The organism is Pilosibacter sp. NGB245 (assembly GCF_057397225.1).
The window spans coordinates 2845913-2892500 of sequence record NZ_CM171584.1; the positions used below are offsets into that span (position 1 = coordinate 2845913).

The 46588-nt window shown below is 48.6% G+C and carries 57 protein-coding genes, 10 tRNA genes and 1 rRNA gene (2 of these 68 cut by a window edge); 3 read left to right on the top strand and 65 right to left on the bottom strand.

Going from position 1 to position 46588, the window contains the following annotated elements; translation table 11 throughout:
- From ACXMYH_RS12655 to ACXMYH_RS12815, 33 genes are all read right to left on the bottom strand, one after another.
- Positions 1-603: the 5' portion of a DNA-directed RNA polymerase subunit alpha gene (locus ACXMYH_RS12655; protein WP_118298697.1), read on the bottom strand. 360 nt of this gene lie to the left of the window's left edge; only the first 603 of its 963 coding nucleotides appear in the window; it begins with the start codon at positions 601-603; its stop codon lies off the left edge, out of view.
- A gap of 110 nt (positions 604-713) precedes the next feature.
- Entirely contained in the window at positions 714-1307 is a 594-nt protein-coding gene (gene rpsD / locus ACXMYH_RS12660) for a 30S ribosomal protein S4 (protein ID WP_015553822.1), read from the bottom strand.
- A gap of 15 nt (positions 1308-1322) precedes the next feature.
- Positions 1323-1724 carry a 30S ribosomal protein S11 gene (gene rpsK / locus ACXMYH_RS12665; protein ID WP_015553823.1) on the bottom strand — a complete coding sequence of 134 codons (402 nt, stop codon included), beginning with the start codon at positions 1722-1724 and terminating at the stop codon, positions 1323-1325.
- 87 nt (positions 1725-1811) lie between these two features.
- A complete protein-coding gene (gene rpsM, locus ACXMYH_RS12670; RefSeq protein WP_015553824.1) occupies positions 1812-2180 on the bottom strand; it encodes a 30S ribosomal protein S13 in 369 nt (122 codons plus the stop codon).
- Between the two features lie 109 nt (positions 2181-2289).
- On the bottom strand, positions 2290-2403 hold the full coding sequence (gene rpmJ, locus ACXMYH_RS12675; protein WP_003022746.1) for a 50S ribosomal protein L36: 114 nt from the start codon (positions 2401-2403) through the stop codon (positions 2290-2292).
- 232 nt (positions 2404-2635) lie between these two features.
- On the bottom strand, positions 2636-2854 hold the full coding sequence (gene infA, locus ACXMYH_RS12680) for a translation initiation factor IF-1 (RefSeq protein ID WP_015553825.1): 219 nt from the start codon (positions 2852-2854) through the stop codon (positions 2636-2638).
- Between the two features lie 5 nt (positions 2855-2859).
- Positions 2860-3033 carry a KOW domain-containing RNA-binding protein gene (locus ACXMYH_RS12685; RefSeq protein ID WP_182426560.1) on the bottom strand — a complete coding sequence of 58 codons (174 nt, stop codon included), beginning with the start codon at positions 3031-3033 and terminating at the stop codon, positions 2860-2862.
- 10 nt (positions 3034-3043) lie between these two features.
- Entirely contained in the window at positions 3044-3808 is a 765-nt protein-coding gene (gene map / locus ACXMYH_RS12690; RefSeq protein WP_118532557.1) for a type I methionyl aminopeptidase, read from the bottom strand.
- Between the two features lie 4 nt (positions 3809-3812).
- Positions 3813-4457, bottom strand: coding sequence for an adenylate kinase (locus tag ACXMYH_RS12695; protein ID WP_118532555.1), 645 nt, complete (start codon positions 4455-4457; stop codon positions 3813-3815).
- A 107-nt stretch (positions 4458-4564) separates the two neighbouring features.
- Positions 4565-5887, bottom strand: coding sequence for a preprotein translocase subunit SecY (secY, locus tag ACXMYH_RS12700; RefSeq protein WP_485663095.1), 1323 nt, complete (start codon positions 5885-5887; stop codon positions 4565-4567).
- Position 5888: 1 nt separating this feature from the next.
- Positions 5889-6329, bottom strand: coding sequence for a 50S ribosomal protein L15 (gene rplO, locus ACXMYH_RS12705; RefSeq protein WP_118298693.1), 441 nt, complete (start codon positions 6327-6329; stop codon positions 5889-5891).
- Between the two features lie 25 nt (positions 6330-6354).
- Positions 6355-6537, bottom strand: a complete 183-nt coding sequence (rpmD, locus tag ACXMYH_RS12710) for a 50S ribosomal protein L30 (protein ID WP_015553830.1) — start codon at positions 6535-6537, stop codon at positions 6355-6357.
- A gap of 15 nt (positions 6538-6552) precedes the next feature.
- On the bottom strand, positions 6553-7062 hold the full coding sequence (gene rpsE, locus ACXMYH_RS12715) for a 30S ribosomal protein S5 (RefSeq protein ID WP_118321375.1): 510 nt from the start codon (positions 7060-7062) through the stop codon (positions 6553-6555).
- Positions 7063-7080: 18 nt separating this feature from the next.
- Positions 7081-7449: a 50S ribosomal protein L18 gene (gene rplR, locus ACXMYH_RS12720; RefSeq protein WP_015553832.1), complete on the bottom strand. Its 369-nt coding sequence runs from the start codon at positions 7447-7449 to the stop codon at positions 7081-7083.
- Positions 7450-7467: 18 nt separating this feature from the next.
- Positions 7468-8010, bottom strand: a complete 543-nt coding sequence (gene rplF, locus ACXMYH_RS12725; protein ID WP_015553833.1) for a 50S ribosomal protein L6 — start codon at positions 8008-8010, stop codon at positions 7468-7470.
- 159 nt (positions 8011-8169) lie between these two features.
- Complete coding sequence (gene rpsH, locus ACXMYH_RS12730; RefSeq protein ID WP_015553834.1) at positions 8170-8571, bottom strand: 30S ribosomal protein S8; 402 nt, start codon at positions 8569-8571, stop codon at positions 8170-8172.
- Between the two features lie 251 nt (positions 8572-8822).
- On the bottom strand, positions 8823-9008 hold the full coding sequence (locus tag ACXMYH_RS12735) for a type Z 30S ribosomal protein S14 (RefSeq protein WP_008396318.1): 186 nt from the start codon (positions 9006-9008) through the stop codon (positions 8823-8825).
- Between the two features lie 15 nt (positions 9009-9023).
- Positions 9024-9563 carry a 50S ribosomal protein L5 gene (gene rplE, locus ACXMYH_RS12740; RefSeq protein WP_118532551.1) on the bottom strand — a complete coding sequence of 180 codons (540 nt, stop codon included), beginning with the start codon at positions 9561-9563 and terminating at the stop codon, positions 9024-9026.
- A 23-nt stretch (positions 9564-9586) separates the two neighbouring features.
- Entirely contained in the window at positions 9587-9892 is a 306-nt protein-coding gene (rplX, locus tag ACXMYH_RS12745; RefSeq protein ID WP_118532549.1) for a 50S ribosomal protein L24, read from the bottom strand.
- Between the two features lie 14 nt (positions 9893-9906).
- Positions 9907-10275: a 50S ribosomal protein L14 gene (gene rplN / locus ACXMYH_RS12750; protein WP_118532547.1), complete on the bottom strand. Its 369-nt coding sequence runs from the start codon at positions 10273-10275 to the stop codon at positions 9907-9909.
- 25 nt (positions 10276-10300) lie between these two features.
- On the bottom strand, positions 10301-10504 hold the full coding sequence (gene rpsQ / locus ACXMYH_RS12755; RefSeq protein WP_242990582.1) for a 30S ribosomal protein S17: 204 nt from the start codon (positions 10502-10504) through the stop codon (positions 10301-10303).
- A 159-nt stretch (positions 10505-10663) separates the two neighbouring features.
- On the bottom strand, positions 10664-10873 hold the full coding sequence (gene rpmC / locus ACXMYH_RS12760; RefSeq protein WP_021905521.1) for a 50S ribosomal protein L29: 210 nt from the start codon (positions 10871-10873) through the stop codon (positions 10664-10666).
- Positions 10863-11300, bottom strand: a complete 438-nt coding sequence (gene rplP / locus ACXMYH_RS12765) for a 50S ribosomal protein L16 (protein ID WP_015553837.1) — start codon at positions 11298-11300, stop codon at positions 10863-10865. The genes rpmC and rplP overlap by 11 nt, the downstream gene beginning before the upstream one ends.
- Complete coding sequence (rpsC, locus tag ACXMYH_RS12770; protein ID WP_486555020.1) at positions 11300-11956, bottom strand: 30S ribosomal protein S3; 657 nt, start codon at positions 11954-11956, stop codon at positions 11300-11302. Before rpsC ends, rplP begins: the two co-directional genes overlap by 1 nt.
- Before the next feature lie 12 nt (positions 11957-11968).
- Positions 11969-12355, bottom strand: a complete 387-nt coding sequence (gene rplV / locus ACXMYH_RS12775; RefSeq protein ID WP_015553839.1) for a 50S ribosomal protein L22 — start codon at positions 12353-12355, stop codon at positions 11969-11971.
- Between the two features lie 29 nt (positions 12356-12384).
- Complete coding sequence (rpsS, locus tag ACXMYH_RS12780; protein ID WP_015553840.1) at positions 12385-12666, bottom strand: 30S ribosomal protein S19; 282 nt, start codon at positions 12664-12666, stop codon at positions 12385-12387.
- A gap of 18 nt (positions 12667-12684) precedes the next feature.
- On the bottom strand, positions 12685-13530 hold the full coding sequence (gene rplB, locus ACXMYH_RS12785) for a 50S ribosomal protein L2 (RefSeq protein WP_117470154.1): 846 nt from the start codon (positions 13528-13530) through the stop codon (positions 12685-12687).
- A gap of 75 nt (positions 13531-13605) precedes the next feature.
- The gene (gene rplW / locus ACXMYH_RS12790) at positions 13606-13905 is read right to left on the bottom strand and encodes a 50S ribosomal protein L23 (protein ID WP_117470153.1); all 300 of its coding nucleotides are present in this window, start codon (positions 13903-13905) and stop codon (positions 13606-13608) included.
- On the bottom strand, positions 13905-14525 hold the full coding sequence (gene rplD / locus ACXMYH_RS12795; protein WP_117470152.1) for a 50S ribosomal protein L4: 621 nt from the start codon (positions 14523-14525) through the stop codon (positions 13905-13907). The genes rplW and rplD overlap by 1 nt, the downstream gene beginning before the upstream one ends.
- A 27-nt stretch (positions 14526-14552) precedes the next feature.
- Positions 14553-15188: a 50S ribosomal protein L3 gene (gene rplC, locus ACXMYH_RS12800; protein WP_117503172.1), complete on the bottom strand. Its 636-nt coding sequence runs from the start codon at positions 15186-15188 to the stop codon at positions 14553-14555.
- A 222-nt stretch (positions 15189-15410) separates the two neighbouring features.
- Complete coding sequence (gene rpsJ, locus ACXMYH_RS12805; protein WP_015553845.1) at positions 15411-15728, bottom strand: 30S ribosomal protein S10; 318 nt, start codon at positions 15726-15728, stop codon at positions 15411-15413.
- Between the two features lie 501 nt (positions 15729-16229).
- The gene (locus tag ACXMYH_RS12810; RefSeq protein WP_118727787.1) at positions 16230-17420 is read right to left on the bottom strand and encodes a CaiB/BaiF CoA transferase family protein; all 1191 of its coding nucleotides are present in this window, start codon (positions 17418-17420) and stop codon (positions 16230-16232) included.
- A gap of 24 nt (positions 17421-17444) precedes the next feature.
- Complete coding sequence (locus tag ACXMYH_RS12815) at positions 17445-18752, bottom strand: CitMHS family transporter (protein WP_486555021.1); 1308 nt, start codon at positions 18750-18752, stop codon at positions 17445-17447.
- A gap of 291 nt (positions 18753-19043) precedes the next feature.
- Here ACXMYH_RS12815 and ACXMYH_RS12820 point away from each other — a divergent pair, with 291 nt between their 5' ends.
- On the top strand, positions 19044-19784 hold the full coding sequence (locus ACXMYH_RS12820) for an IclR family transcriptional regulator (RefSeq protein ID WP_486555022.1): 741 nt from the start codon (positions 19044-19046) through the stop codon (positions 19782-19784).
- A 162-nt stretch (positions 19785-19946) separates the two neighbouring features.
- Here the strand turns inward: ACXMYH_RS12820 and ACXMYH_RS12825 are convergent, their stop codons facing one another.
- The 24 genes from ACXMYH_RS12825 to ACXMYH_RS12940 form a co-directional block, all read right to left on the bottom strand.
- Positions 19947-20897, bottom strand: a complete 951-nt coding sequence (locus ACXMYH_RS12825; RefSeq protein WP_486555023.1) for a hydroxymethylglutaryl-CoA lyase — start codon at positions 20895-20897, stop codon at positions 19947-19949.
- Between the two features lie 305 nt (positions 20898-21202).
- Positions 21203-22600, bottom strand: a complete 1398-nt coding sequence (locus tag ACXMYH_RS12830) for a S41 family peptidase (RefSeq protein WP_486555024.1) — start codon at positions 22598-22600, stop codon at positions 21203-21205.
- Between the two features lie 141 nt (positions 22601-22741).
- Complete coding sequence (locus ACXMYH_RS12835) at positions 22742-23974, bottom strand: peptidoglycan DD-metalloendopeptidase family protein (RefSeq protein ID WP_329752662.1); 1233 nt, start codon at positions 23972-23974, stop codon at positions 22742-22744.
- 13 nt (positions 23975-23987) lie between these two features.
- The gene (locus ACXMYH_RS12840; protein WP_118321379.1) at positions 23988-24902 is read right to left on the bottom strand and encodes a cell division protein FtsX; all 915 of its coding nucleotides are present in this window, start codon (positions 24900-24902) and stop codon (positions 23988-23990) included.
- Complete coding sequence (gene ftsE, locus ACXMYH_RS12845; protein ID WP_215701824.1) at positions 24892-25578, bottom strand: cell division ATP-binding protein FtsE; 687 nt, start codon at positions 25576-25578, stop codon at positions 24892-24894. The genes ACXMYH_RS12840 and ftsE overlap by 11 nt, the downstream gene beginning before the upstream one ends.
- Positions 25579-25581: 3 nt before the next feature.
- Positions 25582-26670, bottom strand: coding sequence for a PucR family transcriptional regulator (locus ACXMYH_RS12850; RefSeq protein ID WP_118321381.1), 1089 nt, complete (start codon positions 26668-26670; stop codon positions 25582-25584).
- Between the two features lie 221 nt (positions 26671-26891).
- Positions 26892-27989: an ABC transporter ATP-binding protein gene (locus tag ACXMYH_RS12855; protein WP_215701822.1), complete on the bottom strand. Its 1098-nt coding sequence runs from the start codon at positions 27987-27989 to the stop codon at positions 26892-26894.
- Between the two features lie 342 nt (positions 27990-28331).
- The gene (locus ACXMYH_RS12860; RefSeq protein ID WP_215701821.1) at positions 28332-28706 is read right to left on the bottom strand and encodes a RidA family protein; all 375 of its coding nucleotides are present in this window, start codon (positions 28704-28706) and stop codon (positions 28332-28334) included.
- A 21-nt stretch (positions 28707-28727) separates the two neighbouring features.
- Positions 28728-29570, bottom strand: coding sequence for a CvfB family protein (locus ACXMYH_RS12865; protein WP_118298678.1), 843 nt, complete (start codon positions 29568-29570; stop codon positions 28728-28730).
- Positions 29571-29702: 132 nt separating this feature from the next.
- Entirely contained in the window at positions 29703-30413 is a 711-nt protein-coding gene (locus ACXMYH_RS12870; RefSeq protein ID WP_215701820.1) for an acyl-[acyl-carrier-protein] thioesterase, read from the bottom strand.
- A gap of 327 nt (positions 30414-30740) precedes the next feature.
- Positions 30741-30813: transfer RNA gene (locus tag ACXMYH_RS12875), tRNA-Gln, on the bottom strand.
- A 45-nt stretch (positions 30814-30858) separates the two neighbouring features.
- Positions 30859-30931 (bottom strand) — tRNA-Gln (locus ACXMYH_RS12880).
- A 148-nt stretch (positions 30932-31079) separates the two neighbouring features.
- The gene (locus ACXMYH_RS12885; protein WP_486555025.1) at positions 31080-32384 is read right to left on the bottom strand and encodes an anti-sigma-I factor RsgI family protein; all 1305 of its coding nucleotides are present in this window, start codon (positions 32382-32384) and stop codon (positions 31080-31082) included.
- Positions 32381-33148, bottom strand: a complete 768-nt coding sequence (truA, locus tag ACXMYH_RS12890) for a tRNA pseudouridine(38-40) synthase TruA (RefSeq protein WP_215701818.1) — start codon at positions 33146-33148, stop codon at positions 32381-32383. Before truA ends, ACXMYH_RS12885 begins: the two co-directional genes overlap by 4 nt.
- 130 nt (positions 33149-33278) lie before the next feature.
- Positions 33279-33737: a large conductance mechanosensitive channel protein MscL gene (gene mscL / locus ACXMYH_RS12895; RefSeq protein ID WP_118532453.1), complete on the bottom strand. Its 459-nt coding sequence runs from the start codon at positions 33735-33737 to the stop codon at positions 33279-33281.
- 200 nt (positions 33738-33937) lie between these two features.
- Positions 33938-36643, bottom strand: a complete 2706-nt coding sequence (locus ACXMYH_RS12900; protein ID WP_486555026.1) for a cation-translocating P-type ATPase — start codon at positions 36641-36643, stop codon at positions 33938-33940.
- Between the two features lie 73 nt (positions 36644-36716).
- Positions 36717-38495: a single-stranded-DNA-specific exonuclease RecJ gene (recJ, locus tag ACXMYH_RS12905; RefSeq protein ID WP_486555027.1), complete on the bottom strand. Its 1779-nt coding sequence runs from the start codon at positions 38493-38495 to the stop codon at positions 36717-36719.
- A gap of 50 nt (positions 38496-38545) precedes the next feature.
- Positions 38546-39094 (bottom strand): M48 family metallopeptidase, encoded by a 549-nt coding sequence (locus ACXMYH_RS12910; protein ID WP_486555028.1) that lies wholly within the window; start codon positions 39092-39094, stop codon positions 38546-38548.
- Positions 39095-39150: 56 nt separating this feature from the next.
- A tRNA-Arg gene (locus ACXMYH_RS12915) sits at positions 39151-39224 on the bottom strand.
- 203 nt (positions 39225-39427) lie between these two features.
- The gene (locus ACXMYH_RS12920; RefSeq protein WP_486555029.1) at positions 39428-40864 is read right to left on the bottom strand and encodes a M20 family metallopeptidase; all 1437 of its coding nucleotides are present in this window, start codon (positions 40862-40864) and stop codon (positions 39428-39430) included.
- A 181-nt stretch (positions 40865-41045) separates the two neighbouring features.
- Positions 41046-41528 carry a pyridoxamine 5'-phosphate oxidase family protein gene (locus ACXMYH_RS12925; RefSeq protein ID WP_486555030.1) on the bottom strand — a complete coding sequence of 161 codons (483 nt, stop codon included), beginning with the start codon at positions 41526-41528 and terminating at the stop codon, positions 41046-41048.
- Positions 41529-41688: 160 nt separating this feature from the next.
- On the bottom strand, positions 41689-42015 hold the full coding sequence (locus ACXMYH_RS12930; RefSeq protein ID WP_486555031.1) for a branched-chain amino acid transporter permease: 327 nt from the start codon (positions 42013-42015) through the stop codon (positions 41689-41691).
- Between the two features lie 117 nt (positions 42016-42132).
- On the bottom strand, positions 42133-42825 hold the full coding sequence (locus ACXMYH_RS12935) for an AzlC family ABC transporter permease (RefSeq protein WP_215701812.1): 693 nt from the start codon (positions 42823-42825) through the stop codon (positions 42133-42135).
- A gap of 129 nt (positions 42826-42954) precedes the next feature.
- A complete protein-coding gene (locus ACXMYH_RS12940) occupies positions 42955-43554 on the bottom strand; it encodes a LysR family transcriptional regulator substrate-binding protein (RefSeq protein WP_118532439.1) in 600 nt (199 codons plus the stop codon).
- Between ACXMYH_RS12940 and ACXMYH_RS12945 the strand changes: the two genes are divergently transcribed.
- Positions 43533-43769, top strand: coding sequence for a hypothetical protein (locus ACXMYH_RS12945; RefSeq protein ID WP_486555032.1), 237 nt, complete (start codon positions 43533-43535; stop codon positions 43767-43769). The two genes, ACXMYH_RS12940 and ACXMYH_RS12945, sit on opposite strands and share 22 nt — an antisense overlap.
- 148 nt (positions 43770-43917) lie before the next feature.
- Here ACXMYH_RS12945 and ACXMYH_RS12950 read toward each other — a convergent pair.
- The 7 genes from ACXMYH_RS12950 to ACXMYH_RS12980 all read right to left on the bottom strand — a co-directional run bounded on the left by ACXMYH_RS12950 (position 43918) and on the right by ACXMYH_RS12980 (position 44631).
- Positions 43918-44001, bottom strand: a tRNA-Leu gene (locus ACXMYH_RS12950).
- Positions 44002-44038: 37 nt separating this feature from the next.
- Positions 44039-44111: transfer RNA gene (locus ACXMYH_RS12955), tRNA-Val, on the bottom strand.
- A gap of 35 nt (positions 44112-44146) precedes the next feature.
- Positions 44147-44220: transfer RNA gene (locus ACXMYH_RS12960), tRNA-Asp, on the bottom strand.
- Positions 44221-44262: 42 nt separating this feature from the next.
- Positions 44263-44336: transfer RNA gene (locus ACXMYH_RS12965), tRNA-Ile, on the bottom strand.
- Positions 44337-44353: 17 nt separating this feature from the next.
- Positions 44354-44426 (bottom strand) — tRNA-Thr (locus tag ACXMYH_RS12970).
- Positions 44427-44433: 7 nt separating this feature from the next.
- A tRNA-Glu gene (locus ACXMYH_RS12975) sits at positions 44434-44505 on the bottom strand.
- Positions 44506-44558: 53 nt separating this feature from the next.
- Positions 44559-44631: transfer RNA gene (locus tag ACXMYH_RS12980), tRNA-Asn, on the bottom strand.
- Between the two features lie 403 nt (positions 44632-45034).
- Between ACXMYH_RS12980 and ACXMYH_RS12985 the strand changes: the two genes are divergently transcribed.
- Positions 45035-45622 (top strand): HD domain-containing protein, encoded by a 588-nt coding sequence (locus tag ACXMYH_RS12985; protein ID WP_118532433.1) that lies wholly within the window; start codon positions 45035-45037, stop codon positions 45620-45622.
- 420 nt (positions 45623-46042) lie between these two features.
- On the opposite strand, the gene ACXMYH_RS12990 is transcribed toward ACXMYH_RS12985, so the two are convergent.
- Positions 46043-46588: ribosomal RNA gene (locus ACXMYH_RS12990) — 23S ribosomal RNA — on the bottom strand (it continues 2341 nt past the right edge of the window).

The following is a 46588-nucleotide window of genomic DNA, read 5'->3' on the forward strand; positions in this document are numbered from 1 at the left end:
CTCAAGTGTGAGCTTATCGTAGTCTGTCTGCTGACCAACACGGGTGTTCTCAACGGACATGTTGACACGCTCAACCGGTGTGTAAATGGAATCTACAGCGAGAACTCCGATCGGAAGATCGTCGCTCTTGTTCTTATCAGCGCTCACGTAGCCACGGCCGTTGGTGATCGTAAGTTCCATGTAGAACTTGCTGTCTGCACCGCCGCTTAATGTTGCGATCACCTGATCCGGGTTGAGGATCTCGATGTCAGCATCTGTCTGAATGTCAGATGCGTGGATCACGCCCTCGCCCTCGAACTCGATGTACGCAGTCTTCGGCTCGTTTGTATCGCTGTTGTTCTTAATTGCTAAGCTCTTGATGTTCATGATGATCTCAGTTACATCTTCCTTAACGCCGGAGATGGAGCTGAATTCATGAAGTACACCATCAATTTTCACCTGGCTGACAGCAGAACCCGGTAAAGAAGAAAGCATGATTCTTCTCAGGGAATTTCCCAGAGTTGTGCCGTAACCCCTCTCAAGCGGTTCTACGACAAACTTTCCGTATCTTTTATCTTCGGAAATCTCAGCAATCTCAATGTTTGGTTTCTCAAAATCGAACACAAAAAGCCCCTCCTTTTGGGTATGCTTTGACAAATGCCACGGAGCATTTTAGAACACAAAGCATCCGGCCGAAAAAAGGCCAGATACTTTGTAAAAACCGCTCCGGTGAATTATTTGGAGTATAACTCGACGATGAGCATCTCGTTTACAGGAACGTCGATTTCTTCTCTTGTCGGAAGAGTTTTGATCTCGCCCTTTAAGTTCTCATGGTCAGACTCTAACCATGCCGGAACAAGACGACCAGCTGTGGTCTCGAGAACCAGCTTGTAGTGGTTGTCGCCTTTGTTCTTTTCTCTGATCTCAACAACATCGCCAGCCTTTACAAGGTAGGACGGGATGTTTACGCACTTGCCGTTTACAAGAACGTGCTTGTGGTCAACGATCTGTCTAGCTTCCTTTCTTGTTCTTGCGAAACCAAGACGGAAGATAACGTTGTCAAGTCTGCGCTCAAGAAGGATCATAAGGTTTTCACCTGTCTGTCCGTTTAAACGCTCAGCCTTATCGTAGTAGTTACGGAACGGCTTCTCCAGAACGCCATAGATGAACTTAGCTTTCTGTTTTTCTCTTAACTGAAGACCATACTCACTGATCTTCTTGTTTGCTCTCTTAGATTCTCTGTTGGATTTTTTATCTATTCCTAAATAAATGGGATCAAGGTCAAGGGATCTGCATCTTTTAAGAACAGGAACTCTATCAACTGCCATTTTATTTCCTCCTAATTAGACTCTTCTACGCTTTGGCGGACGGCATCCGTTGTGCGGAACCGGTGTTACGTCCTTAATGCTTGTTACTTCAAGACCACATGCCTGAAGGGCACGGATAGCAGCCTCACGGCCTGATCCCGGTCCTTTAACCATAACGTCTACGGATTTTAAACCATGTACAAGAGCTGCCTTAGTTGCAGTTTCTGCAGCCATCTGTGCTGCATATGGAGTAGATTTCCTTGAACCTCTAAATCCCAGACCGCCTGCACTTGCCCAAGATAAGGCATTACCCTGTGCATCTGTTAATGTCACGATTGTGTTGTTAAAAGATGACTGGATGTGCGCCTGTCCGCGTTCAACGTTTTTCTTTACACGCTTTTTTGTCACTTTTTTAGCAGTGGACACTTTTTTAGCCATTTTAAACTAACCTACTTTCTCATTTACTGAACCCTGTTTCCTGTCTTTAAAACATGCAACGTGATTCATAACATTTGTTACTGATTATTATTTCTTCTTGTTTGCAACAGTCTTTCTCGGACCCTTGCATGTTCTTGCGTTTGTCTTGGTCTTCTGACCACGGCAAGGAAGACTCTTTCTGTGACGAATACCTCTGTAGCATCCGATCTCCTGAAGTCTCTTGATGTTTAAAGCGATCTCACGACGTAAGTCACCTTCAACAGTCTGAGTCTCAGCGATTACTGCTGCAATGTTCTTTACTTCGTCATCGGTTAAATCCTTTACACGAGTGTCAGGATTTACACCAGCCGCAGCAAGAATACGGTCTGCACTTGCTCTACCGATACCGTAGATATAAGTTAAGCCGATTTCGACACGTTTTTCCCTTGGTAAATCAACACCTGAAATACGAGCCATGAGTGGTACCTCCATTTAAATATTGTAGAAATAGTTATTGCCGACACGACAACGCACTCTCGCGTTTCATGTCAAAGCCGCGCGAAAAAATACAGGCAAATATGCGGCATCAGCCCTGTCTCTGTTTGTGCTTAGGATTTTCACAGATAATTCTGATACTGCCTTTTCTCTTAATAACCTTGCACTTCTCGCAAATCGGTTTTACTGATGATCTTACTTTCACAGTAATTCTCCTTTCCTTCGTAGTCCGCTTCCCTTACTGCCGGAAACACACCGATTCCGTGCCATCTGGAAACGGCATTACGGGTTGCTATACCTGTATAAAAAGCACCTGAAAATGGGCATAATACAAGCGTTCCAACAAAGTTCGCTTGAGCATTATAACACTTCCTTACAGGAAAATCAAGCATTTTTGCTGGTTTTCTTCAACTTTTTTCTGCCCGTCCTCAAAGATACTATTTATCTCTCCAAATGATACGTCCCTTGGATAAATCGTATGGGGACATCTCTAATGTTACCTTGTCTCCCGGAAGAATACGGATGTAGTTCATACGCAGTTTTCCGCTGATGGTTGCTAAAACCTTGTGGCCATTTTCAAGTTCAACCTGGAACATGGCATTCGGCAGTTTCTCTACAACAACGCCTTCGATCTCGATTACGTCAGCCTTAGACATAAAATTTACCTCCTGTTTGCTTTCTTAATGATCTGGACATGTTTTTTATTTTTCCGGAGGACCCGGCCGTTCTCTGCAAGCAGAGAAACGTATGTTCCAAGGTCCTCCGTTATGACATAGATTTTATCCTTGTCATTTCCGGCAAGTGATCTCGCCAGGAATCCCGGGGTCATCTCCATGCGGGGCCTCCTATTCAAGGCCCGGACGCAGGGAGAGAATCTCCGGCTCGCCCTCGGTGATGAGGATCGTATTCTCATAGTGAGCGGACAGGGCATGATCTGCTGTAACAACGGTCCAGTCATCGTCCATCCAGATTACATCCGGTGTACCTGCATTGATCATCGGCTCGATCGCCAGTGTCATGCCCGGCTGCAGAAGGATCCCCTTTCTCTTCGTTGCGAAGTTCGGGACCTCCGGATCTTCATGAAGGTGGGTACCAATTCCATGTCCAACCAGCTCGCGGACAACGCCATAGCCGAATTTCTCGGCATATGCCTGGATTGCCGTGGAGATGTCATTCAGATGATTGCCTGCTTTTGCAAATTTAATACCTTCGTAAAAGCACTGTTTTGTCACATCCATCAGTTTCTGTGCTTCCGGGGAGACGTTTCCTACTGCCCAGGTGCGGGCTGCGTCGGAATGGTATCCTTTATAAATCGTTCCCGCGTCAAGGCTGACGATATCGCCTTCCTTTAAAATGCGGTGCTTATTCGGGATACCATGTACGATCTCATCGTTTACGGACACGCAGATGGATGCCGGATATCCATTATAATTCTTAAAGGACGGAATGCATCCATGGCTGCGGATCAGGCGCTCTCCCAGCTTGTCGATGTCCATCGTGGACATTCCCGGATGAACGGCTGCATGCAGCTCCTCGTGTACCTGCGCCAGAATTTCTCCGGCTTTTCGCATCAGTTCGATCTCTCTCGGCGATTTAATTGTTACTGCCATTCTTTTAAGCTCCTAAAATCTTTGTGATAGCCTCAAATACCTGTTCCATATTCTGCGTTCCGTCTACGGTGTAGAGGACGTGCTTATCCGCATAGAAGCTGATGAGCGGGCGCGTCTGCTCATGATAAACAGAAAGACGTTTTGTAACAGTCTCCGGCTTATCATCATCTCTTAAAATGAGTTCAGCGCCGCACTTGTCGCAGATGCCTTCCTTCTTCGGAGCAGCATATACGATGTGATAGGTCATTCCGCACTTTACGCATGCACGGCGGCCTGCCATACGGGTAACGATCTTCTCATCCGGTACGTCGACATCGATCGCGAAATCGATCGCCTCTCCCTTTTTCGCAAGAGCCTCTGTGAGAGCCTCTGCCTGCGGGATCGTACGTGGGAATCCATCGAGGATGTATCCCTCTTTGCAGTCCGGCTGGCTGATCCTGTCCATAACAAGGTCAACAGTCAGTTCATCCGGAACAAGAAGTCCCTGGTCCATGAATGCTTTCGCTTTCTTTCCAAGTTCTGTTCCGTTCTTGATATTAGCCCGGAAGATATCTCCGGTAGAAATGTGCGGGATTCCGTACTTTTCCGCGATTCTCTGTGCCTGGGTTCCTTTTCCGGCACCCGGCGCGCCCAACATAATGATCTTCATAATTGTTATTTCCTCCACTCGTCCTAAAAAACCGAAAAAGCGGGCGAAAAGCATCTTTCCGCCCGCTCCGATTTTCAGCACGCAGCTGCTGCTATTTCTCTGTCAAATCAGTCATTTAAGAATCCCTTGTAATTTCTTACAAGCATTAAAGACTCCACAGCCTTGATCGTCTCGAGGATAACACCTGCAATAATGATCAGGGATGTGCCGCCGAAGGAAAGATTACCAACGGAGAAGAGACCGGATGCGATGATCGGGATAATGCACACGATCACCAGACCGCAGGCTCCAATAAATACAATATAGTTTAAGATATTGTTAAGGTAGTCCGAAGTTGGCTTACCTGGGCGGATGCCCGGGATAAAGCCGCCGGATTTCTTCATATTATTAGCAACTTCCAGCGGGTTAAACGTAATGGACGTATAGAAATACGCGAACAGTACGACTAATACGATATATACGAGCAAACCAATGGAGTAAGCCGGAGCTTCCGGTTTAAACCAGTTGGATGAGCTCAGCGCTAACAGGATCTTTCCACCGATTGTTGAATAATCTACGTGGAAGAACTGAGCGATCATGACCGGCATGGACATGATGGAAGAAGCAAAGATGACCGGAATAACGTTTGCGGTGTTTACCTTCAACGGAATGTAGGTAGACTGTCCGCCGATCATTCTGCGGCCCTGCATCTTCTTGCTGTACTGTACCGGAATTCTGCGCTCCGCATCATTTAAGATGATAACGAAGACAAAGATCGCAATGATGATCGCCAGTACAATAATGCATGCTACTGTTGCAACTGCAACTGATTTGCCTGCCATAAATCGCTCATATAATGTCATCATATCCTGTGGAGTACCAGATACGATATTGATCAGAAGTACGATGGAAATACCGTTTCCGACTCCATTGTCTGTAATCCTCTCGCCAATCCACATCAGAAGAGCGGAACCTGCGGTCATAGCTGCTACAACCGTGAGGTATCCCCAGACATTGCGGTGATCTTCGAGAAGAAGTCCTTTACCGCCAAGGCCGACTGCCATTGCACAGGACTCGAAAAGAGCCAGGCCAACGGTAAGATATCTGGTGTACTCTGCGATCTTCTTTCTTCCGTCCTCACCATCCTTCTGCATTTCCTCAAGTTTCGGAATTGCAATGGTAAGCAACTGCATGATGATGGACGATGTGATATACGGGGTGATGCTCAGCGCAAAGATCGACATGGAGGAGAAAGATCCTCCTGTGATCGCATTGAAAAATCCCATTCCAGATGACTGAAGATTGGAAAAGAAATCATGCAGATAGCTGGGATCAACGCCCGGAATCGGAAGACAACAGCCGATTCGGATGACTACAAGCATCATGAAGGTGTAAAGAAGTCTGTCGCGGACTTCTTTCACCTTAAATGCCTTCTGTAAGGATTTTAGCATATTAGATCACCTCGCAGGTTCCACCTACTGCCTCAATTTTAGCTTTTGCGCCTTCACTGAAAGCATTGGCTTTAACGACAAGTTTCTTTGTTAACTCTCCGTTACCAAGAATCTTAACGCCGTCCTGCGGGTTTTTGATCACACCTGTCTCCAGTAATGTCTCAACGGATACTACGGAGTCATTCTCAAATCTCTCTAATGCGCTTACATTAATTCCAACGATCTCCTTGGAGTTGATGTTTGTAAATCCTCTCTTCGGAAGACGTCTGTATAACGGCATCTGGCCGCCCTCGAAACCAGGTCTCGGTGCGCCGGAACGTGCCTTCTGGCCCTTATGTCCCTTACCAGCTGTCTTACCATTTCCAGAAGCGTGTCCACGACCTCTTCTGAAACTATCACTGTGTTTAGATCCTTCAGCAGGATGTAAATTAGATAAGTTCATCACTGCACCTCCTTACTTATATCTATTAGATCTCTTCAACTTTTACCAGATGTCTGACATTCTGGATCATGCCTCTAACTGCACCATTATCCGGCATCTCAACAGTCTTGTGCATCTTCTTTAAACCAAGTGCCTCGATTGTTGCTCTCTGCTTCGGAACAGCGCCGATAGGGGATTTTACTAATGTGATTTTTAACTTCTCTGCCATTTTATTATCCTCCTATTAGCAAACAACGTCTTCAACAGATTTGCCGCGGTTCTTAGCAACCTCTTCCGGAGTCTTTAATTTTGTAAGACCCTCGATTGTTGCGAGAACTACGTTTGTCTTGTTGTTGGAACCTAAAGACTTTGTACGGATGTTCTTGATGCCTGCAAGCTCTACTACGGAACGAACCGGACCACCAGCGATGATACCAGTACCTTCCGGAGCTCTCTTAAGAAGTACGGAAGCACTTCCGAACTCTCCAAGGAAGTCATGCGGGATACTATTGTTCTCATCCATCGGGATCTCTACAAGGTTCTTCATAGCAGCCTCTTTACCCTTACGGATAGCTTCCGGAACCTCACCTGCTTTACCAAGGCCTGCGCCTACGTGACCATTGCCGTCTCCTACTACTACCAGAGCGGAAAATCTCATGGTACGTCCACCTTTAACAGTCTTGGATACGCGCTTAATGGCAACAACTTTGTCATTTAACTCTAACTGACTTGCGTCAATGATTGTACGCTTCATGCTGTTTTCTCCTCTCTATTAGAATACGAGACCAGCCTCGCGGGCTGCATCTGCTAATGCCTGAATCTTACCCTGATAAATGAAACCGCCTCTATCGAAAACGACCTCTTTGATGCCTTTCTCGATTGCTCTCTTAGCTACTACGGTTCCGATATATGCAGCTGCATCAACGGTATCTGTGTTCTCTAACTCTGCTTTGATCTCTTTCTCAAGAGTAGAAGCAGATACTAAAGTATGTCCAACGGAATCGTCGATGATCTGAGCATACATATGATTATTGCTTCTGAACACTGCTAAACGCGGTCTCTCTGCTGTACCAGCAAAGCGATTGCGTAATCTATAGTGTTTTTTTCTGCGGATTTCGCTTCTTGACTGCTTGCTAACCATTTTTACACTCTCCTTAAATTATTTCTTACCAGTCTTACCAACTTTGCGTCTGATAACCTCATCAGCGTACTTGATACCTTTGCCCTTATACGGCTCCGGTCTTCTCTTCTCTCTGATTTCAGCTGCATACTGGCCGACTTTCTCTTTGCTGATGCCCTTAACGATGATGATGTTCTGTCCATCAAGAACAGTCTCGATACCTTCCGGATCTTCCATCTCTACCGGATGGGAGTAACCAAGGGAAAGTGTGAGCTTCTTGCCCTGCTTCTGAGCTCTGTAACCAACACCGTTTACCTCAAGCTTCTTCTCGTAGCCTTCAGTAACACCCTGGATCATGTTATGGATTAGCGTTCTTGTAAGACCGTGTAAAGATTTCATCTTCTTTAAATCGTTCGGTCTTGTTACGACGATGTGTCCATCTTCTTCTTTGATTTCCATCTCTACCGGTAAATCTCTTACCAGTGTTCCCTTCGGACCTTTAACGGTCACATTGTTGTTCTCTGCGATTGTTACAGTTACGCCTGCTGGAATCGCTACCGGCATTCTACCAATACGTGACATGCCTTTTACCTCCTACTTAGATTCTCGGAAAGTGCTTTAACACTCTCTGTTTTCAGTTTCTATGTTATATATGGTCCGGAAAAGTTCCGGACGCACGCAAACTCCGCCCTGCTGGATCTTACATCCGGCTTTGCAGGCGGGGTGCGATAACATCAATAATTACCAAACAAATGCAAGAACTTCTCCGCCGACACCAAGCTGTCTAGCCTGCTTGTCAGTGATGATTCCCTGGTTTGTGGATACGATAGCGATACCAAGTCCGCCAAGTACCTTCGGCATATCTTCCTTGCCAGCGTATACACGTAAGCCCGGCTTGGAGATCTTCTTGATACCGGAGATGATCTTCTCGTTCTTGTCTGCGCCATACTTTAAGGAGATGCGGATTGTCTGGAATGCACCGTCCTCAACGATGTCATATTTCTTGATGTAGCCTTCTCTTACAAGGATATCAGCGATAGCTAATTTCATCTTGGAAGCCGGAACATCTACTGTATCGTGTTTAGCAGTGTTTGCGTTACGAATTCTTGTAAGCATATCTGCAATCGGATCGCTCATAGTCATGATTATATTTCCTCCTAATGGGTTGTTGGTTTATCACTGTGGTTCGCGAATCATTCGCGCTGCACAGGAATGTTGTTCGGCCTGGGGAAAACAAGTTTTCCGTATAGGCGTTGTTACGATGAATAGGGAAGTTCTTTTCCCTGTGGTCGAAGAACGGGACCAGTCAGCTTGCCAGGCGCTTCACTGCACGGTCAGGCGGGGGAACTCGCCGTTTCCCACCTGACTTCTGACGCCTTTTAAGCAGCTAAATCCTACCAGCTTGCCTTCTTTACGCCCGGGATCTCGCCCTTGTAAGCGAGCTCACGGAAGCAGATACGGCAAATGCCATATTTTCTCAGATATGCATGTGGACGACCACAGATTCTGCAGCGGTTGTATTCTCTTGTGGAGAACTTTGCCGGACGCTGCTGTTTAATCTTCATTGAAGTCTTTGCCATGGTTACTCCTCCTAATTACTTTGCAAACGGCATGTTGAATAATGTTAAAAGTTCACGAGCTTCCTCGTCAGTCTTAGCGGTAGTAACGAAGATGATGTCCATACCTCTAACCTTGTCAACTTTATCATATTCAATTTCCGGGAAAATTAACTGTTCCTTGATGCCGAGTGCGTAGTTACCTCTGCCGTCGAACGCGTTAGCGTTTACGCCGCGGAAGTCACGTACACGCGGAAGAGCGAGGTTGATCAGACGATCAGCGAACTCGTACATCTTCTCGCCGCGAAGAGTAACTTTGCATCCAATAGCCATGCCCTCTCTGAGTTTGAAGTTTGCGACAGACTTCTTAGCCTTTGTAAGAACTGCCTTCTGACCGGAGATGATCTCAAGGTCACGAACTGCAGAGTCAAGGACTTTCGCGTTGTCTTTTGCTTCGCCTACGCCCATGTTGATAACGATCTTGTCGAGCTTCGGCACTTCCATGATATTCTTATAACCAAATTTCTTGATCATTGCTTCAACGATCTCGTTCTGGTACATTTCTTTTAATCTAGCCAACTTGTGTTTCCTCCTCTCTGCTATTAGTCAATTACTTTACCGGTTGCCTTAGCAACGCGGACTTTCTTACCGTCTTTAACTTCAAAGCCAACTCTTGTAGCTTTTCCGTCAACGAACAGCATTACGTTGGAGATGTCGATCGGAGCTTCCTGATGAACGATTCCGCCATTCTGGTTTGTCTGGCTCGGTTTGGTATGCTTTGTTACCATGTTGCAGCCTTCAACGACAACTTCGTTCTTCTTGCTGTCTACACTCAGAACCTTACCGGTTTTATCTTTATCTTTACCTGCGATGATCTTTACCATATCATCTTTTTTGATTTTATGCATTATCTGGCACCTCCTTATAATACTTCCGGAGCCAGAGATACGATCTTCATGAACTGTTTCTCACGAAGCTCTCTTGCAACCGGCCCAAAAATACGGGTTCCTTTTGGAGTCTTGTCATCTTTGATGATAACTGCTGCGTTCTCATCAAATTTAATATAAGAACCGTCTTTACGACGTGCGCCTTTTACAGAACGAACTACAACGGCTTTGACTACATCGCCCTTCTTTACAACGCCGCCTGGTGTTGCTTCTTTAACGGAGGCTACGATTACATCACCGATGTTAGCATATCTTCTTGTAGAACCGCCCATAACGCGGATACAAAGCAGTTCTCTTGCACCTGTATTATCGGCAACCTTTAATCTGGATTCCTGCTGAATCATGCCTGTTACTCCTTCCTCGAATCAATTATCTTGCTTTCTCGACGATTTCAACAAGTCTCCATCTCTTATCCTTGGATAACGGTCTTGTCTCCATCACTTTAACTGTATCGCCGATATTGCACTCATTTTTCTCATCATGAGCTTTTAATTTATATGTCTTTTTAACGATCTTTCCGATTAACGGATGTTTTACGTGGTTCTCGATAGCAACGACGATTGTCTTGTCCATCTTGTTGCTAACTACCTTACCAGTACGTGTTTTTCTAAGATTTCTTTCCACGACGGATAATCTCCTTTCAAAATCGATTTGTTACACGCATCGGCGTGTGTCATAACGACAGCTGTTCAACCCGCAAGTATGCCTTGGGGGTTCTTCACCGATACGGGATTAGTTAGCAACTCTTGCCTTCTCTGTGATAACAGTCTGAATTCTTGCGATGTTCTTGCGAACCTCTTTGATTCTGCTTGTGTTATCTAACTGGTTGGTTGCGTTCTGGAATCTCAGGTTGAAGAGCTCCTTCTTTGCTGCAACTAATTCTTCATTTAACTCTGCAGCGGTTTTCGCTTTTAATTCTTCTACATACTTATTAGTTTTCACTGTTATCACCGCCTTCTAAATCTGCCTTGGAAGCAATTTTACACTTACACGGGAGTTTGTGCATAGCAAGACGAAGAGCTTCCTTTGCTGTTTCCTCCGGAACGCCAGCGATTTCGAACATAACACGGCCCGGTTTAACTACTGCTACCCAGTACTCAAGAGCGCCCTTACCGGAACCCATACGAGTCTCAGCCGGTTTAGCTGTTACCGGTTTGTCCGGGAAGATCTTGATCCAAACTTTACCACCACGTTTGATATAACGAGTCATGGCAACACGGGCTGCCTCGATCTGATTAGATTTGATCCAGCACGGCTCAAGGGCAACAAGGCCATACTCACCGTTGGAGATTGTATTTCCTCTTAAAGCTTTACCGGCCATAGTTCCACGGAACTGTTTGCGGCGCTTTACTCTTTTCGGCATTAACATTATTTATCGCTCCCTTCCTTATTTCCCTTAGTCGGAAGAACCTCGCCTTTGTAGATCCAAACTTTAACGCCAAGTTTGCCGTAAGTTGTATCTGCCTCTGCGAAACCATAGTCAATATCTGCTCTTAATGTCTGAAGCGGGATTGTTCCCTCGCTGTAGAACTCTGTACGTGCGATATCAGCGCCGCCAAGACGTCCTCCAACTGCTGTCTTGATACCAAGAACGCCAGCCTTCATGGATCTGGACATTGTGGACTTCATAGCACGACGGAAGGAAACACGGTTCTCAAGCTGCTGAGCGATGGACTCTGCAACGAGCTGAGCTTCACGGTCCGGTCTCTTAACTTCCTTGATGTCTACAAATACCTTCTTAGCAGTCATCTTCTGAACTTCAGCTTTGACCTTCTCGATCTCAGATCCGCCCTTACCGATAACTACGCCCGGTTTTGCTGTGAAAACGATAATTCTTACTCTATCAGATGCGCGCTCGATTTCGATCTTGGAAACGCCGGCGCTGTATAATCTCTTCTTCAGGTAAGTTCTGATTTTGTGATCCTCGATGAGGTTGTCAGCGAAATCAGCTTCAGCGTACCATCTGGAATCCCAGTCTTTGATAACGCCGACTCTCATGCCGTGTGGATTAACTTTCTGTCCCATAACTGCCTCCTATTATTTCTCGTTCAGCACGATAGTGATGTGGCTCATTCTCTTTTCGATTCTGTAAGCTCTACCCTGTGCTCTCGGTTTTACTCTCTTCATAATCGGTCCCTGAGATGCGTAGCACTCCTCCACATACAGGTTCTCTGCGTTCATTCCGTTGTTGTTCTCAGCGTTTGCGATTGCAGATTTTAATAATTTCTCGATTAAGCTGGAAGCATATCTAGGATTGTAAGTTACAATACCAAGTGCTGTCTGAACATCTTTGCCTCTGATGGCATCTAATACGAAACAAGCCTTCTGAACGGATACTCTTGCGTAAGACAGCTTTGCAGACGGTCTTGTATCCTTCTGGGCATTTCTCTCTCTCTTAATCTGACTTCTATGTCCCTTAGCCATTACTGGAACCTCCTTTCAAAGCGTATCTATTATTTACGTCCGGACTTTTTCTCGTCTTTGCCGTGGCCTCTGTAAGTTCTTGTAGCAACGAACTCACCAAGTTTGTGACCAACCATATCTTCTGTTACGTATACCGGTACATGCTTTCTGCCGTCATGTACAGCGATTGTATGACCAACCATCTGCGGGAAGATTGTAGAACGGCGGGACCAGGTCTTGATAACCTGTTTCTGTCCTGCCTCGTTCATAGCATCTACCTTCTTCAGTAAGCTAGCGTCTGCAAATGGTCCTTTTTTAAGTGAACGAGCCATCGTTTTACCTCCTATCGATTATGAAATCGCCTTACCATTTCTTCTTCTTACGATTAACTTGTTAGACTGTTTGTTTTTCTTTCTAGTCTTAAGACCAAGAGCAGGCTTGCCCCACGGTGTGCACGGACCCGGACGGCCGATACCAGTCTTACCTTCACCACCACCATGCGGATGGTCATTCGGGTTCATAACGGAACCACGGACTGTCGGGCGGATACCCATGTGACGTTTTCTACCTGCTTTACCAATCTTAACAAGGTTATGGTCGCCGTTGCCTACAACACCGATTGTTGCGCGGCACTCGATCGGAACCATTCTCATCTCGCCGGACGGTAAACGAAGTGTAGCGTATTTTCCTTCTTTAGCCATTAACTGTGCAGCGTTTCCTGCAGAACGAACCATCTGTCCGCCCTTGCCCGGGAAAAGCTCGATATTGTGAACCTGTGCACCAACCGGGATTAAGGATAACGGTAAGCAGTTGCCGACCTTAGCCTCTGCGTGCTCGCCGCTCATAACCTTCATGCCGTTTGTAAGGCCCTGCGGTGCAAGGATGTAGGACTTCTCACCATCTGCGTAGCAGATTAAAGCGATGTTAGCGCTTCTGTTCGGATCGTACTCGATACCGATTACAGTTGCCTGAATTCCGTCTTTGGAATTTCTCTTGAAGTCAACCATTCTATATTTCTGTCTGTTTCCACCGCCCTGATGTCTAACGGTGATCTTACCCTGGTTGTTACGACCAGCGTTCTTCTTTAAAGAAACTACTAAGGACTTCTCCGGAGTTGTCTTTGTGATCTCGGAGAAATCAGAACCTGTCATATTTCTTCTGGAAGGTGTATATGGGTTATAGGTTTTGATTCCCATTTCTGACTCCTTTCAACGCCTTCTGGCGTTTCTATTTTTCGTATCGCGGCTTTGGTTGCCGCATAGTTTCAAAAATTACAGACCCTGGAAGATTTCGATATCTTTGCTGTCTGCTGTAAGCTTAACGATTGCTTTCTTTGTCTTAGCAGTCTTGCCTACTACCATGCCACGTCTGCGGTTCTTACCGTCAGCGTTCATTGTGTTTACGCTGTCAACCTTTGTTCCCGGGAACATTTTCTCAACAGCTTCTTTGATCATGGTCTTGTTTGCTTCCGGATGTACGAGGAATGTGTATTTCTTCTCGCTCATAGCGTTCATGCTCTTCTCAGTTACAACCGGTTTGAGGATTACGTCGTAGTACTGTACGTTTGCCATTATGCGTATACCTCCTCGATAGATGCTACAGCAGCCTTAGTAGCTACTACAGTGTTGTATTTCAGAATGTCGAATACATTGATTGTATTAACAAGGGAAGTCTTAACTTCCGGGATATTTCTTGCGGAAAGAACTGTGTTCTGGTCGTTGTCAGCAAGAACAACAAGAGCCTTGGAAACTTTGAGGTTGTTCATAACAGCCTTGAAGTTCTTTGTCTTGATCTCGTCGAACTTTAACTCGTCAACAACTACGAACTTGTTCTCGTTTACTCTGCTTGTAAGAGCGGACTTAAGAGCAGCTCTCTTTTCTTTCTTGTTAAGAGTGATTGTGTAATCTCTCGGAGTCGGAGCGAATACCATTCCGCCGCCTGTCCACTGCGGAGATCTTGTGGAACCCTGTCTAGCGTGACCTGTTCCTTTCTGTCTCCACGGCTTTCTGCCGCCACCGGAAACCTCAGAACGTGTTTTTGCTTTCTGTGTTCCCTGACGTTTATTTGCAAGCTGTGCAACAACAGCCATGTGTACGAGATGCTCGTTCACTTCAACGCCAAATACAGCGTCGTTCAGCTCGATTGTGCCAACTTCTTTACCTTCCATATTGTATACGGATACGTTTGCCATTTCTGTTTCCTCCTTTCCTGTAAAAGCTTATTTGTTAGCCTTTACTGTTTCCTTTAATGTTACTAAGGACTTCTTCGGTCCCGGTACAGCGCCTTTAACAAGGATCAGGTTGTTCTCAACGTCAACCTTGACAATCTCGAGGTTCTGAGTGGTAATCTTCTTGTTACCCATCTGACCCGGCATGCCTTTGCCCTTGAATACGCGGCCCGGAGTTGTTGCGGAACCATTGGAACCCTGATGACGATGGAATTTAGAACCATGAGCCATCGGTCCTCTGCTCTGTCCAAGTCTCTTAATAGCGCCCTGGAAACCTTTACCTTTGGAGATAGCAGTTGCATCAACCTTATCGCCAGCAGCGAAGATATCAGCTTTGATTTCGTCTTTTACGTTATACTCTTCAGAATTCTCAAAACGGAACTCTCTAACGAATCTCTTGTAAGATACGCCAGCCTTGTCGAAGTGACCCTTTACCGGCTTGTTTACAAGTTTCTCTCTCTTATCTACAAAGCCAACCTGTACAGCTTTGTATCCATCGTTCTCCTCTGTCTTAACCTGTGTTACTACACACGGACCAGCCTGAAGAACAGTTACCGGAACAAGAACGCCTTCATCGTTGAAGATCTGAGTCATTCCGACTTTTGTAGCTAAAATCGCTTTCTTCATTGTTTTTACCTCCTGTTACTAATCTACAGCGGAACGCAAAACAGAATTTTCTGTGCGTTCATCCTAGAGCAGCCCAACATAGGTGGAACACTATGACATTACATATTGTAATGATGTTGATTCCCTTTCAGGATGAGTAGTGTTGCTTTTATATCAGAACCATTCAGGATTTCTAATTTTAGTGGCTACATTTCAGTAGCATGAAAAATAAATATTTTTCAATTATTTATTTTTCATTTTGATGTCGATATAAACACCAGCCGGCATTTCCAGTCTGGACAGTGCATCTACTGTCTTCTGGCTCGGGCTTGCGATATCGATGAGTCTCTTATGAGTTCTCTGCTCGAACTGCTCTCTGGAATCTTTGTACTTGTGAACAGCTCTTAAGATTGTTACAACCTCTTTCTTTGTCGGCAGCGGAACCGGACCACTCACCTGTGCTCCTGTTTTCTTTACTGTCTCGATGATCTTTCCAGCGGACTGGTCGATCAGCTGATGGTCGTAAGCCTTTAATGTGATTCTCATAACCTGACTTGCCATAAAAAAAGTCGCCTCCTTTTCGCACTTTTAATCGAAGTACGACAAGCGGTGACTGTACACGGTCTCGTGTGTATCATGCCGATTCACACGTTGTTACTGCCCCTTACCCTGAGCAGCTGTTAATTTGGTACAGTGACTTGTCGCCAGTTTCCTAACTTGACATTCGCTCCACGGAACACCTGCCATTCTCAGGCAGCAACCTCTCGCTTCTACGCTATCATGTCACAGCCAGATAAGAATAACACATCGTAATCTAAAAATCAAGCTTTTTTTGCTTATTTTTCAAGGGTTTTTTCAATTTGTGGATAACCGACAGGAGCATGTTCAAATCATGGTTTTCCATGCACAAATCGAAACAAGATCAAAAAAGTTTCTCCCTTAAGAATGATTCTTATCCCCTGTTTCTTCCATATATAAAGGAACCGGCGGCAGGTCTTTTTCGACCTGCTGCCGGTTTTGGAGGTATTTCTTCTATAATATAATAGGGTATTGGGGGATGAATTAGATAACCTTCTTTTCTTTGAGGTCCGCGATCTCCTCATCGCTCATGCCGAGAAGACCATGATAGATATCCTCATTCTGCGCGCCGATCTTCGGTCCTGCCCACTTGATCTGGCCAGGCGTTTCTGTCAGTACCGGGAATACGCCAGGCATCTTTACACTGCCGAACTCTTCACACGGAACTTCCACAATATCATGGCGGGCTGCATACTGCGGATCCTCGAAGATATCTTTCATGCTGTATACGGAGGAGATCGGTACTCCCGCCTTATCGCATTTTTCTTTTAATTCCGCAAACGTATGAGTCGCCACCCATTCTGTCACTGCGTTCATGATCGGATCCGGATCTGCCAGACGTGCTTTTGCGAGATCGTATTTCGGTCTCCAGTCCGGCCGATCCATTGCCTCGCAAAGATGCCAGAATACCGGATTCGTGCTGCACACGATGATTGCCCATTTTTCATCTTTTGTCTTGAATGTTCCGATCGGGCAGGATGCGCCGCTCGGCATCGCAGAACGCTCTCTTACAGTCCCAAGGAGGTCATACTGGGCAATCATTGCCTCTTCCATACGGAAGATACCTTCGTAAAGGCTGATATCGACTTCCTGGGCTTTTCCTTTCAGAACATCTCTGTGGTACAGTGCCATCAAAGTACCGATTACTGCATTTAAGCCTGCAATATAATCAGCAAGTGCGAATGGCGGACTTACCGGAGGACGATCCGGGTAACCGGTCATATAGGTCATTCCGGAAAATGCCTGTAACGGTGTGCCCAGTCCGGCTAACTTTGCGTTCGGTCCTGTCTGACCGTAACCCGTTACATGTGTCACGATGATATCCGGATTTGCTTTGCGGAGAACATCGATTCCAAGTCCCCATTTGTCGAGGGTACCTGTCTTGAAGTTCTCGATGATCACATCACTCTTTTTCACCAGCTCAAGGAATAATTTCTTTCCTTCTTCAAAATGGAAATCCAGGGTTACGCTCTTTTTATTTCGTCCCATGGATGGCCAGCGGATGCTGACTCCATCTTTTAACGGCCCCATTGCGCGGAACGCATCTCCGCGGCCCGGCATCTCAACTTTAATTACCTCTGCTCCGAAGTCTGCGAGAAGACCGGCTCCCCACGGACCGGCGATCACAGTAGAAATATCTAATACACGAACGCCTTCTAATGCTTCTCTTGCCATTTCGTCTCTTCCTTTCTATATTAATTAGTAGATCTTCATTAATCCCATTACCATAGCGATTGCACAGAATCCAATACTTAATGCCCATGTACGCGGGAAGTTTGCTTTCAGGTGATCCTTCAGCTCTACGCCTGCAAGTCCAAGCGCCAAGAATGTTGTCGGCTGCAGCGGGCTGCAGATCATTGCTACGTTCTTGCCAACGAGCATTGCGATTCCGACATCAAGCTGCGGAACTCCATAAGCAGCTGCCGCTTCTCCGAGAAGTGGGAACAGACCATAGTAGAATGTATCTGCACCCAGGCAGCATCCAACCGGAACGGAGATAATTCCTGCGATGATATTCATATAACGTCCCATCGCTGCCGGCATTACGCTGAGCAGCGCATCTACCATTGCATCCAGCATTCCGGAATTCTGCATGATTCCGATGAAGATTGCTGCCGCAAGGAGCGTTGCGGATGTATCAAGGGCATCGCTGGCGTGGGCTTTAAAGCGGGCTCTCTGCTGTTTTGCATCTGGATAGTTCACGATCATGCCGATTGCCAGGGCGATCATGAAGAGTACATGGCTGGACATAACGGAGAACATCAGTCCAACGACAAGAACTACAGTGAGCAAAATGTTGAACCATAAAAGCTTTGGGCGCTTAAGTGCTTCTACTTCCGGATCTGCCTGTCTGTTTTCTTCAGCTCCAAGCTCCTCTTCCGTGAGCTTTCCCGCTCCACGTTGTTTCTCAATAATTCCGACTACTGCAGCAATTGCAACTGTTGCCACAAGGCACACACCCTGGAACGGAAGAATATAATGCCAAAGTTCTGTAACGTCCATGTTGAGGACCGTTGCCACACGAACGATCGGGCCACCCCAAGGTACCAGGTTCATAACGCCCATTGCGGTTCCAACGATGAACAGAAGTCCTGTCGGGCGCATTTTCAGACGCTTCCAGAGCGGAAGCATTGCCGGGATTGTAATCAGAACTGTCGTAGCTGTCGCGCCGTCAAGATGTCCGATTACCGCTACCAGTGCTGTCGCAACCGCTACAAGAACTACGTTTGCACCGGCGATCTTGATCAATTTATTTACGATTACGTCGAACATTCCGACATCTGACATAAGTCCGAAATATTCTACGGAGAAGATGAACAATACCGCTGTTTTCCATACGGATCCAAGACCTGTTCCGATCCATTCACTGATCGTTGCCGGACTCGCCATAAGAAGAAGTGCGCCGATTACCGGAACTGTTCCAAATACTGTGATTGGTGACATCTTGCCGCGAAGCAGCATGATTACGAGTGCCGCTAAGGTGACATAGCCAATGAGCGCTGTCATAATTTGTACCCCCTATGTGTTTTGCTTTTGTTTTTAGTTTTTATTGTATGAAAATCATTTTTAATACATAAAAATAATATCATAAATAAAAACAGTTTTCAATCTATGAAATTGCCAATTCTATCGTTTTATTTTTGTCAATTTTCTACAAAAGGTGATAACCTTGCTTTTTTCAAAAATTCTTGCTATACTTGCACCATATTCGCTGCAGGACAGAGAGCTTTTTGTTTTAATATTACACTTTATGATGTCCCACTGATCCTGCATCTCATCACGAAAGGAGACCTTTCAATGCCGCCAGAATATAATGTACGGTCTGTGGAGCGCGCCTTGGCAATCCTGGACTGTTTTAATTATGATCACGCGTCCTTTTCCCTGGTGGAGCTTGCGAAGGAGATCGACCTGTCCGCAAGTACCACTCTGAGACTCGTATCCACTCTGGAAAAGAAGAACTATCTTTACCGTAATCCTGAGAGTGGGCGTTACTATCTCGGTGCCCGTCTTGCACAGCTCGGCAACGTGATCTTCGCGAACCTGGATATCTGCCAGGCTGCCCAGCCTTTTATGCAGGCTCTCTGCAAGACGTATAACGAGAGTGTCGGAATCTATCAGCGCCACGGGGACACCCGTGTCTGCATCACGCGAATCAACAGTAATCAGACACTGCGATCTGTCCTGACCATCGGTTCTACCTATCCACTGACCAGAGGTGCCGCCGGAAGAATACTTTTAGCTTATGCTGATATTGCCCAGCAGGAACGTCTGTTAGCAGAAGACCCATTTACCACAAAAGAGGCGCTGGAAGCTGTCAGAAAAGAGGGGTTTACCATCAGTAAAGGAGAACGTGATGCTGCTGTCGAATCTATCGCCGCGCCTGTGTTCAGTGGAAGCGGCCAGGTGGAATATTCCCTGTTCATAACAGGACCGGCAGGACGATTTGAAAACCATCTGAGAGACAATATGATTTCAGACCTGAAGGAAGCAGCGTTGCAACTGTCCATTCAGCTGGGCTATCGACCACCAAAGAATTGATGTGCAGTATGCTTCAGAACACTATATTCCGTGTGCATGCATCTTCCCAACGCTCACACTCAAAATTTTATAAGATACTCTTGTTCAAGAATTTCATGGCAGCAAAAATGGAGAGCGAAAACGCAATTACGCCTTCGCTCTCCATTTTTACTGTCATTTATTCTATTTTGTCACCTGATTCTTGATCTGTCCCTTCGGCAGTTCACGAATCAGCTCGCTTGCCTTTCCGGCGCGGAGAAGATAGCTGTCTGTGCTGTGTCCCAGCATACCGACAACTTTTCTGCTGATTGCGATAGATTTATCCAGATCAATGCCAGTCTCCACCTGCATCTGGCTACACATATGGAGGACATCCTCTGTGCTTACATTTCCAGCTGCACCCGGAACGAACGGGCAGCCACCGACACCTGCAAAGCTGGAATCAAAGTTTGTAAATCCAGCTTCCATTCCCGCAAGAATATTTGCGATTCCAAGTCCTCTCGTATTATGGAAATGGAACCACCATTTTACCTGCGGATATTCTCTCTTCATCTCTTCTGCCATATCATAGACCTGACTCGGGTATGCAACACCGGCCGCGTCAGACAGGGAAATCTCGGAAATTCCTACATTCAGATACGCCTCAACAACCTTCTTTACATCACCGATCGGGATTTCTTTATCCCAAGGGGAGCCGAATGCCATGGAGATAGAACCAGAAATTCCGATTCCACATTCATTCGCCTTCTCTACGCATGCGCCAAATCCGGCAACACTCTCCTCCGGTGTGCGGTTTAAGTTCGCAAGGTTATGTGCTGTACTGGCAGACACATTTAATTTTACTTTTTTGCATCCACATGCAGCCGCGCGCTCAACACCTTTTAAGTTTGCGATCAGCGCACGGTATTCTACACCATCTGCCGTTTTTAATCGTTTGAATACCTCATCGGTGTCCGCCATCTGAGGAACAGCCTTCGGGCTCACAAAGCTTCCAAGTTCGATTACCCGGAATCCGGCTGCTGCCATATCTTCGGCGAGCTCCACCTTCTGATCTGTTGTAAGTCCGGACTTTTCACTCTGAAGTCCATCGCGGAGTCCAACTTCACATAATACGATCTTCTTTGCGTATTCCATATTCTCTTTTCCTTTTATCCACTTGTTTTGGTTGTCTGTGTTTTTGTTGTATAAAAATGATTTTCATTTAATAAAATTCTATACCATTTTCTTTTAAAAATCAAGAGGGAAATTCAACTTTTTCAGTTTCTGTTCTTTAAAATATATCTTCATAAATTAGTTTATTCAATTCAGCAAACACCACGCTTCCTACGCGCACAATCTTTAGCTATTAGCTCATATAAGCAAAAGAGGAACTTCCCAGTCTGATTTCTCACAACTGAAAAATTCCTCTCAATTCTAGTTTATCATAATATCTTCAGTTTTTACTTCTCAGCCCCTGTCTCCTTCTCGATCTCCAGATTCTCCTTCACCTTCGCCTCAAAATCATCATCCGCGGCCGCTGTCTCCCCATTCTCTGCGGAGATCTTTTCATTTACGGCATCCACGCCTTCATCGAAGACCTCCAGAGCTGTCTGCAGCTGATTGTCCTCATCCTTCGGGATCTCGATCTTTGACTTCAGATCCTCGTCGAGTGTGACTGTCACATCCGGCTCGATGCCGAGTTTGTGGATGCACTCACCGGACGGGGTATAGTAGTATGCCGTTGTGAGTTTCAGGCCGCTGCCGTCCGGGAGATTGAACACTCCCTGGGCGATTCCTTTTCCGAAGGTCTTCTCTCCGACGATCGTTGCCCAGTTGTTATCCTTTAAGGCACCCGTCAGTACCTCGGAGGCGCTGGCGCTCTCGCCGTTTACAAGAAGAATGATCGGGACATCCACTTCATGTCCGTCATCGGAAGAGTAGGTGCTGTCATCGATTCCTTTTCCCTTAAAGCTTACGATGGTCTTTCCATCCGGAAGAAGATAATCTGCGATTTCCTTCGCCGCCTGGACAACACCGCCGCCGTTGTTTCGAAGATCGACGATCAGCTTTTCCATTCCCTGAGCTGTAAGGTCATCCACAGCTTTCTTAAACTGTTCGGAGCTTACCTCCTCAAAGGAAGAAAGTGAGATATATCCGGCTTCGTTTTCCAGCATCTCATACTCCACGGTCGGATTCTCCACCATGCGCCGCTCCACATCCATCTCCACATATTCATCCGTGGACTGACGGTAAACAGTCAGATGGACCTTCGTTCCTTCCTCACCGCGGATGTGATCGCTCACGAGAAGAGAGAGGTCCTCACCGGTCGCCTCGATATCTTCCACTTTGTAGAGGATATCTCCGGGAAGCATTCCGGCTTCCTGTGCAGGGGAATCCTTAAACACCTTCACAGCCGTGATAATCCCGGTATATACATTCTGGCTGACCTGAACGCCGATCCCGCAGTAGGTACCGGAATTTTCCTCGTTCAGACTGGTATATTCGTCCTTATCATAATACACAGAATACGGATCGTTCAGAGAATACATGTACCCACGATAGATCCAGTCCTCCGCTGTCCCGTTCTTCTTCTGTTCTTCCTCCGTCATGTTCTCATCAAACAGGAAGTACTTGTCGATCAGTGCCTCCATGTACTGAAGCTTCGGCTCGATCTTTTTCATATCCAGCTTGTTGGCATCCGCTCCGGTCGTCTGTGCGCTCTGACTCTCCGAAGTCCGACGCCCGATGATCCATATTCCGGTTGCAAATCCAACCACTGCAAATCCCGCAAAAGCCGTCACAAGTGCGCCCACCAGGACGCCTTTCCAGAATTTATTTTTCGTCTCTTTCTCTTCCAATGTCTTCTCTCCTTCATCCTTCTGCAGCTGTTTTTGTCTGGAGATTTTTCTCTTCCATTGCTGTCTGAAATCCATTATGTACAGCAAAGCCTATCACGATCCGAATTGTCCGCATGATCTGCGCAGCTCTGTCAAAGTCCGCTATGGACTTACATACTTCGTCGGATTCACATAGGAACCGTTCACCCGGACTCCGAAATGGAGATGGGATCCGGTGGAATAGCCCGTTGAGCCGACTTTCGCGATCGTCTGTCCCTTTTTCACACTTTGTCCCTGTGATACCAGAAGACTGGACGCGTGCATATAAACCGTATAGACGCCGCCTCCATGGCTGATCATCACATAATTTCCAGCGGAAGAGCTGTAAGTCGCGATCACGACCTCACCCGCTGCAGCCGCGACGATGGAAGTTCCTGTCGGCGCGCTGATATCGATTCCCTGGTGGTTCGAAGAAGCTCCCTTTGTCGGGGATTTCCGGCTTCCGAATCCCGAAGTGATCCGTCCGCTCGCCGGACACGGCCATGTAAAGCTAATGTCCCCAAGGCTCACGGTTTTATACGTCTGTGCCGCCTTGTTTGCCGCAGCAGCTTTTTTCTTCTCTTCCTCGGCTTTCTTTCTCGCTTCCTCTTCCTTCCGTTTGATTTCCGCCTCGATGGACTTGATCTGGTTTTCCTGCGCCTCGATCGCCTTCGCATATTCGGAGATCTGACCTTCTGCGGAAGCGATCTTCGTCTCGTAGTTCTGGAGCTCCGTCTGTTTCGCGGCGAGAAGCTTCTCCACGGACGCCTGTTTTGCCTCCGTCTCATCCTGAAGAGTTAATAGTTCAGCATGCTCTCCTTCCAGAGCTTTCTCTTTCTCTGCGATCTTCTCCTTCGTTGCGGCATACTCATCGAGTTTTTGCCGGTCATAGGAAGAGATTTTTGTGATATACTCCGCCTTGCTTAAAAGCTCTGAGAGGGAACCCGCCTCCATGAGAAGATCCACGTAGGTGCTGTCTCCCTTCTCGTACATATATTTTATCCGGAGCTTCATGGATTCATACTGGCTTTTCTCCGTCTCCTTCGCCTCGGAGAGTTCCTGCTTTGTCGTATCGATCTGCTTTTCCTTCGCGTCGATGTCATCATTCAGCTTTGAAAGCTCATTTCCAATGGATTCCAGGCTGGAATCCAGCTTTTTGACATAGGCGGTCGTGTCGCTTTTCAGTCCTTCCAGGTTCTTTAATTCCTGTTCTGTTTTCTTTTTTTCCGCTTCCAACGCCGTTTTTTTGCTCTTCGCGTCACTCAGTCCGCTCTTCGTCGCCTGGGCGGAAAGCGGCGTCGCGAGAACGAGGGCAAAAGACAAGGCCGCAGCCAGAAATTTTCCTGATCTTCTCATTTGTCTCTCCCTCCTACACGCGCAGCTCTCTGCGGATCGTAAAGAAACTTACGAAAAATCCAAGTCCGCCGCCAAGTGCGAGGGCGATCGCCGCCATCGTCGGATAGAAGGTTCCGATCGGCAGGAACTGGATGATCCCCGAGAGCAGCTCAAACCGGTTCATCACATATTCCACGGTCTGGCGGTAAACGAACAGCATGACTCCCAGCGGGATCGCCGCTCCGATCAGCCCCAGGATCGTTCCCTCCACCACAAACGGTGCCCGGATCATGAAATTTGTCGCTCCGATGAGCCGCATGATCCTGTTCTCGTTCTTGCGGAATTCAGCGGCGACAGAGATCGTATTGCTAATCAGGAACACCGCAACGGCGAGCAGCATGGCGATCAGGACGCCGAACAGGAGTCCCAGGATCTTATTAAAGCTCGCGAGGCCGGTTGCCGCACTGTTGGAATAGTTTACCTTGCGGACTCCGGAAAGTCCTTCCAGATAAGCCACCATCCCGTCCTGATCCGTGATGTTGTTTAAGCGGATCTCATAGGAAGAAGATCCCGCAAGAGGATTATCGTCCGCAAATCCTTCCGCAAGTGCCTCCTCGTCCCCGAAATACTCGCTCTTAAAGCTGTCCCACGCCTCCTCAGCGGAGACAAATTTGATCTCTTTTATGATTCCCGACTTATCCGACTCGATCTTTGCCCCGATGTCTTTGATCTCGTCCTCCGTCAGGTTCTCATCGAAAAATACCGTGATCCCCATCGTTGTCTCCGCCGTGCGGACCATGTACTCGATGTTGGTGATCACAGAAAAAAATACGCAGAATAAAAAAATACATGCAGAAATGATCGCGGTCGACGCAAGGGAAAACCAGATATTTCTGCATATATTCACCAGTCCCTGCTTCATGCAGAACCAGAATGTGCTAATCCTCATAACGGTACCCACTTTCCTCCTCATCACGGATCACCATACCACGGTCAATCGTAATAACACGTTTTTTCATCATGTCCACGATCTCATGGCTGTGCGTGACAACGATCACGGTTGTCCCACGCCTGTTGATCTTTTCCAGAAGTCCCATGATCTCCATCGCATTGTGGGGATCCAGGTTTCCTGTCGGCTCATCGGCAAGCAGGATCTCCGGACGGTTGATCAGAGCCCTGGCGATCGCCACTCGCTGCTGTTCTCCGCCGGAAAGCTGGTGCGGGAAAAACTTATATTTGGAAGAAAGACCTACCATCTTCAACATATGCGGAACAGATTCCCGGATCGTCCGGCTGGACTCTCCGATCACTCTCTGGGCAAATGCCACATTCTCATAAACTGTCTTATCTTTTAAAAGACGGAAATCCTGGAATACGACACCAAGGCGTCTGCGGTATTTCGGAACATATCTTCTCGGCATTTTCACGAGGTCCATGTCATTAACGACAACACGGCCGGAAGTCGGCTCCACTTCCTTCAAGAGGATCTTGATCAATGTGGATTTTCCGGAGCCGCTCCGGCCGGTTATAAAGACAAATTCCCCATCATCGATCGTGATGTTCACATCCCGCAGGGCTTTCGTACCCCTGTCATAGGTCTTTGTCAGTTTTGAAATTTCTATCATAATTTAGTAGTCCAAATTCTCCATGTACTTCATGTACTTTACAACCATCAGGGCGATCTTGAAGGTGATCGCGTCCTCAAATACGCGCAGATCCAGGCCGGTGCTCTTCTGGAGCTTATCCAGACGGTAAACAAGCGTATTTCTGTGGATGTAGAGCTGTCTTGATGTCTCGGAGACATTCAGGCTGTTCTCAAAGAACTTATTGATCGTTGTGAGTGTTTCCTCATCGAACTCATCCGGGTTCTTCCCGTCAAAGATCTCCTTGATAAACATCCGGCAGAGCGGAAGCGGAAGCTGATAGATCAGACGTCCGATACCAAGGTTCGAGTAAGCAACTACATTCTTGCTGCTGTAGAAGATCTTTCCGACGTCGAGAGCCATCTTCGCCTCTTTGTAGGAGCGGGAGACATCCTTGATCTCGCCGACGATCGTACCGAACGCGATGCGCACCTTGGACATTGCCTCCGTGTTCAGCATATCCAGAATCGTGTTCGCGACCTTCTCAAGATCCTCGTAAGTCTCACCCGGCTTTACCTCGCGGACGAGGATGATATTCTTTTCATCGACAGCCGTGATGAAATCTTTTGTCTTTGTAGAGAACAGGCTCCGCATCGTCTCCAGAGCATTGTTGTCTTTTTCATTCTTTGTTTCGATCAGATATACTACTCGTTTTACATTCGTCTCGATATGGAGCTTCTTCGCGCGGTTGTAGATATCAACGAGAAGAAGGTTGTCGAGAAGAAGGTTCTTGATGAAGTTATCTTTATCGAATCTTTCCTTGTAGGCCACCAGAAGATTCTGGATCTGGAACGCTGCCAGTTTGCCTACCATATAAACATCATCGCTGCCGCCTTTTGCGAGCAGGATGTACTCAAGCTGGTGCTCATCAAACACTTTAAAGAACTGATAACCGGAAATCACCTGGCTGTCCGCCGGAGAATCCACAAACGCGAGTATGGAGCTTTCATACTCTTCCGCATGCTCGAATGTGGAAGCCAGGACCTTTCCCTCCACATCACAGACGCAAAGGTCAATTCTTGTAATCTCTTTCAGTCCTTCGATATTCGACTGTAAAATCTGATTTGAAATCATAGCGTCCTCTCCTTTTCACAGTATCGCGACGATCCAGTACCTTTCTCCTCAGGTTCCACGGTTTGCAGTTCCTTTCGGGATGAATGGCAATCGTTGCAGGCATGGACATATTCACATTTATTCTAATGCAAAATCACAAAAAAGAAAAGAATTTTTTTGTATTTTTCACTAAAAAAACAGACCGGATCCCCGTAAAAGGACCGGCCTGCCTGATATTTTGGTTATTCTGCAATGATTTTTTCTGTTTCTTTGTCGAAGAGGTACACATTGTCGCCGGAAATTTTGAAGGACATCTTCTTTCCGGTGAGATTTTCTCCGCCTTCCGCCTTTGCCAGGAATTCATTCTCACCGACACGGAAGCGGATATACGGCGCATCATCGATCTCCTCGCCTCCGATGAGTTCCCCTGTGATCTCACCGTTCTCTCCGTTCTTTGCCGGAGCGACTTTATCCGGGCGGACACCTGTAAAGACCTCCTTGCCCACATAGCCGAGCTCTCTGAGGAAATTTCCTTTTTTCTCTGAGAGCGGGATTGTTCCTGATGAAAACTTCAGGACAACACTGCCGTTCTCCTCCGTCACCTTCGCGATGGATAAGTTCATCCGCGGTGTTCCGAAAAATCCGGCAACAAACAGGCTGCCCGGGTGGTTATAGATATTCTGTGCGGAGTCTTCCTGGCAGATCACGCCTTCGTTCATCACGATCATCCTTGTCCCCAGCGCCATTGCCGTTTTCTGGCTGTCTGTCGCGTAGATCACTGTGATCCCGAGCTCACGGTTGATGTTTGCAAATTCTTTTCTCATCACTTCCTGAACATCCGGATCCGCCTCCGCGATCGTGCGGTCCAGGAGCAGGATCCCCGGGCGGCGCATCAGGGCACGTCCGAGAAGGACACGATATGTATCAGCGGCTGAGAGTTCTTCCGGCATCTTGTCAAGAGTCTCCCCAAGATTTAAGATCTTTGCAGTCTCTTCCACTCTTCTCTCGATCTCCGCCGGGTTCATTTTTGCCATCCGGAGTGAAAACATAAGATTTTCCTCCACGCTCATTCCCGGATAGAGTACACTGTTCTTAAAAAGCATCGCGACGTTTCTCTCTTTCGGATCCGCGTCCGTCATGTCGATCCCATCGATCAGCAGGCTGCCTGAAGTGATCTCCTCAAGTCCGCCGATCATCCGAAGCAGCGTCGATTTTCCGCACGCCGTCGGTCCCACCAAGATCAGAAATTCCCTATCCTTCACTTCCAGATTGAAATCCCGGATTGCCTGCTGGTCACCCGGAAACGTCTTGTTGATATTTTTTAACACTAAACCAGACATCAATTTCCTCCTGATCTGTATGATATATTCATCTGCAGGATTGCAGACTTAACCTATTGTTATATCTATTGTATCCATCATACACAAACAGTACATGTTTTTCCATATGGTTATTCCACAAAAAAATGCGTTTTTTCCATGCATATTCCATAGGACCACTCAGACTTTTTGAAAAATATGCCCTTTTTCCATAAAAACAGACAGACGGTTAGTTAATTTCTTATCAAAATTACCAAAAAGGCGGAGACTGTTTTCACTCACAGTCTCCGCCTTTTTTATTTACGCAAACAACGAGCCAAAGTCCGCGCTTGTGCGAGACCCTGGCGACTGTCGCGATCATTCTTATTTTACTGCGATCGCTTCCATCTCAAGAAGGACGTCCTTCGGAAGTCTTGCAACCTCCACGCAGGAACGTGCCGGGCAGTCTTTTGCGAAATATTTTGCATAGATGCCGTTGATCGTTGCGAAATCATCCATGTTTTTGATGAATACGCCTGTTTTTACAACCTGGTCAACAGATGTCCCTGCTGCCTCGAGAAGATTCTTCACATTTTTCATGACCTGCTCTGCCTGAGCCTCGATCCCCTCCGGGATCTCACCTGTCTCCGGGTTTACCGGGATCTGTCCGGATGCAAATACAAAACCATTTGCCTCGATTGCCTGGGAATACGGTCCGATCGCTGCCGGTGCGTTTGTTGTGCTGATAACTTTCTTCATGTGATTTTCCTCCATGATTCCTTATTTATCGATTTTCCGGATGCTTTTCTCCGTGATCTCGATCTTTCCTTCTTTTAACAGATGTCCCACCGCACGCTTGAATGCGTTCTTGCTGAGTTTGAACTCGCGCGCGATGACTTCCGGAGCTGCCTTATCATTAAACGGCAGGACTCCGTCAAACTCTTCAATGACCTTCATGACAAGATCGGCGTCAGAAAAGATCTGGCTTCCCGCCTTGTCTCTCGTTGTGAGGTCAAGCTTTCCGTCCGCACGGACTCTCGTCACACGGACACGGATCTCATCTCCTACCTTGTAGCCGGAAAACAGTTCCTTTTTCGGGATCATTCCCTGGTAGATCCCATCCACCGCAACGAATGCGCCCATATCCGGATTGATCTCAAATACAAATCCATCCGCCTCGTCTCCGGTGTGGTACGGGGAATCGCATCTCAGATACTGGTACGCCTTCATGGTCGCCGCGAGACGTTTGCTCTTATCCACGTAGAGGGCAACTAGGCATTTCTCCCCTTTGCGGACCTGGTGGGTCTGCTCCTTAAACGGGAGCAGGAGATCTTTCTCCAGTCCCATATCGAGAAACGCGCCGATCTTTGAGACTTCTTTCACCTCAAGGACCGCCGTCTCACCCAGAGTGACCTTCGGGCGGGATGTCGTCGCGATCAGGCGGTCCTCAGAATCCTTGTAGAGGAACACCTCCAGCTCATCCCCGATCTTCGTTCCCGCCGGTACCTGCTTCTTCGGGAGAAGGACGCCCTGGGCATCCGCCTTATCTCCGTCAGAGAGATAAATTCCGAAGTCCTTCTCTTTGATCACTTTCAGTTTCTGAATTTTTCCGATTTCCATCATGTCTTTCGTCCTCCCGCAGCTGCATCCCCGGCATTGTTCACGTTCCATGCAAACAGCAACCAGGATCTTTCCGCTGCGTCCTCTCTTTTTATTTTCACTGTCATGATCCTGCCAACCATCAGCAGGATCCGGTTACATCTCTTTCAACTCGATATTTGCAAACACATCGCCGTCCGGATTGCAGAGCGATACAAGATAGGATTTTCCTTCCCGCGCGCTCCTGATCACGATCTCATCCCCGAGCACAGCCGCTTTCCTGTATTCAGCCCTGATCTCCGAAATTTCCGTCCCGGCCGGAAGAAGTTCTCTCGCAATGTCCACATACTGGGCATTGTTTACATGAAGGTTCGTGTCGAGAAGGTGTTTCATGACCACCATCCGGCCCGTCTCCCCCATCTCCTTCGGCACCTGGATCTTTCTTCCCGCATCCTCCATCTCGAGTTTCGGGCTGAACTCCCCGTAAGGAGCTGTGTCCGACTCCATGATCCGCATCGGGCGTCCCGTCTCCGTATTCAGGAGAAACCAGTAGGAATTTGCCTTCACGAGATATTCGTTCTTTTCATCTAGGATCGCGAAGTTTCTCAGGGCGTAAAGTCCTTTTACCCCATACGGCCATGTGACCACGCGGATCTTTTCACCCAGCGCCGGGCGTCTTTCGATCATGATCTGCCAGGATGATAACAGCCATGCTTTCTTCTCCTGCTCCAGATATCCGATCCCAACTCCCGCGTCTTCCGACTGCATTGTCGAACAGTCCTGCATATAATTCATGATCCCGGTCAGGGACAGCTTCGCGTCAATATCCGTCTCGCTGTACCGGACCCGGCTGTTTAATTCATACATAATCTACCTCACCGATCGGCAAGATCCGTATTCCGACTCAAAAATCCATTCCCGCGAAACACGCTCTCTTTTTCCGACTTCGCCTGTAACTGTTCAGTACCTTCACAGTCACGAGCAAAAATCCATTAAAAATTGCCTGCGGCAATGGGATTTTTGCCTGCCAGCCCATGTTTTCGTACGGTCAGCGCAGTAAATGCGCAGACCTACTGAACAGTTAGCTTCGCCTTTACATTAACACAAATGGATGTCAAGCGCAAGAAAAAGGTGTACAGTAACAAAAAAGACCATTAAGCCTTGCATTCACAAAGATTAACAGCCTTTTATCAACTGGGCTACAAGGATTCGAACCTTGAAAATGACGGAGTCAGAGTCCGTTGCCTTACCATTTGGCGATAGCCCAATAATAATATGTGCTTAAAGCACTTTGACAATATTTAGTTATAAACTGGGCTACAAGGATTCGAACCTTGAAAATGACGGAGTCAGAGTCCGTTGCCTTACCATTTGGCGATAGCCCAATGCATCAACGAGACATATTATAGCGCAACGACTCTGATCCGTCAACTATTTTTTTTAATTTTTTTATTTTTTATTTACTGGATCCTGCTGCAGGCTTTCCAGTCCGGAAAATTACTGCCTGTGGATAAACATTTTCCCTCACCTGTCTTAATGATTCCGCGGATTGTCCGGATCTTCGAAACCAGGGCCCTGCATGTATGCCGGAGTCTTTGTTTCCGGTGTCAGCATTCCGGACGCCGCGGTGGTCTCCGGGACCGCAGCCGTTGTCTCCGAGGCTGTCGGCGCGGCTGTCTCCGGCGGCACAGTTTCCGGCGCTGCAGTTACAGCAGGAGCCGTCTCCGCCGGAGAAGTTTCCGGAACGCCGGTCGTCTCATGAGAAGTTCCATACTCCCAGGTATTCCGATTCCGTCTCCGTTCAGAACTTCCATATTCATCGCGCTCAGACTCATCGTCCTCGTCATCCCCGTCTTTCCGGTAGCTTCCTGTATCCTGGTCCACCCAGTCCACGCTCTCTCCGGCTTCCAGGGCTTTCCGGCGTCTCTGCATCTCCGAAAGGCCATCGTTCTCCGTAGTCTCTGTCTCTTCGCCCGCAGCAGACTCATCCGTAGTCTCTGTTTCCTGCTTTAAGACATCTTCCGTGCTCTCCTGAGCAGTTGTCTCCTCCTCTGTACTCTCCTCGCTGGCCTTCTCAAACGTCGTCTTTACGATCACCGGCTCCAGCGACAGCTGATATTCATGTTTTTCGATCTCACGGACCAGACGTTTCGAGGAATACCCGGCGAGTTCTTCCTTTTCCGGCACTGTGATCTCCGGATTTTCCGCAAACAGACGCTTTAAGAACTCCGCCTTCGTCACCGTGATCCCATATTCCGTCACAAGTTTTTTCGTGTCTGCGTCCTCATCCGCCTCAAACACGTAGACCTTCGCCCTGGACTCCTTTTTCTGGAGCTCGGACTCTGTCTCCTTCTGAACTTCTTTTACGATCTTCTCCGGCGACGCCTTACTGTCCGGATCAGATCTCCGGACAGAGATCAGGATTCCTCCGTCCTCGCCCAGACTGTTATTCTCAGCGAGCCGGTCAAAGATTTTCCCCACAGTGATCCCAAGACTTTTTCCGTCAAACGCATCCATGGAGACTGTTTCATTTGTCCTCGCCATCTTTCCGGATGCCGACAGCACTGCGCCCCTCCGGTTCATGGTAAATTCCATCAGGATATCGGAATTTACTTCCATGATCAGGGACTCTTTCTGATTCTTTCCGGCCATCAGGACCGTCATCAGGCAGACGGCAGCTGCGCAGGCCGCCAGCGCTCCTCCTGCCCTCGTAAACCACCTTTTCAGGGATTCCGCGGAGAATTCTCCGTCAGCTCCCATTCCCGCTTCCCTTCGGTCCGTCTGCTTTTTCTTCTCCTCAAAGAGTATGTCCTCATGTTCTTCATTCTGATTCATCATACCGTTTTCCTCTCGCCTTCATAAGCCACGTGAAGAAGGAATAAGCCTTCCGGCGGAGCAGTTCTCCCCGCCATGTCCCGGTTCTTTGCCTCCAGGATCACCTTCATTTCCTCCGGTTTCCGCATTCCGCTGCCGATCTCCAGGAGCGTTCCCGTCAGGATCCGCACCATGTTGTAGAGAAAGCCGTTTCCTGTATACAGAAGTTCGATCTTCGTTCCGTGTTCCACGATCTTTATCTCATCGATCCGGCGCACCGTGCTCTTTTTCATCCTGCGGTTCGCACAGAAACTTTTGAAATCATGCTCCCCGATGAGGAAGCCTGCCGCGCGCCTCATGGCCTCCAGATCCAGTTTTTTTCCAAATCCGTAAACATATTTTCGCTCAAACACATTCTTCTTATCCCCGGTCTCCACATAATATCCGTATGTTTTTGAGGAGGCGGACAAACGGCTGTGGAAGCGTTCCGGTGCGGGATCAGCCTCAAGCACCCGGATATCCTCCGGCAGATACCTGTTTAAGTATTCTTTCGCAGTCTCTCCGTCCGGGCAGATCTTCGCGTCCACATGGAAATTTGCCACCTGGCCTTTTGCATGGACTCCCGCGTCTGTTCTTCCGGACCCGTGGACCTCCACTTCCTCTCCCGCCATTTTTAAAAGCACTGCCTCCAGTTTCCCCTGGATCGTATTCTCCGTATTTCCCTGTTTCTGCCAGCCGTCATACCGGCTTCCGTCATATTCCAGCGTAATGCGAATATTATTCTTCATTGTTGTTCCTTCCTGATCTCAAAGCGGACCCGTTCCGGCTTTTCCCGGTAAACAAAAATTCCCGGCAGAATTTTCTTCCTTGATCCGCCGGGAATTTCTGGCTCATCTGCCTGTTACCGCCCGGAAAAGACTATTTGTCTTCCAGCACGGATGTACAATGCGGACAGCGTGTCGCATGGATATTGATTTTTGTTTTGCAGTACGGGCATTCCTTCTCCGTAGCAGGAGCCGGAGCTGCCGGTTTCTCGAACATTTTCTTTGCGCGGTTCAGCTGTTTGACTACCATGAAGATCACGAACGCCATGATAATGAAGTTGATGATCTCTGTGATAAACAGACCGTAGTTTACGGTCGGAGCTGCTGCCGCCTGCGCCTCAGCCAGAGTCGCGTAGTGCTCTCCGTTCAGTGAGATAAACATATTGCTGAAATCCAGCTTTCCCGTAAAAAGTCCGATCACAGGCATCACCATGTCGCTGACTAAGGAATTTACAAGATCCTTAAATGCAGCACCGATGATCATGCCGACTGCCATGTCGATCATATTGCCCTGAACGGCAAATTCACGGAATTCTTTCAGTAGCTTACTCATTGAAAGACCTCCTGGTGACTGCTCTTCGCAGATTTTTTTTGTGCCTGTTCCTTTTCTTTGCCAGATGAACAGGACCAATTTTCACCACTATTCTACCAATTTTTCTCTTTGTTGGGAATACCCAGTTCCTGTTTTTTTATCTTTTCCTCAAATTTTCCCCATTTTATCCTGCTTCTGTCCCTCTGCAGTGCTCGTTTCCATCACCGGACTTTCCCCGATGGATCTCCGTCCTGCCCCGTTCCTCTCCCAAAATGCGACAGCAGGAGTAAAAGCTCATGAGCAAACAGCGGCATGGCGGAGAGGATGATAAGTCTTGCCCATTCTGTCTTCGTGAGCCGCACGGTCTGGAACGCCGCAACGAGCGACGTCTGTTCCGTCACCACAAACTGCAGGGAGAATCCGACCGCCAGCGCCAGAATCATCAGCCGGTTATTCACAGGATCCATCCGGAAAACAGACTTTTCCACATCCCGCATCCCGATCGCGTGGAAAAGCTGGGACAGTCCCAGGACGGTAAAGGCATACGTCTGGCAGTGCGCCAGGATCATGGGATCTTCCAGCACTTTTCTGATCCCGGCAAGTGCAGCCGGTCTTCCGCTCCCGACAAGAAGAGCTGTCGGAACGACCAGAAAAGCGGTCAGGCTGATCAGTGCGATAAGAAATCCGTAAAACACCGTGCAGATCCCGCCTCCGTGGGCAAACAGGCTCTCTCCCGGTCTTCGCGGCTCCTTTTCCATCAGCTCCATTCCGTCGCACACATCCGTCCCCAGTGCCAGTGCCGGCAGAGAATCCGTGATCAGGTTGATCCAAAGGATGTGGCTTGCCTTGAGCGGGGCTGGCAGCGAAAACAGGATCGCGAAAAACATGGTCATGATCTCCCCAAAGTTCGAAGAAAGCAGAAATATCACCGTCTTTTTGATGTTTTCATAGATCTCTCTTCCTTCCTCAATGGCATTCCGGATCGTGGCGAAATTGTCATCCGTCAGAACGATGTCCGCCGCCTGTTTTGCCACATCAGTCCCGTTCTTTCCCATGGCGATCCCCACATCAGCCGCCCTTAAAGACGGAGCGTCGTTTACCCCGTCCCCGGTCATAGCGACGATCCCGTCCGCCTTCTTAAATGCCTGAACGATCCTGACTTTGTGGTCCGAGGAGACCCGCGCGAACACCCGGATCGATCCGATCCGTTTCTCAAGCCCGTCGTCGCCCATCCTGTCTAATTCCTCCCCGGTCACGCACTGGGCCGGTGAATCCGCGATCCCAAGCTTTTTTGCCACTGCCAGGGCCGTATTTTTATGGTCTCCCGTGATCATCACCGTTGTGACCCCGGCGCGGCGAAATTCCCTTACCGCCTCCGCGGCCTCCGGGCGCACCGGATCTTCCAGGACTGACAGCCCCAGGAATGTCATCCCTCGCTCGGACATGTCATTCCCGTTCTTCATGGCTGCCCCCAGGACGCGTCCGCCTGACGAGGAATAAGCGGAAACCTTTTTTTCACATTTTTGTCTCCGCTGCTCCGTCATGGGATGGATCCCCGTCTCGTCCTTATAGTGGTCACACCGTTCCAGGATCACATCCGGCGCCCCTTTCGTGAATGAGACGATCCTGTCCTGTCTCCGGCATACCGTCGTCATCCGCTTCCGCTCCGAGTCAAACGGCAGCGCTGCGCTCCTGACCCACTCCCTTCTCAGCTTCTCTGACCATCTTTCGTTTTCCCGGCCTCTCTTCTTTCTGTCTCTGACGTCCGTCTTTTTCTGATCTTCGCTTTCTCTGTCCGCATAGAGTAAAAATGCCGCCTCCGTGGGGTCCCCGATCACCTCCCGTTTTCCCCATTTTGCATCATTGCAGAGAAGAAATGCCGTCAGAAGGAGTTCCGGATCCCCGTCCAGTGCCTGCACCGTCATCTCGTTTTTTGTCAGCGTACCCGTCTTATCCGAGCAGACCACATTGACAGCTCCAAGCGTCTCCACCGACGGCAGCCTCCGTACGATCGTGTTTACTTTTGCCATCCTGGAGACTGAGAGTGCGAGAACGATCGTGACGACCGCCGGAAGTCCTTCCGGGACCGCCGCCACCGCCAGGGAGATCGCCGTCAGGAACATCTCCCCCGCATCCCGCTTCTGGAAGATCGCCATCAAAAATAAAACAGCGCAGAGTCCCACCGCCAGGATGCTTAACATCGTTCCGAGGTCTCCTAACCGCTTCTGCAGCGGGGTGATCTCCTCCGGCGTCTCGTGGATCAGCTTTGCGATCCCGCCGATCTCCGTCTCCATTCCCGTCGCTGTGACGATCCCCTCGCCGCTCCCGGCTGTCACAAATGTGGACATGTACGCCATATTTTTCCGGTCCCCCAGCGGGGTATGCGCCCCTGCCAGAAATCCTGCGTCTTTCTCCACGGGAACCGACTCCCCCGTGAGTGACGATTCCTGCGTTTTTAAGTTCTCCGCAGTGATCAGCCGGAGGTCTGCCGGAACCTGCTGCCCGGCACTGAGCAGCACGAGATCCCCGGGGACCAGCACGGCAGAATCCACCTCAAGGATTCTCCCGTCCCGCCGCACCACGGCCGTGAGCCTCGTCATCTTCTTTAAGGAATCCAGCGCTTTCTGCGCCTTTCCTTCCTGTGCCACTCCCACCGCCGCATTTAAGAGCACGACTGCCGCGATGATCGCCGCATCGCCCTGTTCCCCTAAAAGGACTGAGATCACACCGGCAGCTAACAGTACATAGATCAGCGGATCCATGAACTGCCCGATCAGCCGTTTCAGGACAGACGGAGGCTTCTTCTCCTGCAGTTCATTTTTTCCATATATGGACAGCCGCTGTTTTGCCTCCCTGTCGGACAGACCGCCTGGATCCCCGGCATCCAACTCCCGTTTTACGTCAAAGACTGTTTTTTCTTCAAACAAAAAATCCCCCCATCCTCTCCTGCTTTTAGCAAGTTTATGAGGATGGAGGGAAAAACATACCCGGCCGCGTCTCTCAATGAAATTTATAATTTCTGATCACGGCCTGCAATGTCCTTGTTCCATTATATTCATTTACATCTGGGTAGTAGATCATATCGATCATATTTCTTCCCGCCTGCTCCTCAAGGAACCGGTCCCCATCGGCAAACAAAAGTCCGTCCACCGGCTGCCCCGTCTCCGTCACGAGATTCAGCTTTACGACATTCCGGTTCTTTCCGAGAACTCTCGCATTCCGGATCACCAGACTTTTCTGCGCGAACAGCGGTTTTTCATTTCCCTGTCCGAACGGCTCCAGGTCCTTTAACTCCTGGACGATCTTCTCGTTCACATACTCGAACGGCATCGGGACGTCGATCCAGATCTTTGGCACAAAATCTTCCTCCGTGAGCTCTGCGTCCGCGTTTAACCGCCTCCGGAACTCATCGATATCCTTTTCTTCCAGGGAAAGTCCTGCTGCCATCGGATGTCCGCCGAACTTCACGAGGAGATCCGAGACTTTGCAGAGTCCCTGGTACATGTGATACTGCTCGATGGAGCGGCCGGAACCTTTCGCCGTGGTCTCTCCGCGGGTCAGCACAAAGGACGGCTTGTGGAAATGTTCCCGGAGTCTTCCGGCGATGATCCCGGCTAACGATTCATGGCACTCCGGAAGAAATACAACGAGTACCTTATCGTCCATGTACTGTTTTTCCACCTGCTCGATCGCTTTCGCCTCCCCTTTCGCGGTCATGTCCTTCCGCATATCGTTGAGTTCTTTAAGCTCATCCGCCATCCCGCCGGCCCGTTCCGGATCTTCCGCCAAAAGCATCCGCAGTGCGACCTTCGCGCTCTTTAACCGGCCTCCGGCGTTTAAGCAGGGACCGATCACAAAGCCGATATGGTACGCGCTTAAATTTTCGATATCCAGGTTATTTTTTTCTATAAGTTTCCGGAGTCCGGTATTCTTCGTCGATCCGATCTTTTTGAGACCATATTTTACAATCAGCCGGTTCTCGTCCTGGAGCTTCATGACATCCCCCACCGTAGCGATGGCGGCGAATTCCAACAGGTCCATCCACTCACTCTCCGGGATCCCAAGCTTCTCATACAGCACCCGGATGAGCTTCCAGGCGACCACAGCGCCGCAGATCTCGTGGAACGGGTAAGTCTCCCCGTCCTGCTTCGGATCGACCACAGCGTCCGCCGGAGGCAGGATCTGACCATACTCATCGACCGGAACTTCGTGGTGGTCCGTCACCACGACCGTCATTCCCAGCTGTTTCGCGATGCTGATCTCACGGAGTGCCGCAATCCCGTTGTCGCAGGTCACGAGCGTATCCACTCCGTCTGCGGACGCCTGGCGGATAATCGACTCGTTGATCCCATATCCGTCCTTGATGCGGTCCGGGATCTCGTAATCGATCTGAGCATCATTTTCTTTCTCGACGCTGTATCGGCCTGCCTCCAATGAGCACCGCTGCGATAGTTCTTTTGCCGCCCGCTGAAATCCCTTTAACAAAATATATGTCGAGCACACGCCGTCGATATCGTAATCCCCGATGATCCGGACATGCTTTCCCTCTTTCAGCTTTCTTGCGATCAGCTCCGCCGCCTGCTCCATCCCCTTCATCAGACGCGGATCATAGAGATCGTCCAGCGTCCCATAAAGATATTTTCTCATCTCCGCTTCTTCCGTCAGTCCGCGGTTTCTCATGACCCGCACCGCGACCGGGCTGACTCCCAGCCGCATGGCGAGACCGGAAAAATCCGCCCGCTTCGTCTGCACCATCCAGAGTTCTTTCTTTTCCTCCATGTTTTTCTCCCGTTATTTTTACCGTTTTTCTGCCAGATAAAAGTTTTCCATCAGTATTTCTGTCCATTTACTTTCAGCCACTGCCGCCGTTCCCTGTAATCCGGCAGGATTTTCCCGACTTCCGCCCAGAATGCCGCGCTGTGGTTCATCTGGAGTCTGTGGGCGAGCTCGTGCACCACCACATAGTCCAGGATCTCCGGAGGCATCAGCACCAGCTTCCAGTTAAAATTCAAGTTTCCCTTCGCACTGCAGCTTCCCCAGCGGGTCTTCTGCTCCCTGATCGTGATCGTCCCGTAAGAGACGCCCATGAGCGGAGCATAATGGCTGCATCGGGCTCTGATCGCCACTGCTGCCCGTTTTCTGCCTTCCGCCCGTTCTTGATCCGTGTAGGACGGACGCTCCGCCATGATCCGCTCTCCGGCTTTCAGGCGCACCTCGATCCAGTCCCGGTGTCCCTCGACAAACCAGTCCGCTGTCTGCACCGGCGTCCGGTAAGGCGCCCGGACCGTGATCGTCCCGTCGAGATCCACTTTTAAGGACATGGACCTGCGCTTCGCCCGGATCAGTTCATATGTAAAATGTTCTGTCTTTCTCTTCATATGCTGTCTCCTATGATACGAAAAAAGGCATCTGCTAATGCAGATGCCTTAATCAGCGCGCCAGAGAAGATTCGAACTCCCGACACTACGGTCCGTAGCCGTATGCTCTATCCAGCTGAGCTACTGACGCACATTTGAGAAGTCTTGGTGAACCGCAACTCACTCAACGAAAAGTATTCTACTACATATTTTCGTTTCTGTCAACACTTTTTGAAATTTTTATTCAATTTTTTGTTTTACCGATCGCGGTGCGCAAAAACAGCTCAGCCGCGCACCGCAATCGTAGTTCAAACAATCCAATTCCTATGCAGGATCACCCGCAGTACGATCTCCTTACCAGATCGACGGTTTCAGATCTGCCGGAAGCGGATTCGGATATGTCTCTCCGTCCAGCTCTTCCTTCCAGTCTGCCTTTGCTTTTTCGATCAGCTCCGGATTCAGGAGAAGCTCAGCGCCGACATAAGCCATGACTTTCGCTGCCGACAGCATTCCCTTATGGGCGATCGATGATTTACCTTGGGCAACCGCTACCCAGGAGTGGAGCGCAGTACCTGCCGGGAAACAGCTCGTGTAGACCTGTCCTGTCGGAACGACCCAGCTGACATCTCCGACATCCGTGGATCCGCCTCCGCCGTAAGAAGTATTCTTATCAACAATGAAATCCCACATCGGGCTCTCTAAAAGCTCCTGACGGTGCTCTTTTCCTCCGATCGCGGATGCCTGATCTTTTAATCCTTCTTTATCAAGTTCCGTGATGACGCCCTGGAACTTCTTCGCATAGGCAAGCTCTTCCTCTGTGTAGCCGACCGGGATAACATGCTCCAGGTTCTCCTGGACAAGATCCGCAAGAGTGTCATTATTGATCAGGTTGGAATAGGCCGCAACTTGTTTGATATCCACCGTTGTTCCTGTGATCAGCGCAGCGCCCTTCGCAATGTCGCACATCCGCTCATAGAGCTTCTTCACCTGGGTTACCTTCGGTGCGCGGATCGCATAGAGGATCTGGGCTTCCGCCGGGATCACGTTCGGAGCGATTCCGCCGGAGTTTGTGATAGCGCCGTGAACTCTCGCCGCATCGATCATGTGCTCTCTCATATAGTTGACACCGATATCCATGATCTCAACTGCGTCCAGCGCAGAACGCCCAAGCTCCGGAGCACCTGCCGCATGGGAGGAAATTCCATGGAAAGTAAAGAATGCACGGAAGTTTGCCAGATGATAACCGCCCTTCATTGCTTTATTCATGGTATACGGATGCCATGTGATCGCGATATCACAGTCATCAAAGTAGCCGTCGCGGACCAGATATGCTTTTCCGCCTGCATTCTCTTCTGCCGGGCAGCCATAGTAACGGATCGTTCCGCTCATATGGTTCTCTTCCATATACGTTTTTAAGGAATCCACCGCAGCCACGGAAGCTGTTCCGAGCAGATGATGACCGCAGCCATGTCCGTTCGTCTTTCCCGGGATCGGGCAGCGTTCCAGGTTGTCTGCTTCCTGCTGAAGACTGGAAAGTGCATCAAACTCACCCAGGAATGCGAGGATCGGCTTTCCGCTTCCCCATTCAGCGATAAATGCGGTCTCTTCCCCCGCAAGATCCGATTTGACAGAGAATCCTCTGGATTTCAAAAACTCCTGCTGAAGTTTTGAGGACTCATATTCCTGAAATCTCGGCTCCGCAAAGCCCCAGATCGCGTCGCTGATCTTTGTGTATTCGCTGCTCCTCTGATCGATCGTCGCTCCGATCTCTTTTCTGAAATCTGTTCCCATATATATGTACTCCTTTCTATTGTCTGCCTTATTCATTCGCACACTTGCCGTTCGCCACAACCGTGCAAGCACGTTTCTGGCTCACTTTCGCTCTCTTGATTCGCATGAACTTATCGTTCATGCGCACACTCGCCGTTCGCCATAACCGTGCAAGCACGCTTCTGGCTCACTTTCGCTCGTGTCATTCGTGTCTCTTCCCTGTTACGGTTTCGGTTATGATTTTCCAGACGGTAACTGCATTTACCATCGGCTCCGCGAACGAATTCTCATCAAAGGCCTTCTTCGGACTTACCTGGTTCATGAGGACTGCCAGCGCTTTTTTCTTTTCCGCGGTATCTTCCACCAGACAAGCAGTTCCGTTTCCACAGATACTCTCAAAACTCGTCGTAGACTTGCAGGCTGTATCATAATTGATCGTCAGGATATTCGCCCCGTAAATGCAATATGAGACATTGGGATTTTCTCTGATCCTGTCGAGTTTTGTTCCCTCTTTCGCTCCATGGAAGTACAGGATCAGCTTCCCGTCTTCCACTTCCGCTCCGTAATTCAGCGGAATCAAATAAGGACATGGCTCATCGTGGAACGCAACGGTACACACAGTTTCCCGCTTTGCGATCGACACGATATCAGCCATGTCCTTCAATTCTCTGTCTTTTCTTCTCATCCAGACCTCCATTCCAGCCGCCGGATACCGCACTTTCCCTGTCTGCTTCTTTCAGATATATTCAGACTATATTGCAGAAAAAGCACGATCCGCCAGACTTTCCGTAAGATGAGACTATCATATCATAAATTTTTTTATCCCACAAGCAGTATACGATCGTTTAAAATACCACCTGGACCAGAAACATATAGAACACTGTCCCAACCGCGATGCTGAGCAGCGTATTCCGTTTCCGGACATGGAGTCCGACAACAGCAGCAGACGCCAGAATTTCCGGGATCCCGTGCGTTCCCGCGAACAGATTCATATTTTTCAGGCAGTACACCACCAGCATTCCCATGATCGCATACGGAAGAACTCCGGACAGATATGTGATATATCCCGGAACCTCCTTCTTGCCGCCAAACACCAGAAACGGCAGAAACCTCAAAAGCATCGTCACACCGGCGCACACTGCGATCAGCGCTGCCGCTCTCAAATCTATCATCCGTTATCCTCTCTCCTTCCTGACTGGACATTTTCCTGCCAGACCAGTTTCATATGTTTCCCACCCAGTCAGAGTTTTCGTTCTTTCATATGCAAATTTTTCAGAAGCGTATCAGAATCATGCTGTTCTCTGAGCACTTTCTGTTCTCCTTCTCCCTCGCATCACCGTCAGGATCACCGTGATCGAGATCATCGACGGGATCAGGAACGAGGACGGTCCGAACACCAGCAGGCAGAGTACCGATGCTGCCACTCCGGCAATTGCGCTTCTGTGATCCTTTGTACTCTTCCACTGTTCGGTAAACACCACAAGAAACAGCGCCGTCATGGAAAAGTCGATTCCCTCCGTATTAATGTTCAGCACGCTTCCGAGTACTGAGCCAAGCACCGTTCCGAATACCCAGTAGATCTGATCCAGCAGCGATACCAGAAAGAAGTATTTTTTCTCCTCCACGCCTTCCGGCACATCCCCGCTGCACACCAGCGAATACGTCTCATCTGTCAGCGCAAAGATCAGATACGGCTTATACGGCTTCGTATCTTTGTACCGTTCCACCATGGAGATCCCGTAGAATAAATGCCGCGCATTGACCATAAGTGTCATAAGCGCCGCCGAGATCAGGGACGCACCTCCCGTTATCAGATCGATCGCCACATACTGCATCGATCCGGCGTAAATAAACACGCTCATGGCGATCGCCCAAAAAACGCCGTATCCTTTTGCCCCGAGCAGCATTCCGAATCCCATTCCCAGGACGATATAGCCCGCCATGACCGGGATCGACCGCTTCCATGCATACCGAAATGTCATCTTTCTTCTCCTGTTCCTGTTTTATCTCACAATCACGTCTGTCCGTTTTCCCTCTATCAGCCGGCATGACAGTTATCGGAATTTTCTGTAATTTTTATAACTCTGTCCATTGTAAAATGCAACTATAATCTATCCGATCTTTGAAAATTTCTTCATAATACCGATAAATTCCAGAACCAGTGCTGATGGATTCTCCGCATACACGATCCCATATGGCACTGTGTAATCCCATTCACAGAGAATCGTGACTAACGATGGGTGAAGCTCTGCCCAGGTTCCGATCGTGACCATGACACTGTTGGTCCGGTCGCACTGATTGAATACTCCGGTGCCATAAGATGCAACATCCTGAATGTGGATCTGCGGATGATTTTTTTCGATCTCATCCCTCAGTGCATCTATAAATTTCGTGTCTCCGCGCTCTACCATCAGAAGATTTTCGCCGTAGAGATCCGGCAGACGGAGTTTTTTCCTGGAGGACAGCGGATTTTGCCTGGAAACCGCACAGCAGAGCGGGATCTCCGTCAACGGTAAGATCTGGCAGCGGCGCTTCCATCTGGTAGATGGATAGATCCCCGCCACAATATCAAGATCTTTTCCCAGATTTTCTAACACATTCAGCCACTCCGGATAAGTGTCATCAAAGGGAACGATCTGAAGCTGGATCCCCGGATAGTCCCTGCTGACAGACGACCACAGGTCAACGATTGTTTTACACGGACGAAGCAGTGAGTGTGCCGATCGTGATCCGCCGTGCTCACGCCGTTACTCCGCTGACCGCCGTTCAAAGTGAATATTCGATGATGGAGCGCATCATCGAAAATCTCGCCGATGTGGAACTGACCGATCAGGAATTTAAGCGGATCGAGGAGGCACTCTCCGAAATCACGATTCACGGAAACCGCACCGATGCGGATATCGCCAGACTTAAGAATATGCGTTAAAAACAGATTGTCTCCGACAACGCTCCCTGTCTCTTTTTAACCTCACACCCTCATCCGATGCACAAAAATCCCTCTTTCCATGTGTAAAAGGAAAGAGGGATTGATCTATTAAATAAAAAAAGAAGCCTGTAAATACAAGCTTCTTTCATGCCGGTGACCGGACTTGAACCGGTACGGGGTTGCCCCCGAGGGATTTTAAGTCCCTTGCGTCTGCCTATTCCGCCACACCGGCAGACATATAAATATGTCGATGATGGTTTCCCATCGAGTGGGACCTATAGGGCTCGAACCTATGACCCTCTGCTTGTAAGGCAGATGCTCTCCCAGCTGAGCTAAGATCCCAGATATGAAATTTAAAATCCTTATTTCTAAGGAAGCGACCCGGATGGGATTCGAACCCACGACCTCCGCCGTGACAGGGCGGCGCTCTAACCAGCTGAGCCACCGGGCCAAAATATTTTTATCAATAGTATGAACCTTTTACCAGGTAGAGTGGACCTTCAGGGACTTGAACCCGGGACCGACCGGTTATGAGCCGGTTGCTCTAACCAACTGAGCTAAAGGTCCATAAGTTTAGGACTGAAAGCCGATGATCGGACTCGAACCGATAACCTGCTGATTACAAATCAGCTGCTCTGCCAATTGAGCCACATCGGCACATCAATGACCCCAAGGGGATTCGGACCCCTGTTACCGCCGTGAAAGGGCGATGTCTTAACCGCTTGACCATGGGGCCGCGTTCTCATTATTTGTACCAGCAGCTCAATATTGAAACTGGCAAAATAAAAACTCCCCGAGTAGGACTCGAACCTACGACAGCGCGGTTAACAGCCGCGTGCTCTACCGACTGAGCTATCGAGGAATATTTCCTTTGTTCTTGAGCTGTTCCTTAAGAACAGTGCTATTATATAATATGATTTCGCATCTGTCAACCCATTTTTTCATATTTTTTGAAAAATTTCTACACTTTCTTTTTGCAGCTTTCCAGCCCCGGATCATCAGCTCGCTGCTCCTCTCCTGCCTGGAATTCACGCTGAACACACATGAAATCCGATGTGTAATTTCAATCGGCATAAGTTCACCAATTCTTCTCAGAATTACTGTACTCTGCTTTGGTCGCGAACCATTCCCACTAAAGTACATGATTTCATGCTGTACATTTTTCGGATATGCTGATATCATAAAAGGAACTTACCGGTAAGCATTGCAGGTTTACTGGTCATTCCCAACAGCAATTCTATATACATATATGGAGGAGATCAATCATGGATGAACGTTTAAAGCAGCAGCTCGACTTTACACTGGAGATCGATAAGGAGAAAAATATTTTCCGCCAGACGCATCTTTCCGGTCACGGCCGACGTGAAAATGATGCTGAACATGCCTGGCATATGGCGATCATGGCATATCTTTTGCGCGAATATGCAAATGAACCCGTTGATATTGCAAAAGTCATGCTGATGTGCCTGATCCACGATATCGTCGAGATCGATGCGGGAGATACTTTCGCATACGACGAAGAAGGATTAAAGTCCCAAAAAGCCCGCGAAGATGCCGCAAAGGAACGGATCTTTTCTATTCTGCCGGACGACCAGAAAAAGGATCTCACCGCACTCTTTGATGAGTTTGAATACTGCGAAACTCCAGAGTCCAGATACGCTCACGCCATGGATAATATCCAGCCGCTCCTCCTAAACCACAGTAACAACGGCGATGACTGGAAGCAGCACCAGACCACTTCCGCACAGGTTTATGGCCGCCATGCAAAGACAAAACTCGGCTCTGAGCGCCTGTACGAGCTTGCCGATCAGATGATCCAGGATGCGATCCAAAAAGGATTTATCCAGAAATAATTTCCAGATATCCAGACAGCATGTAAATCTGCTCAGTGCATCCCCTCTGCCTCTGTGGTTTTTGCTGCTGTCGGATGTCTATTGATGCCGCTGATCTCATGGATGCCTCACACGGTCGATTCCAATAATCTTCATTTTTCCGACAAACTTCATTTTTGCACGAGTGCACATCATTAGCACATCGTGCTTTTTTTATTTAACAGAAAGTATCGAAGACCTTCCTGATAAAAAAATGAAAACACACTTTGCAAGCTTCCTCTTGTCATATCGCGACAGTCGCCAAGGCCTCGCGTAGGCGCGGACTTTAGCTCGTTGTTCGCGCAAAATAAAAAGGCCAGACATCTCTGCCTGGTCTACTCACACATACCTTCAAAACCACATATTGAACTTCATCAACCTTTGAATCTCCACTTGACCTTCCTGGATAAGCCCTCGACCGATTAGTAACAGTCAGCTCCATGCATTACTGCACTTCCACCTCTGCCCTATCTACCTCGTCGTCTTCAAGGGGTCTTACTTCTTTCGAATGGGATATCTCATCTTGAGGGGGGCTTCACGCTTAGATGCCTTCAGCGTTTATCCCTGCCAGACTTGGCTACCCGGCCATGAGCTTAGCAGCTCAACCGGTACACCAGCGGTCCGTCCATCCCGGTCCTCTCGTACTAAGGACAGCTCCTCTCAAATATCCTCCGCCTGCGCCGGATAGGGACCGAACTGTCTCACGACGTTCTGAACCCAGCTCGCGTACCGCTTTAATGGGCGAACAGCCCAACCCTTGGGACCTACTTCAGCCCCAGGATGCGATGAGCCGACATCGAGGTGCCAAACCACTCCGTCGATGTGAACTCTTGGGAGTGATAAGCCTGTTATCCCCAGGGTAGCTTTTATCCGTTGAGCGATGGCAATCCCACTTTCATACCACCGGATCACTAAGTCCTAGTTTCCTACCTGCTCGACCCGTCGGTC

Bases quoted from the DNA above. Each gene is read 5' to 3' on its own strand.
- ACXMYH_RS12850 (WP_118321381.1), bottom strand. From the start codon at position 26,670: ATGATTTCAAATCAGATTTTACAGTCGAATATCGAAGGACTGAAAGAG.
- ACXMYH_RS12825 (WP_486555023.1), bottom strand. From the start codon at position 20,897: ATGGAATACGCAAAGAAGATCGTATTATGTGAAGTTGGACTCCGCGAT.
- ACXMYH_RS12870 (WP_215701820.1), bottom strand. From the start codon at position 30,413: ATGTATGAATTAAACAGCCGGGTCCGGTACAGCGAGACGGATATTGAC.
- rplC (WP_117503172.1), bottom strand. From the start codon at position 15,188: ATGAAGAAAGCGATTTTAGCTACAAAAGTCGGAATGACTCAGATCTTC.
- ACXMYH_RS12935 (WP_215701812.1), bottom strand. From the start codon at position 42,825: ATGACATTTCGGTATGCATGGAAGCGGTCGATCCCGGTCATGGCGGGC.
- rpmD (WP_015553830.1), bottom strand. From the start codon at position 6,537: ATGGCAGAGAAGTTAAAAATCACATTAGTAAAATCCCCTATCGGCGCT.
- rpsJ (WP_015553845.1), bottom strand. From the start codon at position 15,728: ATGGCAAGTCAGGTTATGAGAATCACATTAAAGGCTTACGACCATCAG.
- rpsD (WP_015553822.1), bottom strand. From the start codon at position 1,307: ATGGCAGTTGATAGAGTTCCTGTTCTTAAAAGATGCAGATCCCTTGAC.
- ACXMYH_RS12910 (WP_486555028.1), bottom strand. From the start codon at position 39,094: ATGAAGAGAAAGACAGAACATTTTACATATGAACTGATCCGGGCGAAG.
- rplR (WP_015553832.1), bottom strand. From the start codon at position 7,449: ATGGTTAGCAAGCAGTCAAGAAGCGAAATCCGCAGAAAAAAACACTAT.
- recJ (WP_486555027.1), bottom strand. From the start codon at position 38,495: ATGGAGGAAAAGAAAGAACTCTGGATGGTGCAGACGAAGCGGGCGGAT.
- rplW (WP_117470153.1), bottom strand. From the start codon at position 13,905: ATGGCAAACGTACAGTACTACGACGTAATCCTCAAACCGGTTGTAACT.
- infA (WP_015553825.1), bottom strand. From the start codon at position 2,854: ATGTCTAAGGCTGACGTAATCGAGATCGAAGGCGTTGTTGTAGAGAAA.
- secY (WP_485663095.1), bottom strand. From the start codon at position 5,887: ATGCTAAAATCCTTACAGAAGGCATTTAAGGTGAAAGAAGTCCGCGAC.
- ACXMYH_RS12835 (WP_329752662.1), bottom strand. From the start codon at position 23,974: ATGAGAAGATCAGGAAAATTTCTGGCTGCGGCCTTGTCTTTTGCCCTC.
- rpsM (WP_015553824.1), bottom strand. From the start codon at position 2,180: ATGGCTCGTATTTCAGGTGTTGATTTACCAAGGGAAAAACGTGTCGAA.
- rpsE (WP_118321375.1), bottom strand. From the start codon at position 7,062: ATGAAGCGTACAATCATTGACGCAAGTCAGTTAGAGTTAAATGACAAA.
- rpsK (WP_015553823.1), bottom strand. From the start codon at position 1,724: ATGGCTAAAAAAGTGTCCACTGCTAAAAAAGTGACAAAAAAGCGTGTA.
- ACXMYH_RS12985 (WP_118532433.1), top strand. From the start codon at position 45,035: ATGGATGAACGTTTAAAGCAGCAGCTCGACTTTACACTGGAGATCGAT.
- ACXMYH_RS12840 (WP_118321379.1), bottom strand. From the start codon at position 24,902: ATGAGGATTAGCACATTCTGGTTCTGCATGAAGCAGGGACTGGTGAAT.
- ACXMYH_RS12815 (WP_486555021.1), bottom strand. From the start codon at position 18,752: ATGACAGCGCTCATTGGCTATGTCACCTTAGCGGCACTCGTAATCATG.
- ftsE (WP_215701824.1), bottom strand. From the start codon at position 25,578: ATGATAGAAATTTCAAAACTGACAAAGACCTATGACAGGGGTACGAAA.
- ACXMYH_RS12695 (WP_118532555.1), bottom strand. From the start codon at position 4,457: ATGAAGATCATTATGTTGGGCGCGCCGGGTGCCGGAAAAGGAACCCAG.
- rpsQ (WP_242990582.1), bottom strand. From the start codon at position 10,504: ATGGACAAGACAATCGTCGTTGCTATCGAGAACCACGTAAAACATCCG.
- ACXMYH_RS12735 (WP_008396318.1), bottom strand. From the start codon at position 9,008: ATGGCAAAGACTTCAATGAAGATTAAACAGCAGCGTCCGGCAAAGTTC.
- rpsS (WP_015553840.1), bottom strand. From the start codon at position 12,666: ATGGCTCGTTCACTTAAAAAAGGACCATTTGCAGACGCTAGCTTACTG.
- rplB (WP_117470154.1), bottom strand. From the start codon at position 13,530: ATGGGAATCAAAACCTATAACCCATATACACCTTCCAGAAGAAATATG.
- rplN (WP_118532547.1), bottom strand. From the start codon at position 10,275: ATGATTCAGCAGGAATCCAGATTAAAGGTTGCCGATAATACAGGTGCA.
- ACXMYH_RS12685 (WP_182426560.1), bottom strand. From the start codon at position 3,033: ATGGAGATGACCCCGGGATTCCTGGCGAGATCACTTGCCGGAAATGAC.
- rpsC (WP_486555020.1), bottom strand. From the start codon at position 11,956: ATGGGACAGAAAGTTAATCCACACGGCATGAGAGTCGGCGTTATCAAA.
- map (WP_118532557.1), bottom strand. From the start codon at position 3,808: ATGGCAGTAACAATTAAATCGCCGAGAGAGATCGAACTGATGCGAAAA.
- rplF (WP_015553833.1), bottom strand. From the start codon at position 8,010: ATGTCACGTATTGGTAGAATGCCGGTAGCGATTCCAGCAGGCGTAACT.
- rplV (WP_015553839.1), bottom strand. From the start codon at position 12,355: ATGGCTAAGGGACATAGAAGTCAGATTAAGAGAGAGAGAAATGCCCAG.
- rplO (WP_118298693.1), bottom strand. From the start codon at position 6,329: ATGAACTTATCTAATTTACATCCTGCTGAAGGATCTAAACACAGTGAT.
- rplD (WP_117470152.1), bottom strand. From the start codon at position 14,525: ATGGCAAACGTATCCGTATACAATATGGAAGGTAAAGAAGTTGGCACA.
- mscL (WP_118532453.1), bottom strand. From the start codon at position 33,737: ATGAGTAAGCTACTGAAAGAATTCCGTGAATTTGCCGTTCAGGGCAAT.
- ACXMYH_RS12865 (WP_118298678.1), bottom strand. From the start codon at position 29,570: ATGATGGAAATCGGAAAAATTCAGAAACTGAAAGTGATCAAAGAGAAG.
- rpsH (WP_015553834.1), bottom strand. From the start codon at position 8,571: ATGACTATGAGCGATCCGATTGCAGATATGCTTACAAGAATTCGTAAC.
- ACXMYH_RS12810 (WP_118727787.1), bottom strand. From the start codon at position 17,420: ATGGCAAGAGAAGCATTAGAAGGCGTTCGTGTATTAGATATTTCTACT.
- rplP (WP_015553837.1), bottom strand. From the start codon at position 11,300: ATGTTAATGCCGAAAAGAGTAAAGCGCCGCAAACAGTTCCGTGGAACT.
- rplX (WP_118532549.1), bottom strand. From the start codon at position 9,892: ATGCATAAAATCAAAAAAGATGATATGGTAAAGATCATCGCAGGTAAA.
- ACXMYH_RS12885 (WP_486555025.1), bottom strand. From the start codon at position 32,384: ATGATGAATCAGAATGAAGAACATGAGGACATACTCTTTGAGGAGAAG.
- truA (WP_215701818.1), bottom strand. From the start codon at position 33,148: ATGAAGAATAATATTCGCATTACGCTGGAATATGACGGAAGCCGGTAT.
- ACXMYH_RS12925 (WP_486555030.1), bottom strand. From the start codon at position 41,528: ATGAGAAGAAAAGACAGAGAATTGAAGGACATGGCTGATATCGTGTCG.
- ACXMYH_RS12820 (WP_486555022.1), top strand. From the start codon at position 19,044: ATGCCGCCAGAATATAATGTACGGTCTGTGGAGCGCGCCTTGGCAATC.
- ACXMYH_RS12930 (WP_486555031.1), bottom strand. From the start codon at position 42,015: ATGATAGATTTGAGAGCGGCAGCGCTGATCGCAGTGTGCGCCGGTGTG.
- ACXMYH_RS12860 (WP_215701821.1), bottom strand. From the start codon at position 28,706: ATGAAGAAAGTTATCAGCACAACAAACGCACCGGCAGCGATCGGACCG.
- ACXMYH_RS12920 (WP_486555029.1), bottom strand. From the start codon at position 40,864: ATGGGAACAGATTTCAGAAAAGAGATCGGAGCGACGATCGATCAGAGG.
- ACXMYH_RS12855 (WP_215701822.1), bottom strand. From the start codon at position 27,989: ATGTCTGGTTTAGTGTTAAAAAATATCAACAAGACGTTTCCGGGTGAC.